The 54773-nt window shown below is 46.6% G+C and carries 71 protein-coding genes and 1 tRNA gene (2 of these 72 only partly in view); 3 read left to right on the top strand and 69 right to left on the bottom strand.

What is annotated here, in order from left to right:
* From EFA47_RS00910 to EFA47_RS00870, 9 genes are all read right to left on the bottom strand, one after another.
* Window positions 1-603, bottom strand: partial view of an ROK family protein gene (locus EFA47_RS00910; protein ID WP_122641597.1) — the 5' portion only. 294 nt of this gene lie to the left of the window's left edge; the window shows 603 of its 897 coding nt (coding positions 1-603); the start codon lies at window positions 601-603; the stop codon falls past the left edge of the window.
* 37 nt (window positions 604-640) lie between these two features.
* Window positions 641-1567 (bottom strand): dihydrodipicolinate synthase family protein, encoded by a 927-nt coding sequence (locus EFA47_RS00905; protein WP_122641596.1) that lies wholly within the window; start codon window positions 1565-1567, stop codon window positions 641-643.
* Between the two features lie 15 nt (window positions 1568-1582).
* Window positions 1583-2287: an N-acetylmannosamine-6-phosphate 2-epimerase gene (locus tag EFA47_RS00900; RefSeq protein ID WP_122641595.1), complete on the bottom strand. Its 705-nt coding sequence runs from the start codon at window positions 2285-2287 to the stop codon at window positions 1583-1585.
* A gap of 24 nt (window positions 2288-2311) precedes the next feature.
* On the bottom strand, window positions 2312-4486 hold the full coding sequence (locus EFA47_RS00895) for a sialidase domain-containing protein (RefSeq protein ID WP_122641594.1): 2175 nt from the start codon (window positions 4484-4486) through the stop codon (window positions 2312-2314).
* A 14-nt stretch (window positions 4487-4500) separates the two neighbouring features.
* Entirely contained in the window at window positions 4501-5607 is a 1107-nt protein-coding gene (locus EFA47_RS00890; protein WP_122641593.1) for a Gfo/Idh/MocA family protein, read from the bottom strand.
* 33 nt (window positions 5608-5640) lie between these two features.
* Entirely contained in the window at window positions 5641-6474 is an 834-nt protein-coding gene (locus tag EFA47_RS00885) for a carbohydrate ABC transporter permease (RefSeq protein WP_122641592.1), read from the bottom strand.
* On the bottom strand, window positions 6474-7361 hold the full coding sequence (locus EFA47_RS00880) for a carbohydrate ABC transporter permease (RefSeq protein WP_122641591.1): 888 nt from the start codon (window positions 7359-7361) through the stop codon (window positions 6474-6476). Before EFA47_RS00880 ends, EFA47_RS00885 begins: the two co-directional genes overlap by 1 nt.
* 113 nt (window positions 7362-7474) lie before the next feature.
* Window positions 7475-8818 carry an ABC transporter substrate-binding protein gene (locus tag EFA47_RS00875; protein ID WP_122641590.1) on the bottom strand — a complete coding sequence of 448 codons (1344 nt, stop codon included), beginning with the start codon at window positions 8816-8818 and terminating at the stop codon, window positions 7475-7477.
* Window positions 8819-9132: 314 nt separating this feature from the next.
* On the bottom strand, window positions 9133-10056 hold the full coding sequence (locus tag EFA47_RS00870; protein ID WP_235853187.1) for an AraC family transcriptional regulator: 924 nt from the start codon (window positions 10054-10056) through the stop codon (window positions 9133-9135).
* A 353-nt stretch (window positions 10057-10409) separates the two neighbouring features.
* Here EFA47_RS00870 and EFA47_RS00865 point away from each other — a divergent pair, with 353 nt between their 5' ends.
* Entirely contained in the window at window positions 10410-10850 is a 441-nt protein-coding gene (locus EFA47_RS00865; RefSeq protein WP_122641589.1) for an Hsp20/alpha crystallin family protein, read from the top strand.
* A 107-nt stretch (window positions 10851-10957) separates the two neighbouring features.
* Window positions 10958-11941: a DnaJ C-terminal domain-containing protein gene (locus EFA47_RS00860; protein ID WP_122641588.1), complete on the top strand. Its 984-nt coding sequence runs from the start codon at window positions 10958-10960 to the stop codon at window positions 11939-11941.
* A 78-nt stretch (window positions 11942-12019) separates the two neighbouring features.
* Here the strand turns inward: EFA47_RS00860 and EFA47_RS00855 are convergent, their stop codons facing one another.
* From EFA47_RS00855 to EFA47_RS00570, 57 genes are all read right to left on the bottom strand, one after another.
* The gene (locus EFA47_RS00855) at window positions 12020-12208 is read right to left on the bottom strand and encodes a YjfB family protein (RefSeq protein ID WP_164689897.1); all 189 of its coding nucleotides are present in this window, start codon (window positions 12206-12208) and stop codon (window positions 12020-12022) included.
* 179 nt (window positions 12209-12387) lie between these two features.
* Window positions 12388-13626 carry an HD-GYP domain-containing protein gene (locus EFA47_RS00850; protein ID WP_164689896.1) on the bottom strand — a complete coding sequence of 413 codons (1239 nt, stop codon included), beginning with the start codon at window positions 13624-13626 and terminating at the stop codon, window positions 12388-12390.
* A 329-nt stretch (window positions 13627-13955) separates the two neighbouring features.
* Window positions 13956-15011: an IS30 family transposase gene (locus EFA47_RS00840; RefSeq protein ID WP_122641584.1), complete on the bottom strand. Its 1056-nt coding sequence runs from the start codon at window positions 15009-15011 to the stop codon at window positions 13956-13958.
* Between the two features lie 273 nt (window positions 15012-15284).
* Complete coding sequence (locus tag EFA47_RS00835; RefSeq protein WP_122641583.1) at window positions 15285-15782, bottom strand: hypothetical protein; 498 nt, start codon at window positions 15780-15782, stop codon at window positions 15285-15287.
* A 21-nt stretch (window positions 15783-15803) separates the two neighbouring features.
* Window positions 15804-16043 (bottom strand): helix-turn-helix domain-containing protein, encoded by a 240-nt coding sequence (locus tag EFA47_RS00830; protein ID WP_235853186.1) that lies wholly within the window; start codon window positions 16041-16043, stop codon window positions 15804-15806.
* A gap of 396 nt (window positions 16044-16439) precedes the next feature.
* The gene (locus EFA47_RS00820) at window positions 16440-17993 is read right to left on the bottom strand and encodes a phage tail tip lysozyme (protein ID WP_122641581.1); all 1554 of its coding nucleotides are present in this window, start codon (window positions 17991-17993) and stop codon (window positions 16440-16442) included.
* Between the two features lies 1 nt (window position 17994).
* Window positions 17995-18153: a hypothetical protein gene (locus EFA47_RS19740; RefSeq protein ID WP_164689895.1), complete on the bottom strand. Its 159-nt coding sequence runs from the start codon at window positions 18151-18153 to the stop codon at window positions 17995-17997.
* A 68-nt stretch (window positions 18154-18221) separates the two neighbouring features.
* On the bottom strand, window positions 18222-18464 hold the full coding sequence (locus EFA47_RS00815) for a hypothetical protein (protein ID WP_122641580.1): 243 nt from the start codon (window positions 18462-18464) through the stop codon (window positions 18222-18224).
* A 17-nt stretch (window positions 18465-18481) separates the two neighbouring features.
* The gene (locus EFA47_RS00810) at window positions 18482-18775 is read right to left on the bottom strand and encodes a hypothetical protein (protein ID WP_122641579.1); all 294 of its coding nucleotides are present in this window, start codon (window positions 18773-18775) and stop codon (window positions 18482-18484) included.
* 26 nt (window positions 18776-18801) lie between these two features.
* Window positions 18802-18990, bottom strand: coding sequence for a hypothetical protein (locus EFA47_RS00805; RefSeq protein WP_122641578.1), 189 nt, complete (start codon window positions 18988-18990; stop codon window positions 18802-18804).
* A complete protein-coding gene (locus tag EFA47_RS00800; RefSeq protein ID WP_122641577.1) occupies window positions 18991-20061 on the bottom strand; it encodes a reverse transcriptase domain-containing protein in 1071 nt (356 codons plus the stop codon). It abuts the gene before it with no gap.
* 322 nt (window positions 20062-20383) lie between these two features.
* Window positions 20384-20740, bottom strand: a complete 357-nt coding sequence (gene avd, locus EFA47_RS00790; RefSeq protein ID WP_087155115.1) for a diversity-generating retroelement protein Avd — start codon at window positions 20738-20740, stop codon at window positions 20384-20386.
* 113 nt (window positions 20741-20853) lie between these two features.
* Window positions 20854-21924, bottom strand: coding sequence for a phage major tropism determinant (locus EFA47_RS00785; RefSeq protein WP_235853185.1), 1071 nt, complete (start codon window positions 21922-21924; stop codon window positions 20854-20856).
* Complete coding sequence (locus tag EFA47_RS00780; protein WP_122641575.1) at window positions 21917-22354, bottom strand: hypothetical protein; 438 nt, start codon at window positions 22352-22354, stop codon at window positions 21917-21919. The genes EFA47_RS00785 and EFA47_RS00780 overlap by 8 nt, the downstream gene beginning before the upstream one ends.
* Before the next feature lie 14 nt (window positions 22355-22368).
* On the bottom strand, window positions 22369-23493 hold the full coding sequence (locus EFA47_RS00775) for a hypothetical protein (protein ID WP_122641574.1): 1125 nt from the start codon (window positions 23491-23493) through the stop codon (window positions 22369-22371).
* A gap of 5 nt (window positions 23494-23498) precedes the next feature.
* Window positions 23499-24659 (bottom strand): siphovirus ReqiPepy6 Gp37-like family protein, encoded by a 1161-nt coding sequence (locus EFA47_RS00770; protein ID WP_235853184.1) that lies wholly within the window; start codon window positions 24657-24659, stop codon window positions 23499-23501.
* Window positions 24656-25543, bottom strand: coding sequence for a phage tail family protein (locus tag EFA47_RS00765; protein WP_122641573.1), 888 nt, complete (start codon window positions 25541-25543; stop codon window positions 24656-24658). Before EFA47_RS00765 ends, EFA47_RS00770 begins: the two co-directional genes overlap by 4 nt.
* Window positions 25544-25547: 4 nt before the next feature.
* Window positions 25548-28907 (bottom strand): phage tail tape measure protein, encoded by a 3360-nt coding sequence (locus EFA47_RS00760; RefSeq protein WP_122641572.1) that lies wholly within the window; start codon window positions 28905-28907, stop codon window positions 25548-25550.
* A 3-nt stretch (window positions 28908-28910) separates the two neighbouring features.
* Complete coding sequence (locus EFA47_RS00755) at window positions 28911-29096, bottom strand: hypothetical protein (RefSeq protein WP_235853183.1); 186 nt, start codon at window positions 29094-29096, stop codon at window positions 28911-28913.
* Between the two features lie 26 nt (window positions 29097-29122).
* Window positions 29123-29533, bottom strand: a complete 411-nt coding sequence (locus tag EFA47_RS00750) for a hypothetical protein (protein WP_087155443.1) — start codon at window positions 29531-29533, stop codon at window positions 29123-29125.
* 44 nt (window positions 29534-29577) lie between these two features.
* On the bottom strand, window positions 29578-30141 hold the full coding sequence (locus EFA47_RS00745) for a major tail protein (protein ID WP_122641571.1): 564 nt from the start codon (window positions 30139-30141) through the stop codon (window positions 29578-29580).
* A 6-nt stretch (window positions 30142-30147) separates the two neighbouring features.
* Window positions 30148-30474: a hypothetical protein gene (locus tag EFA47_RS00740; protein WP_122641570.1), complete on the bottom strand. Its 327-nt coding sequence runs from the start codon at window positions 30472-30474 to the stop codon at window positions 30148-30150.
* Entirely contained in the window at window positions 30467-30898 is a 432-nt protein-coding gene (locus EFA47_RS00735) for a hypothetical protein (protein ID WP_087155446.1), read from the bottom strand. The genes EFA47_RS00740 and EFA47_RS00735 overlap by 8 nt, the downstream gene beginning before the upstream one ends.
* 1 nt (window position 30899) lies before the next feature.
* Window positions 30900-31229, bottom strand: a complete 330-nt coding sequence (locus EFA47_RS00730) for a phage head closure protein (RefSeq protein WP_122641569.1) — start codon at window positions 31227-31229, stop codon at window positions 30900-30902.
* Complete coding sequence (locus tag EFA47_RS00725; protein ID WP_122641568.1) at window positions 31222-31563, bottom strand: phage head-tail connector protein; 342 nt, start codon at window positions 31561-31563, stop codon at window positions 31222-31224. Before EFA47_RS00725 ends, EFA47_RS00730 begins: the two co-directional genes overlap by 8 nt.
* Window positions 31564-31642: 79 nt before the next feature.
* The gene (locus tag EFA47_RS00720; RefSeq protein WP_122641567.1) at window positions 31643-32029 is read right to left on the bottom strand and encodes a hypothetical protein; all 387 of its coding nucleotides are present in this window, start codon (window positions 32027-32029) and stop codon (window positions 31643-31645) included.
* A 13-nt stretch (window positions 32030-32042) separates the two neighbouring features.
* Window positions 32043-33272, bottom strand: coding sequence for a phage major capsid protein (locus tag EFA47_RS00715; protein ID WP_122641566.1), 1230 nt, complete (start codon window positions 33270-33272; stop codon window positions 32043-32045).
* Window positions 33273-33296: 24 nt separating this feature from the next.
* A complete protein-coding gene (locus EFA47_RS00710) occupies window positions 33297-33893 on the bottom strand; it encodes an HK97 family phage prohead protease (RefSeq protein WP_087155451.1) in 597 nt (198 codons plus the stop codon).
* The gene (locus tag EFA47_RS00705) at window positions 33883-35163 is read right to left on the bottom strand and encodes a phage portal protein (RefSeq protein WP_122641565.1); all 1281 of its coding nucleotides are present in this window, start codon (window positions 35161-35163) and stop codon (window positions 33883-33885) included. Before EFA47_RS00705 ends, EFA47_RS00710 begins: the two co-directional genes overlap by 11 nt.
* Before the next feature lie 18 nt (window positions 35164-35181).
* On the bottom strand, window positions 35182-36816 hold the full coding sequence (locus EFA47_RS00700) for a terminase large subunit (RefSeq protein ID WP_122641564.1): 1635 nt from the start codon (window positions 36814-36816) through the stop codon (window positions 35182-35184).
* A gap of 25 nt (window positions 36817-36841) precedes the next feature.
* Window positions 36842-37195, bottom strand: a complete 354-nt coding sequence (locus EFA47_RS00695) for a hypothetical protein (RefSeq protein ID WP_122641563.1) — start codon at window positions 37193-37195, stop codon at window positions 36842-36844.
* Window positions 37196-37300: 105 nt separating this feature from the next.
* Window positions 37301-37600 (bottom strand): HNH endonuclease, encoded by a 300-nt coding sequence (locus EFA47_RS00690; protein WP_122641562.1) that lies wholly within the window; start codon window positions 37598-37600, stop codon window positions 37301-37303.
* Window positions 37601-37780: 180 nt separating this feature from the next.
* Entirely contained in the window at window positions 37781-38026 is a 246-nt protein-coding gene (locus EFA47_RS00685) for a hypothetical protein (RefSeq protein ID WP_122641561.1), read from the bottom strand.
* Window positions 38027-38644, bottom strand: coding sequence for a sigma-70 region 4 domain-containing protein (locus tag EFA47_RS00680; protein ID WP_235853182.1), 618 nt, complete (start codon window positions 38642-38644; stop codon window positions 38027-38029).
* An 84-nt stretch (window positions 38645-38728) separates the two neighbouring features.
* Complete coding sequence (locus EFA47_RS00675) at window positions 38729-39160, bottom strand: hypothetical protein (RefSeq protein WP_122641560.1); 432 nt, start codon at window positions 39158-39160, stop codon at window positions 38729-38731.
* Entirely contained in the window at window positions 39157-39687 is a 531-nt protein-coding gene (locus tag EFA47_RS00670; RefSeq protein ID WP_122641559.1) for a hypothetical protein, read from the bottom strand. The genes EFA47_RS00675 and EFA47_RS00670 overlap by 4 nt, the downstream gene beginning before the upstream one ends.
* A gap of 3 nt (window positions 39688-39690) precedes the next feature.
* Window positions 39691-40995, bottom strand: coding sequence for a ParB/RepB/Spo0J family partition protein (locus EFA47_RS00665; protein WP_122641558.1), 1305 nt, complete (start codon window positions 40993-40995; stop codon window positions 39691-39693).
* Window positions 40996-41207: 212 nt separating this feature from the next.
* Window positions 41208-41993, bottom strand: a complete 786-nt coding sequence (locus EFA47_RS00660) for a ParA family protein (protein WP_122641557.1) — start codon at window positions 41991-41993, stop codon at window positions 41208-41210.
* Between the two features lie 68 nt (window positions 41994-42061).
* Window positions 42062-42472, bottom strand: coding sequence for a VRR-NUC domain-containing protein (locus EFA47_RS00655; RefSeq protein ID WP_122641556.1), 411 nt, complete (start codon window positions 42470-42472; stop codon window positions 42062-42064).
* Entirely contained in the window at window positions 42459-42629 is a 171-nt protein-coding gene (locus EFA47_RS19735; RefSeq protein WP_164689894.1) for a hypothetical protein, read from the bottom strand. Before EFA47_RS19735 ends, EFA47_RS00655 begins: the two co-directional genes overlap by 14 nt.
* 6 nt (window positions 42630-42635) lie before the next feature.
* Window positions 42636-43403 (bottom strand): rolling circle replication-associated protein, encoded by a 768-nt coding sequence (locus EFA47_RS00650; RefSeq protein WP_122641555.1) that lies wholly within the window; start codon window positions 43401-43403, stop codon window positions 42636-42638.
* 184 nt (window positions 43404-43587) lie between these two features.
* Complete coding sequence (locus EFA47_RS00645; RefSeq protein ID WP_122641554.1) at window positions 43588-43794, bottom strand: hypothetical protein; 207 nt, start codon at window positions 43792-43794, stop codon at window positions 43588-43590.
* A 15-nt stretch (window positions 43795-43809) separates the two neighbouring features.
* Window positions 43810-44307 carry a DUF7768 domain-containing protein gene (locus EFA47_RS00640; protein ID WP_122641553.1) on the bottom strand — a complete coding sequence of 166 codons (498 nt, stop codon included), beginning with the start codon at window positions 44305-44307 and terminating at the stop codon, window positions 43810-43812.
* Window positions 44304-44636, bottom strand: coding sequence for a hypothetical protein (locus EFA47_RS00635; RefSeq protein WP_122641552.1), 333 nt, complete (start codon window positions 44634-44636; stop codon window positions 44304-44306). Before EFA47_RS00635 ends, EFA47_RS00640 begins: the two co-directional genes overlap by 4 nt.
* Window positions 44626-45363, bottom strand: a complete 738-nt coding sequence (locus tag EFA47_RS00630; protein ID WP_122644346.1) for a single-stranded DNA-binding protein — start codon at window positions 45361-45363, stop codon at window positions 44626-44628. Before EFA47_RS00630 ends, EFA47_RS00635 begins: the two co-directional genes overlap by 11 nt.
* Window positions 45360-45635 carry a hypothetical protein gene (locus EFA47_RS00625; RefSeq protein WP_164689893.1) on the bottom strand — a complete coding sequence of 92 codons (276 nt, stop codon included), beginning with the start codon at window positions 45633-45635 and terminating at the stop codon, window positions 45360-45362. The genes EFA47_RS00630 and EFA47_RS00625 overlap by 4 nt, the downstream gene beginning before the upstream one ends.
* 44 nt (window positions 45636-45679) lie before the next feature.
* Window positions 45680-45901 (bottom strand): defense against restriction DarA-related protein, encoded by a 222-nt coding sequence (locus tag EFA47_RS00620; RefSeq protein ID WP_235853181.1) that lies wholly within the window; start codon window positions 45899-45901, stop codon window positions 45680-45682.
* A 162-nt stretch (window positions 45902-46063) separates the two neighbouring features.
* Entirely contained in the window at window positions 46064-46393 is a 330-nt protein-coding gene (locus tag EFA47_RS00615) for a long-chain fatty acid--CoA ligase (RefSeq protein WP_122641549.1), read from the bottom strand.
* Window positions 46386-46793 carry a hypothetical protein gene (locus EFA47_RS00610; protein WP_122641548.1) on the bottom strand — a complete coding sequence of 136 codons (408 nt, stop codon included), beginning with the start codon at window positions 46791-46793 and terminating at the stop codon, window positions 46386-46388. The genes EFA47_RS00615 and EFA47_RS00610 overlap by 8 nt, the downstream gene beginning before the upstream one ends.
* Window positions 46790-47323, bottom strand: coding sequence for a DUF2786 domain-containing protein (locus tag EFA47_RS00605; RefSeq protein ID WP_122641547.1), 534 nt, complete (start codon window positions 47321-47323; stop codon window positions 46790-46792). Before EFA47_RS00605 ends, EFA47_RS00610 begins: the two co-directional genes overlap by 4 nt.
* Complete coding sequence (locus tag EFA47_RS00600; RefSeq protein ID WP_122641546.1) at window positions 47295-47786, bottom strand: XF1762 family protein; 492 nt, start codon at window positions 47784-47786, stop codon at window positions 47295-47297. The genes EFA47_RS00605 and EFA47_RS00600 overlap by 29 nt, the downstream gene beginning before the upstream one ends.
* Complete coding sequence (locus EFA47_RS00595) at window positions 47776-48126, bottom strand: hypothetical protein (protein WP_235853180.1); 351 nt, start codon at window positions 48124-48126, stop codon at window positions 47776-47778. Before EFA47_RS00595 ends, EFA47_RS00600 begins: the two co-directional genes overlap by 11 nt.
* A 190-nt stretch (window positions 48127-48316) precedes the next feature.
* Window positions 48317-48388: transfer RNA gene (locus EFA47_RS00590), tRNA-Val, on the bottom strand.
* Between the two features lie 22 nt (window positions 48389-48410).
* Window positions 48411-48602 carry a helix-turn-helix domain-containing protein gene (locus EFA47_RS00585; RefSeq protein ID WP_235853179.1) on the bottom strand — a complete coding sequence of 64 codons (192 nt, stop codon included), beginning with the start codon at window positions 48600-48602 and terminating at the stop codon, window positions 48411-48413.
* Between the two features lie 38 nt (window positions 48603-48640).
* Window positions 48641-48919: a hypothetical protein gene (locus EFA47_RS00580; RefSeq protein ID WP_122641545.1), complete on the bottom strand. Its 279-nt coding sequence runs from the start codon at window positions 48917-48919 to the stop codon at window positions 48641-48643.
* Window positions 48920-49090: 171 nt separating this feature from the next.
* The gene (locus EFA47_RS00575; RefSeq protein WP_122641544.1) at window positions 49091-49720 is read right to left on the bottom strand and encodes a DUF6070 family protein; all 630 of its coding nucleotides are present in this window, start codon (window positions 49718-49720) and stop codon (window positions 49091-49093) included.
* A gap of 23 nt (window positions 49721-49743) precedes the next feature.
* Window positions 49744-50775 carry a helix-turn-helix domain-containing protein gene (locus EFA47_RS00570; protein WP_122641543.1) on the bottom strand — a complete coding sequence of 344 codons (1032 nt, stop codon included), beginning with the start codon at window positions 50773-50775 and terminating at the stop codon, window positions 49744-49746.
* A gap of 332 nt (window positions 50776-51107) precedes the next feature.
* Here EFA47_RS00570 and EFA47_RS00565 point away from each other — a divergent pair, with 332 nt between their 5' ends.
* Window positions 51108-51974, top strand: a complete 867-nt coding sequence (locus EFA47_RS00565) for an AraC family transcriptional regulator (protein WP_164689892.1) — start codon at window positions 51108-51110, stop codon at window positions 51972-51974.
* 74 nt (window positions 51975-52048) lie between these two features.
* Here the strand turns inward: EFA47_RS00565 and EFA47_RS00560 are convergent, their stop codons facing one another.
* The 3 genes in view from EFA47_RS00560 to EFA47_RS00550 are tightly spaced (at most 18 nt apart) and all read right to left on the bottom strand, a layout consistent with a single transcriptional unit that may run on beyond the window.
* A complete protein-coding gene (locus EFA47_RS00560) occupies window positions 52049-53119 on the bottom strand; it encodes an Ldh family oxidoreductase (RefSeq protein WP_122641541.1) in 1071 nt (356 codons plus the stop codon).
* Window positions 53120-53137: 18 nt separating this feature from the next.
* On the bottom strand, window positions 53138-54478 hold the full coding sequence (locus tag EFA47_RS00555) for a hypothetical protein (protein ID WP_122641540.1): 1341 nt from the start codon (window positions 54476-54478) through the stop codon (window positions 53138-53140).
* Window positions 54479-54488: 10 nt separating this feature from the next.
* A protein-coding gene (locus tag EFA47_RS00550; RefSeq protein WP_122641539.1) for a cupin domain-containing protein crosses the window boundary here: on the bottom strand, window positions 54489-54773 show its 3' portion. Its footprint extends 51 nt past the window's final position; only the last 285 of its 336 coding nucleotides appear in the window; its start codon lies beyond the right edge, outside the window — the gene reads right to left on this strand; its stop codon occupies window positions 54489-54491.

Below are 54773 nucleotides of genomic sequence, written 5' to 3'. Positions count from 1 at the left end.
TTCAAATATTGTAATACCATTTATAGCTGAGGGACAAAGGCCTCTGCTTTTAGCTACTTTCCCAACCAGTATACTGCCGGCTCCCAGATCCTGGAACTGGCCGCCTGGCAGGTGCATATACCCTACCTCACAGGCGCTGCCTGAGAATCCCCGGAATATTTTTCCGTCTATGACTGCGGCGCCCCCTATTCCTGTCCCTATAGTGAGACATACGCTGGTCTTGCTCCCCCTGGCCGCGCCTGCATAATATTCAGCAAGTCCAGCACAATTTACATCATTTTCTACTTCACAGGGAAGGCAAAAGGTTTCTTCCAATGTTTTCTTTATCTCTGTTCCTGTATAATTGGGAATCAAAGGGGCGGAATATATAATTTTCCCCGCATCACAATCCACCATCCCTGCTGTGGAAATACAAATGCCCTGGGGACTGTACTCTCTGATATATTCTTTAATAATCTTCCCTGCCTTATCCAGGATACCAGAACCTCCATATTGTCTTGCTTCCGTGGGCATTTCGCCTGTATCCAGAAATTCACCCTGGCTCTGGATGGCCCCGTATTTTATAGATGTCCCGCCTATGTCAATACATATATATTTTTTCATATTATAGGCCTTTCCAAACCTTATTAAACAATTTTGTTCAAAGATATTTTTGCTCCGCTTCCTGAATCATCGCACAGGCTTCCCGCGCAATCCCCATATCCTGATCTTTAAGGTTCTCCAAAGGCAGCCTTACCCCGCCGATGTCCAGCTTTTCCTTTTGGCGCAAAATCTCTTTTGCCACTGCATACATATTGGCATGTGCGGAACACATCTTATAAATTACTTCATTTATATCATACTGCAGTCCTACAGCCTTTTCCCGTTCCCCTTTTTCAATTAATTCATTTAATTTCAGGAATAATCCGGGCATTACCCCATAGGTACCGCCAATCCCTGCGTCTGCTCCGATGGCGCGCCCGGCAGTAAACTGTTCATCTGGTCCGTTGAATACAATAAATTCATCCCTGGCAGCCATTCCGGCAGCCTTAAACATTTGTATATCCTGTGTGGAAACAGAAGAATTTTTTACCCCTACTACCCTGGGATTTTTAAGCATCTCCCCAAACAGACTCATTGTCAGCGCTGTACCGGCAAGCTGCGGGATATTATAAATAATAAAATCTGTATTCGGGGCCGCACTGCTGACCGCATTCCAGTATGATGCAATGGAATATTCCGGCAGCCTGAAGTAAATAGGCGGAATTGAAGCAATAGCATCCACGCCCAGGCTCTCAGAATGCTCTGCCAGTTCCATACTATCCTCTGTATTGTTACAGGCCACATGGTTGATGACCGTCAGCCTGCCTTTGGCGGCCTCCATCACATTTTCTATAACCATTTTCCGCTCTTCCACCCTCTGGTAAATACACTCTCCTGAAGAGCCGTTAACATAAACTCCTTTTACCCCTTTTTCAACAAAATACCGGGTAAGCTCCTGCACTCTTTGGGGACTGATCTTCCCCTGTCCATCATAGCAGGCGTAAAAAGCCGGAATAATCCCTCTATATTTTTCTGATTTTCCCATTGTCTGACAGCCTCCTTATGATAAATTTGTCAACTTTTCTATTTCTTCGGTAAAAGTTCTTGTAATAATCTGGGGACGTGTAATAATAGAACCCACTACCACGCTAAAACATCCTAACTCAAGTACACGTCTTGCTTTTGCAGGCGTATTTATATTCCCCTCTGCGATCACAGGATGCCTCACCTTTTCTAAAATCGTCCTGATAATCTCAAAATCATTTTTTGCTATTTCATCCCCCTTGCTTTGGCTGGTATACCCCACCAATGTTGTCCCGATGAAATCAAAGCCTAATTCATCTGCATAACATGCTTCCTCTATAGTAGAACAATCCGCCATTAACAGCTGGGCCGGATATTTATGCCTGATATCCCTGTAAAAAACATCAAGGGCCAGGCCTCCCGGCCTTAATGCCTCCGTTGCATCAACAGCAATAATCTCTGGCTTTACTTCCATCAGCTCGTCTATCTCTTTCATGGTCGGTGTTATATAAACTGGACTGTCATCATAATCTCTTTTCACGATACCGATAACCGGAAGTCCCACATTCTTTTTAATTTCTTCTATATCTTCTTTTGTATTGGCCCGTATGCCTTTTGCCCCGCCTTCTTCAGCCGCTCTGGCCATTCTTCCCATTATAAGGGAAGAATGGAGCGGTTCATCGGGGAGGGCCTGGCAGGAGACAATGAGGCGGCCCCTCAAATTCTCAATATTATGTTCCATCAAATTACCTCTCCGAAGTTCAATTTAATTTCCAGCCGTATTCTGAACTAATTCGTCAATTGTGAACCTTTCATATTTCAGAATATTCTTCAAATGCAATTCATCCCTTGACCATGAATCATATTTTTCATACAGCAGCCCAATCTCACCGTCTGGCAGCTCTGTAAGGCAGGAATAGGAATATCCAATTTGTGGGCCATCTACAGAATAGGAATACTTCCAATCTACGGTATACTTATCTGTCCCTGTATTCCCCGTATCCTGAATCAGTCCAACCCATATCTTTCCATTTTTACGCCCGTTTGTGGCATTGGGAGATGACAAAATAATTGCCGGCTGTCCGTCAACAGTCTGTGAATAATTGATTACAGACAGCTGCGTGCCATAAGAAGTTGTACTAATCTGTGACAAGGGCACTCTGTCGCTCCATGTTTCTCCGCCGTCAGCGCTTGACACCTCAGCAATATACCCAGATCCTGTACGCAAATATGTCTTCAGTGAACCGTCAGGCATTTCCACTATCTGAGCCTCCGCAGTTGCACCGCCTGTAAAGTTATCGGCCTCCACGTACGTCCAGTTGTCGCCGTGGTCGTCACTGTACATAAACCCAAGCTCTGCCGATGACTTTGAATAAAGAGGCACAATCAGCCTTCCCGCATATTCACCTGTAGAAATCTGTTTTCCTACGCCAGGCCCTACAACCAGGAACTTAGAGTTTTCCGGCTTAAAACTGCTGACAATTTGAAGTCCTGACCATGTGTCCCCCTCGTCATCTGAATACCGCATAGCCAGATAATTAGTGGGAAATGCTTTAAAGACTGAATCCTTATAGAATACATTCATATTGACATCCTGGTCTGTTTGGCTCTCAATCAGATTAGAGCCTTCAAAATTATAGTCATACTGTTTACAAGTCAGCGCAGTGTCATTTTGATAAAGGTTATACTCCTGGTCTACACGAAATTCTGTAGGCTCTCCTGTGACATCATTATAGATAATCCCATTCTCACGGACAGAATAGTTGTAGTCATTGGCTCCCTCTTCACTCCGCCTGAGTTTCAAATATTTCTTTCCATCTATTTCTTTAAACCCTGAACCCACTGATGCGTTTGAGCTTCCAATCCCAGCCGGCATAAGATCTGCAAACAAAAATATTCTCTTCGTGTCTCTGTCCTCCAGCAGGACAGGATCTATATAGGAAGCGCTTCCCTGAATCTGGACATTTTTCCCTACAGAATCCCTTGGCCAGTCAATATTTTTGCCAATATAGTCGTCAAATCGCAGCGGAAGTGTAGGCTCACCCCATGTATTCCCTCCATCTGTACTCTTAGAAAAGGCTATATTAATCTTACTTTTAGAATCATGGGTCCCCCCATACCGCGCATCTGCCGCCGTAATAACCGTGCCTGAGCTTAAGGTCAGCAGGGACGGGATTCTAAAGTAATTTGAATGGGTAGCGTCCCCGGCATAAAAAATATTTTCTCCATATTGCGTGGCACCTGTTTCCTGGATCAGCTCCTCATCTGTAAGAGGATTTCCATATACTTTGACACTTTGGATCGTTCCCCCAAATGGATATGCAGTTTGTCCGCTGCGCATTGTGCCGCCCAGAGTCACGTTATCTACCCCAGAAATATCACTGATAAATTTAAATGCCTCTTTGTCTAAGGTAGCCAGTAATTCACCGTTTGCAAATAATTTATACTGTCCGTTTTCTGCATCAGCTTTAAATGCAACCGTATTGACCACCTGCTCTCCTTTATACAAGGAACGCACAGAGGCGGGCATCGACATTGTATATTTAAAATCTTCATCCGTATTTCTCAGCTCCATGCCTACACCGCCGCCGGACGTAATATAAATATGGAAATGCCTGTTTTGGTTTCCTGCTGTACTATTACCTACACTGAACAAAGACTGTATTGCATTCTGGCTGGTTGACTTATAGGCTACGACAATTGTCCCCTGGGTCAGGGCCTTGACATAATCTGCCCCGGCTTCACCATCTAAACTTACTCCCTGGCCTTCTGTAACCTCCACATTATCTTTTTCCAGCACAATACCGTCTAAAGTACCTTCCTCCGCCTGGCTTACGGCCGGCACTTCAGGATTCTCTTCATTTGCAGACACGGTCATCGGCGATATTCCCATAGCCGAAACTAAAACCAATGCAGTTGCTTTCTTCCCCCATTTATTCATCGTAATTTCCTCCTTTATCCCAAGACTTCGTTTAACCTTACCTTCCGGTCCTCATATCTTGATTTTGTACATGCATCCGCTGTAGCAATGGCTGCCCTGGCCGCCTCGCCAGTCAGCAGCGGCCGAAATTCATCGTCTATTTCGCCTCCCTCCATTATTCCTTTAAAGTACTTCATTTCATTTTTCATAATGCTGTGGAGCCACATAGGTGGTTTTTTCCCAGGCTTTCCATACATTATGGCGCCATCCATCTCTGTTCCATGATAGATTCTGGTTCTGTCGTCATCTTCCTCCTGAGATTCATGTACAAGAAAATGTTCTTCCTTACCGTCAACCTTCAATGTACCCCCGCAATCACACATGTCAATACGGATGGCCCCTTTGGTCCCCTGGATCAAAACATAATGCTCTGGCCAGTGGAATGCAGACCCCCATTCCAGGACAGCATAACGGTTGTCGGGATACTCCATGTTTACAAACAACATGTCGTCTTCATCTCCGAATTCTTCACCCTGATGGGCAACATTCCCCCCTGTCATGGTGACTTTCTCAGGCATCCCGCCCATCAGGAACTGTACACAGTCCAGTTCATGGATATGGTGGTAGAGATGGCCCCCTGACTTTTCTCTTATCTTTTTCCAGGAAATGCTGGGTTGTGCCTCCTCCCATCCATTTCTCGCTGAATGGCAGTATAACACCTCCCCTATCACTCCATCATTGATCAACTTCTTGGCATGACGGACACCCCGGAAAAAATTCATTACATGTCCGGCCATAAATATCACGCCATGTTCCTGGCACGCCCTAACCATCTGATCACAATCCTGGTAACACAGCGCAATAGGTTTTTCACAGAAAACATTCACACCATGCTCTGCGGCTTTTATAACCGGCTCTTTGTGCAGATAATTAGGGGTGGCCACAATGACCGCATCCACATCCTCCCTGTCGTACAATGTGTTCAAATCTGTCTCCACATCACATCCTAACTCTCTTGCTACTTCTTCTCCATTTTCCGGGTCCAGAACCGCTGTAATCCGCCCTCCTTCCTCTTTTAATATCCGGCCAAGCTCTGCGCCAAAATAGCCTGTTCCCACAATTGCATATCCGATTGTTCCCATAAGTCAAATCCCTCCGAATCTATGTAATAAAATCTATTTTACTGCGCCTTCTGTCATTCCTCCTGCAATTTTCCCCTGTATAAGCATAAAGAAGATAACCGAAGGAACTACCACTAGAGTTGATGCTGCCATCATATCTCCCCAGTTTAATATTTCTGACCCCTGAAGCGATTTCAGGGCCACAGACACCGTCATTTTATCGGTGCTGTTTATGAGAATTAAAGAATATAAAAACTCATTCCATGCATTAATAAACGTATAGATAGCCGTTGCCACTACACCCGGCATAACAAGGGGCAATACAATTCTTGTAAAAGTCTGATACTTATTTGCCCCGTCTACCCTGGCCGCCTCTTCAATCCCTATGGGGACTGTTTTAAAGAAACCGACCAGCATCCAGACCGCATATGGCACGCTAAATGACAGATACACAATCACGAGTCCGCCCCGTGTATTGGTAAGTCCCAATTTTGCCATAACTAATGAATACGGAATTGCCAGCAAAATGGGGGGAAACATATAAGTGGCCACCAATGCCTTAGACATGATTGAACCCAGCTTTGGGAAAAAACGTACAATCCCATATGCCGCCATGGAAGAGATTACAATAGCAATACATGTGGTAGTAATTGCTATAACTATACTATTCCCTATATTTCCGGCAAACCCCAGGTCATTGATAACATGGGTAAAGTTCTCCAAAGTAAATTTCTCAGGCAGAAAACTTGTCGGATTTGCAATCAGGTCGCCCGATGATTTCACCGAGCAAAGCAGAATCCATACCAGGGGGAAGAATGCAATGAGCGATAAAATAATTAAATAGACGTGGCAAAGGCCATTTCCTAATTTACCCTTTTTACTTGCCATTACTTATCCTCCTTTTCCCATTTGCTGATAATTGTAAAGTATACAAAGCATACGATTAACAAAAATGCCAGCAGCAGCATCGTTACCGCTGATGATTTACCAAGCAGCTTCGTCCCCCACCCCATATTATAGGCATAAATCGGAACTGTTGTTGTGGCATTGGCCGGCCCGCCTCCAGTAAGCAGATATATTAAGTCAAAGTTATTGAATATCCAGATTGTACGCAGGACTACTAAAAGGCCGACTACTATCTTAATATGAGGAATGGTAATATGCCTAAACTGCTGGAGCCTGGACGCGCCGTCTATCTGTGCTGCCTCGTACTGATCCTGTGGTATAGTCTGCAGTGCTGACAGCACATTGACCATAATCATAGGTGCGCCGAACCAAACATTTATAAAAATTAAAGTTAAAAATACCAGGCTGTTGTCACTTAGAAATTGGGGGAGCTCACTGCAAATGCCAAGCTGTACTAGGAAATTGGGCAGAAATCCAGATACCCCATTTAAAATCCACTTCCATGACAACGCAATTACAATCGACGGAAATGCCCACGGAATAATCATCAATGTCCTGTAAATACCTTTGCCCAGTTTTACCCGGTTAATGGCCAGTGCAGATGTGAAGCCTATAAAAAGCTGACCGGCCAATGAAAATATAGTCCACCCTATTGAAGTCAAGAATGCTTTATAAAAATTAGGATCAGACAGGACTGCTTTGTAATTTGATAACCCAACAAATTCATAAGAAGCCTTAATTAAATGCTTTGTAGTTGTACTATAATACAGGCTTGAAAAAATGGGATATATCAGCAGCACCCCCACAATAACCAATGCAGGAAGTACAAAAACCCAGCGGGCATAGTCGAATTTCACTTTTCTTTTCACAATACTTTTCCGCCTTTCTTAATAAACAGGACTGCCCCCGGAATCCGTATTATACCCCGGCCCCGGCGGACAGTCCCTGGTAAAATCTCTCTATATATATCTTTTTATCCGGCCTACTGTACTGTGCTGAACAATTCATTCAGACTGTCTTCAGCCGCCTGGGCCGCTGTCTCTACATCTGTGCCATTTGTAATAATATCCTGGAACATACTTTCTATAATTCCCTGTGAAGTCAATAATCCTGCCTGTACGCTTGGCCCCTGCTCAAAGCCAATAGCAGCTCCCATGTCCATTGTCTTTGTAATTACATCCACTGCGTTAGAGAACTTCTGCACTGTCTCATTTTCCTGGTACTCTGGTGTGTCAGAAATGCCATCTATAGAAGGAAGCATGCCGACAGGAGTTGCCTCCAAAAATTTAATATATGTATCTTTCTCATATAATTTCTTAATAAATGCTTTACAGATCTCCGGATGTTCTGAATTTTGCCAGACAACCATCGGGATATTCGAAGTCTCTGCCCCATAATCAGGGTCATCTGCGTTAATTTTAGGAAGCGGCGCACAGTCAATCTGATCAACCAAATCAGGGGAATTTTCCTCCACCCCGCCAATCTGGAAGCCTGAATTAAAATCAAATGCCGTCTTTCCCTGATAGAACAGTGTAGCCTGATCCAATACAGCATAGTTCACAGAATCCTTTGGCGAACAATTCTTATAAATATCCAGCCAGTAATTAATCCCGTCAATTGCCAGGTCACTTGTCAAATCCGCCTTCAGATCCTCAGTAAGGAGGCTTCCCCCACCGCTTCTCACATAAAAATTCAGGAAACGCGTGCCCATCAAGTCATTGGAGCCACATGGGAAGGAACATCCATATATGCCATCTTTTGTCAATGTTTTGGCTGCCTCTGCAAATTCATCCCAGGTTTTAGGAACCTCCAATCCAGCTGCCTCAAGTAAATCCTTCCTGTACCACATTACCTGCGCGTGTGAATATAGAGGCAGTGAGTAGCAGACATCATCCTTCATCCCTTCTGCCAATGCCGTCTCTGAGAACTTTTCCCGTCCAATATCATCAATCAGGTCATCAACTGGGATAATGGCCTCTGCATCCATCATCTCAACCACATGCCCCGGAAGTGCAGTACTCATATCAGGTACATTCCCGGAGGCCAGTCCCGTAGTCCACTTAGTATAAAAATCTCCCCAGGAGAATGTCTCTATTGTAATATTTACGCCAGGATTCTCTTCCATAAACTGATCAGCCGTCTCCTGGATTACCTCCAGCCTAGGGCCCTGGGTAAAGGAATGCCAGAAAGTAATATCCCCTTCCATCTCCCCCGTATTTCCTGCTGTCTGAGTATCTGCCTGGCCCTTATCCTGACCGCCGCATCCCGCCAGCAATCCAGACACCAACACTGTGCTCATCAACAAAGCAACCAATTTTTTCCTCATATTTTACCTCCCTTGGTTAATATTGCCTGTTTCTTTTTTTACTTTGTAATAACGCCGTTATTATTTTGTTGATTATATTTTCATATTACAGGTTTTTTTTGTGTATTTCTACCGACCAAACGCTCAATAATAGCACTACGCTCTCATTATTTGGTAATAATGTTCACTTTTTCCAATTGAGACATGAAATGAAAGGATTAAAGTCTGCCCGGACTGTCCCATATTATAAAAAAAGAATACCAACCCCAATCAGGATTGGTATCATCTTCTTAAAAAACCGCTGTATTAGTTTCATATTTACAAATAAAAAACAATCACCCTTCTTTGGCCACCTTCCTGTACTGGTTCGGGGTAAAACCAAAAGCCGCCTTAAATTCCCGGATAAAATAATTTGTATCCTCATAACCCACATCGTATGCTATATCATTTATATTCTTATCACTCAGAAGGAGAGTCCTGGCTGCAGTGGTCAGCCGTATCTCCCTGACATATTCCATAGGGGTTTTCCCCATATAATCTTTAAACAGGCTGCTAAACCTTTGTTTGCTGAGGGATACCATATTCGCCATCTTTTCGGGAGTGTATTTTTCTACTGGGTGTAAAATAATATAATCCGCCACAACCTGCACCCTTGAGTCCATCTGACGGCCAATTTTCCACTCACCACTCTTTTGCTTATTGGGATCACGCTCTTCATTCTCCAGTCCGGATTCGTCTATCTCAACCTGCTCCCCCTTCAGAGATAAAGTGCCTATAAGCATTTCCAGGCAACCCCTGACAAAACATTTTCTGGCAATATGGTCTGATTTTACCCATTTATGTATTTCCTTAAAATAAGCATCTTCGCCACTATTATCTGTGATCCTCTTAATCCCGTAATATTTCCTTAAAACATCCTCACTTTCATATAACACCGACGTGGCAAACCGCACACTGTAAAATTCAAAAGTCTCTGTCAATGCGTGACAGGACATTCTGCATCCGTTAGGTATATACACTATCTGATCCTCCTGCACTAATACCTTCTCGCCATTAATACAGAATTCTGCCTTCCCTTTTACAATATACCGCAGTATATTGTAAGGTATTCTGGACTCCGGATAAACCCAGGTGGCTCCCATGGAATACAACTCTGCATATAAAAATACAAACCGTATTTTATCAATTGCAGGCACAGTATTTTTACTTCCTTCCTGCCGCTGCGGCGTCTCTTTCCCCTGCTTGATCAATAGATTCACATTCCTTCTCTTCCACCGGCACCCGCTTTGGATATACCGGCTGCATAAATCTTCCAGTTATTACTTTTTCATTTTAGCAGGAAAGGATAAGAAAAACCACACTTTTTTACGCTTTATTTACAGTCCCTAAAAGGCAGATAGATACGGACACATCCAGCAATGTATAAAAAAACCCCCGTCACGGAATACTGTATAAAAAAATATTTTTAGGGGTTGACATCTCAAAAATTAAGTGTTATATTACATATAGAACAAGAGGAACAAAAGAGAAAGTGTTCTGAAAGTTCACAAACAGATACCTGAGATTTACGCAGGCAGTGTAATAAAAATAAAATTTAAAGGAGAGATGACATATGATGTTACCAAGTATTTTTGGAGAGAATTTGTTTAATGATTGGATGGATTTTTCATTCCCAGATATTGAAAAGAAACTATATGGAAAGCGCGCAGGCCACGTGATGAAAACTGATATCAGAGAAAAAGAGGATTCCTATGAAATAGCGGTTGACCTGCCCGGGTTTAACAAAGATCAGGTAAAAGCTGAATTAAAAGATGGATGTCTGATCATCAGCGCAACTAAGGAACTCAATAAAGATGAGAAAGAAAATGATGGCAAATATATCAGGCAGGAGAGGTATTCAGGCAATATGAGCCGCAGTTTCTATGTAGGTGAGAATATTACAGAAGATGATATTCACGGAAAATTTGAAAACGGTATTCTGTTGCTGGATATTCCCAAGAAGGACGAAGCAAAACAGGTTGAGAAAAACCGTTATGTGACAATCGAAGGCTAATCCTTTAGGTACCCCGGGATATTCAATCCCGGGGATTACTTTTTATTTAGACTTTATTTTAAAAATTAGGTTAATAATGGCTGGTTAAACTTAGGGAGGTGAGAACAATGGCCGCGAAAAGAGATTACTATGAAATCCTCGGCATAGGGAAGAATGCAGGTATCCAGGAAATCAAAAAGGCATACAGAAAATTAGCGAAAAAGTATCATCCTGACACAAATGAAGGGAATTCCCAGGCCGAACAGAAATTTAAAGAAGTTACTGAAGCCTATACCATTTTGAGTGATCCCGAAAAGAAAAAACTTTACGACCGTTTTGGCCATGCCGCATTTGATGGAAGCATGTCTGGTGAAGAACCCAAAGATAACGGATACCATGGTTACAAAAAGTATTATTATCAGACAGGAAATACAGATGATATCTTTAAGGACATTTTCGGAGACATTTTCCACACAGATAATGCAGAAAGCTTTAGGACAGGAGAAAGCTTTTATGAAAATAACTTCTATGGAGGAAATACAGGCAGCCGCAATATGCGGCGTAAGGGTTCAAATGTAGAAGCCGAAATATCCGTAAGTTTCGAGGAGGCCGTATTTGGATGTGATAAAGTATTTGTATTGGATTCCCATGAAAGCGGCGGCAGGGAACAAAGGCTGCAAATTCATATTCCCGCCGGAATCGAAGACGGTAAATATGTCCGCCTGCGCCAGAAAGGCTCACCTGGAATAAACGGCGGAGAACCCGGCGACCTGCTTCTCAAGGTCAGAGTTGCTGCAAAAGAAGGAATTAAGCGCAAAGGAATGGATGTCTATACAACAATCGATATACCGTTTACAACCGCTGTCTTTGGGGGAGAAGTGGTGGTAAATACACTTTACGGCAACGTCCTCTGTAAAATATGGAGAGGAACACAGTCGGGCACGAAAATCCGGCTGAAGGGAAAGGGGATTGTCTCAACAAGAAACCCCAAACAATATGGAGACCAATATGTGACTGTACAAATCCAAGTCCCCCGGACACTCAGCCAGGAAGCAAAGGAAAAGCTAAAAGCCTATGAAGAGGCTGCCAACCAGGAAAAAATACAGGTATAAAAAGGATGGCCTTACATTGAGGCCACCCTTTCATATACCGTCTATAATCTTCTGCAGGAAGTCTTTAGCTGACATAACTTACGCCCGTACGTCAATAATATTGGCGCTGGAAGCAACCTGCTCTATCTGCTCCACTGCTTCAAGCATCTTATTCAATCCTTCGGCATTCATTTCAACAGTATCCATAGCTTTTTTAGCAATGGATGTACTCACTGCCATTCCCAGCCTGCTGCTTGCAAGACTCATACTCATTTCTGCGATATCCATGTAAATTCCTCCTGTCTGGCCCTCATTAGCAGACGAACATCTCTTCTCTACCATGGTGATATTTCTGGTGCTTAAGTATCTGGTAATATTATCGGCCATGTTTTATAAAAATATAAGCAGATTAGATAAATTTAAGCAGGTTTTTATTTACTGCGCTGCAGCCGGCCACGCCTGGCATGTCAATTTCCAGACATTATCCGGCCTGAATTGTATTCTTTGTATATTTTATCGTACATATCGGAAGCGTCTAAAGCTGCCTTGCGGGCAATATCGTATATCTTCTGGCTGTTGCTGTGCAGCACATGCACAACTTGGGGGCAAAGTTTCCCTTGACTGCACATATCTTCTAGAATATCAATAATTCTCTCCAGAGAAAATGGAGTTTTATAGCTTCTCTCTTCAGACAGGGCGCTGACAATATCTGCCACAGCTACTATGCGCTGGGGCATGGAAAGTTCTTCCTCGCCCAGGCCCCAGGGATAACCTTTGCCGTCTAGTGTCTCATGATGCCGCACAGCTATCTGCAGTACTTCATCACAAACTTTATTTTTTAAGATCTCATTGGTAATAACAACATGAGATTTCATAGTCTCCCACTCATCTCCTATCAGCTTTCCAGGGGATTCCAAAATATGGACAGGGATAGCTATTTTACCCAGATCATGCAGGGTAGCGCCTATATGTATCTTTTCCCGGACCTCAGAACTGAGCTGGCACAGTTGGGCAAGGGTATCGCTGACTTGTACCATGATAGCACAGTGCAGCGCAGTATAGTGACTGCGGAAGTCGATGGAGCTTACTAGGGTCTGAAGCAGGGCTTCTTTCTGTGCTTCAGTTATATCCATCTTTTTCAGAATTCCAAGCAGATCATTATGCGCTTTTTCCTGCACAACATACCCCTGTTCAATATGTGTGAAAATCAAACCGCGGACGGCTCCAATAGCATCAGGATCAAAACGGTTTGTATCCAGGCTGTCTATAAAACGGACTATCTCTTTTCCGGCAGACTTGGGATGGCTGATCTGATATAAATCTATCATATCAATAACCTGCATACATTTTGCAGTCCAGCAAAACTTGTCATCCATATTAGAATTGTCAATTTCATGCCTGCTGCAATGGTGATAAAGTATTATCTGGCTATACTCAGGAAAAGGACTAAAATACTTAAGAAACAGATAACCGTAACGGGCATGAGAAAACGAGTGGTCGAATTCGGTTTCCATTAAACTGCTTATATCTATTTTCTGAAAGCTACCAATATCATGAAGAAGTATCAGCCAAGTTATTTTACAGATTTCATGAAAGGAAAATCTGGGATCCTGTTCAAGCAGAAGCATCATATAGTATGCCACCCTCTCTCCATGGCCGGTAAGGCGCTCATCCATGCGGTTTAGAGCCGACACTATAATATCCATTAAATTTTCATGGGAAAGAAAGTTCATGCTATATTTACCTCACTTAAATATACTTTTTGGATCCTTCCAAACATAAATACAGATTTATTATATCATTTTACTTCCTGGTCTGTAAAGAAATCTATACTAATCCCCCAGCAACTAAAAATTTCAACCTTTTTTTCGACAAAAAATCAGTTTCAGCATTTTGTATAATTTCATTCTTCTGTTTTTATATATAATGCACATCACACTAAGAAAGCGCTGTGTTTCCGCCCCTTTATTCCGGCGTGCCTTTAAAGCTGCCGTTTCCGCCAGCCTTTGCACCTTGTATCTGCCTCCTGCTACCATTATGCCAGTTTCTCTACCTCCTCTGTAAACCGTTCTGCCGCCGTATGGTATCCATGAATACGGCGCGGGTAGTTGTTTATCCAGTCCTCAATACTCTGTACCTCCTCCTCTGTCTTTCCGTCAAAATCAGTCCCCTTTGGCACTTTCCGGCGCACCATTTTATTTGTTACCTCGTTTGTCCCTCTCTCCCAGCTGCTATACGGGTGGCAATAATATAGCTTAGTTCTGTTTCCCTCTCCCAGTACGGACTTTTCCAATGCCTCACAATATGCAAACTCGCTGCCGTTGTCTACGGTAATGGTCTTGAATACCTGTTTAAAAAGTCCTCCCCATTTCCTTTCTAACCTATCCACTGCGGCTACTACCGCCTCTGCTGTATGGTCTGGCAGTTTAAATATTATCTCGTCCCTCGTCTTTCGCTCTGTCAGCACCAGCAGAGTATTTTTAGACTTTCCGCGCTTTCCTATGACGCTATCCATTTCCCAGTGTCCAAATTCTTCCCTTTTGTCTATCTCCTCCGGGCGCTTCTCTATACTCTCTCCGGCGTTGGCTCTGGCCTGCTGTTTCTTTACTTTATGATAGCCCCGCTTTTTATTCTTCTTTACTGGTAAATCCTTATTTGTCAGCTTAAGGAAAATCCCCTTATCAATGTAACTGTAAAGCGTAGTAACGCATATTGTAGTTGAAAACTCCCCCTCTTTCCCCTGCGCTTTCAATTCTCCCAGAACGGCAGCCGGGCTGTAATCCTCGTTTACTATCTTATCCTCTATATAATTTGCATAGGCTATATCGTTGCCTATTTTAAGCTGTGTGCCGCGCACCTTTAAATTTTCCTCACAGCGTTTCTGTGCTATGTCCGGGCTATACCGTTCTTCCTCCGTCCAGTCACTATTACGGTGTATGTATCTGCCCCTCTTAATTTCGTTGTAAATCGTGCTGCGGTGTACGTGCAGCTGCGCGGCAATTTCGCTTTTGCTGTGCCCCGCTTTTAATAATGCTTCTATTTTTATCCTGTCAGCTTTTGTAAGCTGCCTGCTCCCTTTCTTATTTGCCATTCTGGTATCCCTCTCTTTGGTATATTTTTGCACGACAAAAGCCGCAGGCTCTTTTACAAGTCTGCGGCTCCCGTGGTCTTACTTACTTGCAGCATTTCCTACAAGGCGCGTATTTCTTTTTTGCTTGGCTTAATGGTATTGCTTTCGGGTTCTTCATCCCGGAACAATCAGGCTTAATATGGTACTTTTTACTGCTGCGGTCTACGTATACGACTGTTTCCCCGGCTGGCTCCTGTGCGCTCCCTCTCTGTTCGTCTACGATAATATCAAGCTCTATATTGCACCCAAACGTATGTACCCCCCCCCAGAAATTTCTAACAATTTTGCTTCATATCTGGCGTTTGGGTATTTATTTGCTAAATCTTTAGACAATTCCGCAGACAGATAGCCTAAAACCTTATCGCCCCATTTTACATACGCGGCAGGCTCTCCATTGTATACGGTTTTTTCTATCTGTATTTCCTCGTCCCCTGTCATTCTGCTTAAAATATCCTGTCTGCTTTCTCCGTCGTCGTTGCAGTACGTAACTCCTACTACTTTTGTCCTTATTGTCTCCGCAATCCTGCTACCGGATACCGGGCGCGCAGCCTCTCTTACTGGCTTTCCCGTCTCCGTTTCTTTATCTGCGCTCTTTTTGCCTAAAAAAGCGCATACTGCCGCAATCACAATGCAGCCCACGCCTCCGGCTATATTCCCAGACGGCAGCGCTACAATACCGCTTACGGCAAACAGCGCCGCAACTCCATAAAATACAATCTTTTTCTTTGCCATAATAAGCCCTCTCTTTCGCCTTTATTTCAATTCTAAAATTTCATCAGCAGAAGCGTTAAGCTCCCTGCATATCTTTGTAAATATTTCCAGTGTGGGGACGTGCGCCCCATTCTCCCAGCGGCTTATATCCTTTTGGTGGACTTGCAGGCGTTCCGCAAGTTCTTTTTGAGAAACGCCCGCCACTTTTCTTGCCTTTCTGATATTCTCGCCTATCATGTTTTCCCTCTTTTCTCTCGCGCTCTGATTATAAGCGCTACGCATAGCTTTATGGCTCCCGCAGTCACCAAAAAGATACCCAACTTTAAAATCATGCTCTTTACTCGGCTTTCCGTTTGTGGTATATTTTTTATAGGCGGCGGGCTTTCGCCCGCCTTGGTGCTTATTCTAACAGTTTTCCTATTATGATAAGTACCGTTCCTACGATTAAGTCTATCAGTGCATTGACCGCTAAATCTTGCCACTTGATAGGCTTTTTCTTATGTTTCTTTTTCTTACCCAACGTGCCGTTTCTCCTTTCCAGTGCTTTGCACTTATTTGTTTTGTCCTCCTCTCTATGTTCTTTATTATATACCAACTTTGGTATATTGTCAACGTGTTTTTGCACTTTCAGGCAAAAAATAAGGGCGTGCCGCCCTCTTATGAACGACACGCCCGCGCTTATGCCAGCTTAGTACAGTAATCCAGAGATACCCAGCCTGCGCCGCTTTTCAGCCTGCCCCAGCCTGCGGTGCTTCCCTGTCCGGCTTTCTCCTCTACAATCGTAAATACGCCTTTCCCGGTATATTCCCCGGTCTTTGCATAGTTCGTGCCCGCTCCTGTTCTGATATTCAAATCTGAAATATCTATTTTCACAGTATAAGGCACCGCTGCCGCTGGTTTCTGCGGCTCTGGTTCTGCCTCCTCGTTTTTCTTTCCTGCATATATATTGTAAAAGTTCTGGCCGTACTCTGCCCGCTTTTTCTGGACTGCTTCGCTCTGGTCTGCTGGTTTTTCGTATCCTAAAAGCACAGCGTCAGAGGCCGCCCGCACAGACGTTGCCGCCGTCAGCTTTTCCATAACAGACTTGTACCCCTGCAATTCCTGCCATAGAAAATCAAGCTGCGTATCCAGATTTCCGATAGACGCGCCCGCCGCCTTTGCATAGTCATATAAAGCCTGTTTCCGGCTGTAGTACGTCCACTGCGCCAGCCCGTAGCCTGCGCTGTCATGCACAAAATTAGTATAGCTGCCATTATCTACCGCAGCTGTATACTCCTCGTCACTCATTCCCAGCTTTGTACTGTAGGAATTTTGCAGGTTATTTGCTGCAAGCCCGCTTTCCGCGTACAGGTTCCCCATAAGCCCGGCAGCGGCATAAGCATTTAGCCCTTTTCCAGTCAGAAACTCCCAGATTGTGCTTTCTGTGTCTCCTCCGTCTGCCGTTCCGGTTTCGGCCGTTCCCGTCTCGCTCCCTGCAATCTTTATGCAGTAATCCAGAGATACCCAGCCTGCGCCGCTTTTCAGCCTGCCCCAGCCTGCGGTACTGCCCTGCCCGGCTTTCTCCTCTACAATCGTGAATACGCCTTTCCCGGTATATCCCCCAGTCTTGGCATAATTAGTGCCTGCTCCTACTCTTATGTTAAGGTCGTCAATTTCAACCTTTACTTTATATGAGCCTGCGCCCTGCGGGTTCTGCTGCGGCTCGGTAACTTCCGCTCCGCTAATCAGCCCTCTAAACTCGTCCCATTTGTGCGCCGTGGCGTTATAGACATACGGATTAGGGCAAATCTTCCCGGTAACATCATAATGCCGGATAACATGGGACGCAGGAACGCCGTACTTATCCATTAAGTACCTCGTAAGCTCCGCTGCCGCCCTTACGGTCGCGTCCTCAAAATACCAGTCTTTATCTTCCGCCCCCAGATGTGCCGTATTTTTCTTTCTTACGCACAGCTCAATACCTATGCTGTTTGTATTCCGGCACTCCGCATGTTTGTAGCTCTTTGCTCCACAATGCCATGCTATATCTTCGTCCGGTACGCTCTGCCATATTTCCCCGGAAAATCCAACGTAGTAATGCGCAGAAGCTCCTATATACTGCCCCGCGTAATACTGGCAGTTTGCCTTTGCTCCTCCCAACGCTCCGACATAGTGGATAACAATATATTTTATCCTGCCTGTATCGTTTGCGTCTGTAAAATTGTATGGTGTAAGCAGTTTATTTATCTGCATATTATACGCTCTCCTCTCCCCAAAAGCCCATTTCGTCTGCATTATGAGAATTTCTAAACTCCCGCAGCTCCTCTGGTGTCATTTTCGCCACCTTTTCCCGCAGGCTCTTAATTTCTTCCTGCGTCATTTCCTTGGTGCTTTCGCTTTTGATTTCCGCCATGCTATTACCTCACTTTTCTTCATTCAAAAAAGCGCCTGCGGTTTCCCGCAAGCGCCCGGTTCTTTGTCTTACTCCTCTGTGTCGTCCATTTCTACCTCTGTTTCCACCTCAACGCCGATATTGGCGCTGTCTGTCAGCCCCTCTCCGATTATGTAGGCCACCACAGAAGCCCCGGCCATAATCAGCGCCGTTACCTGTGTCGCGGTGTTCTCCGCTCCTCCCGTGGCTACAATCATCATTGATACAAAGGACGCTACCGCCGTCCACAGCTTTCTACTTGTCAGCTTTCTTACCCAGTTAATACCTTTCATGTTCTTTCAGTCCTTTCTTAAATATTCTGGGCTATCATATAGATAAGCCCCGTTGCCAGCGCGCCTACCACGATACCCACAACGGTATCAAGCGCCTTTTTCTTTAATTCTCTCCATGCGTCGCCCGGCTCCTCCTCTAACCGCTGGATACGCTTACTTTGCTCTTTCTGCTCTGCTAACATATCCTGCATTTGAATTACCAGCTTTTCAATAGAGGTCGTCAGCCTGTGGATTGCCTTTGTATCCTCCTCGATTAAGGCAATACGCTTGTTCTGCCTGTCGTCCTCGTCTCTAATCCGCTCCAATTCCACTACGAAAGCCTCATTGCTACGCAAATTCAGTAAATCTCTGTTTCTATGCCACTTTCGCACAACGCTCTTGCCCTTTCTTTCAGTTCTTCTCCGTCATAGCCTGCCGTCTGTTCCCAGCTCTCGATTGTATCCACCAGCTCCACAATCAGCCTGCTTTGCTGCTGTATAATTTCCTGCTGTTCTTCCAGTACCTTAAGCAGCGCCTTTCCTGCCATTTACAAACCGCCGCCCCCTTTCTTTTCCGCCGCTGCCGCAAGCGTTACTATTTTCTTTCGTAAATTGTAGCTGTCGGCGTGGCCTGCGTGTCCCGTCCAGCTTGCAATACTCTTTTGTAACCGCTCTTTTGTAATGTCCCCTCTTTGGTAATTTCGGATTGTTTTCTTCATGCGCTTTATGCTGTCGCGCCTTACTTTCTTGTGTGTCGCCCTATGCTTATATCCCACAAAATCTATGCCGTTCTTCGCTGATAAAATCGCCGTTTTCGGGTTAAGCTCTAATTTCAGCCGTTCCCTTAAAAACTTCTCAATCTCCGCCAGCCATTCCCGCAGCTGGTGCTTGTCCGGGCTAAGTATTATAAAATCGTCCATATATCGGACGTAATACTTTGCTCCCAGCGCGTGCTTTATGTACTGGTCTAAGATATTCAGATAAGTATTTGCAAATAGTTGACTGGTAAGGTTCCCTACGGGTATCCCTATCCCGTCCGGCATGGTTCCGTTGTGGTCTATAATCCTCTCGATAAGGGTAAGCGCTGCCTTGTCTTTTATCAGGTTCCTTATCTCTGCCTTAAGCGTTTCGTGGTCGATACTTTGAAAATAATGGTGTATGTCTGCCTTAATTGCATAAAGCGGTTTATCCGGGTTATGCTTTTCCCAGCTGTAAAGCCAGCTTTTCAGCGTGGCAGAAGCCCTGTGCATACCCTTTTCTTTCCGGCAGGCGTAAGAGTGGTAAAGAAAGCGCCTACTGAAAATCGGCTCTATCACGTTGTTTATGGCGTGCTGTACCACCCTGTCATAAAACGGCAGCGCCATTATCTGCCTTTCCTTTGGCTCATATACCTTAAAATATCGGTACTCTCCCGGCTCATAGGACAGTTCCAGCAGTTCCCGCCTTACGCGCTCTAAATTCTCCTCTTTCTCTTTCGTAAATATCAAAACGTCCTTGCGGTATCGCTTGCACTTTCTGGCCTTATTGTAGGCAATCTGGATATTTCCGTAATCGGCCATAGCCTCTATAAGCGTTACCAGCTGGCCGTTTCGGTTCTTAACGTGTGAAATACGCTTCAATTAAAAAGCTCCTGCCTTTCGCCGTAGCTACTAACCAGCAGCCCTGCTTTTTCTCTTTGCCTTACGGCGGGACAGCCGCTCTGACTATAGGATATTAAGCATTTGCTTAATCAAAAGTCCTTGCCAGCATTTCGTAAAACACTGCGCCTGTAATGCTCTCACTAAGTCACACGCCCCGCGCGCCCCAATGTTCGTGTTGACGTTCCACGGGTAATTGTTGCAATTCACTGCACGCGCGCCGCACTGCGCGCCATTGTTCCAGTTGCCGCCCGCTATCAGCGCCGCCAGAGGGCTGTAAGTAAGCAGCTGCCCCATATTCCGGCTATCTCGTAGCCTTTACTTCGTCTATGATTTCTCCCAGCATAACGCCCAGCTCGGCAAGCCGTTTGCAGCACTGGCCGTAGTGCTGGGCGTTCATAGCGCTGTACTTCAAATCATTTGCCAGCCGCAGAAGCTCCTTACTCTGCTGTAATGCCGTATCCGCTGCGTATAAGTGGCTTTTCGTGGCTGTTTTCTGCCACTTTATTACCTCTTGCAGCATTTCCAGTATGGCGTTTCTGGTCGCTGTCTGTAGGCTGAATTTCTCGTATTTCGGATACTTGCTAAGCAGCGGATAGATATAAAGCAAAAAATCATATATTTTCTGGTGCAGCCTGTCGCTTTTGTCTCTCGTCGTCATGCTTTTTTATCCTCCCACTACTTGCGGCTGGGCTTTCGCCCGCCGTCTACAGACTGTCACACGCCCCGCGCGCCCCAATGCTCGCGTCGACGTACCACGGGTAAATGCCGCATTCATCGCGCGCGCTGCACTGCGCGCAATGCGCCAGTGGCCGCTGCCCGCAGCGCCGCCAGAGAATTATAATAATACTGATAGATGTTACCAACGTCGTAGTTCTTTTCTCCTGTTTTCAGCGGTGTATTGGTATCCCAGCCCCACGCCTCGTTAGGGTGGTTCTCTGTGTTCTTGGCGTGTTCGGCTCTTGTAATCAAATCATTCAGCCACTCCCATACACGGCCTGCGGCGTCCACGCAGCCAACGGCGGAAACAGCATTTACCACGCTTCCCGTAGTACCGCGCCCGGTATTGGTCGTTGCGCTCCACGCGTTGGTGTTCGCGTCGTCCAGTCCCGCAGGACTGCCAAAAGCATAAGCGCAAAACTCCGCATAATCCGGCAGGCGCTTACCGCTCTTTGCCAGCCGCTCCACAAAGTTATACCAGTTCATGCCCTCCGTTCCTGTCATGGGGGCACAGTTGTACTCCGATTTCAGCCCCATTTCTCCGTCGTCAGAATTAAGGTAAATGTCTACCCATGTGCCGCCTCCGATATATACCATGCCCTCCGGGTTACATTTCGGGCGGTGTCCCAGCGTCCATACGCTGCGCGGCACAATGCCGTTGCTTACGGCGCTCTCCCAGCCTGTGCCAAAAATCACGCCGCTGCTGTTTGTGGGCTGTAAATTCCCGTCCACCTTACGGCAGCGCCCGTAATGAAAGCCTCCAATCTTCCTGCTGTTGCTGGCGTTCCAGCCTGTAGGATATGTGGAATTAAGAGAAATGACATACTGCTCGTCCTGCGCGTCTACCCTGCTGTCACAGATATAAACGTAGTAATCACAGCCCACGGTAAAAGCACTGCCTACGTCCAAATTCGCGGCATTTAAAACGGTATTTCCTGTTTTGAATACTCCCGCTGCCCCTACGGAAATTACGCAGTTTTCCACTAAGGTAAGTTCATTGGCTCCGCTGGCGTATAAATACTGGTTCGTCGGTGTCACAATGTCGCTGATAGTCGCCATTTTGCTTACATTCAGAAGCGCCCGGCTGTCTGTTTTCGTTACGTCGTCAACCAATAATCTACTCATACTTCTTTAAAACTCCTTTCAGCGCTGCAATATCGTTTGTATCCATCCCCGCTACCTTTTCCGCGTGTTCCAGCGCAATAACGGTACTTCCTGCGGCAATTCCTTTAGACAGGGTTAAAACGGTTCTGTCGTTCATCTCCTCGCCTGCCGCCTCTGCCTCCTCGCTCTTTGTGTGGGTAACTGCCGTTACTGTGCCGCTTACGTCTCCGGACACAAAAGCCATGCCCTCTGCTGCCTCGTCGCAGTAATAAATAGTTACAGCTTTCTTTGCCTCCTCTGCCTTTACAACGGCGCACTGTATGTACCGCTGCTTTTCCAGCCCCTCAATCTTTGCCAGCAGGTCTGCTGCTTTCAGCTCTCCTGCCGCCACCATAGCAAGGCAGTTGTAATAATCATCTTTTGTCTTAAGCGTTTTTGGAAACCCTTTCATGGTATGCCCCTTTCTTAAAATGTATTTGCAAGGTAAGAATTGCCGATATAGCCAACTCCTAACACTGCCGTTTCTACTGTTCTTTCGTAATGCTGGGACAGCCACGCTGCGCCCATGTAGCACAGCCCTAATACTGCGTCATGGTTATAGTTGATACCCCAGCCGTTTTCTACTGCTGTAAGCCTCGCGTCCAGCCCGTCAAGCGCCTCCTGCATGGCTGTATTTCCCGTCTCTACCTGCTGCCGCAGTTCTTCTACGCTTTCTGTCAGCTCCTCAATTTCTAATGCCAGCTGCCCGGCTGCGTCCTCTCCCAACTTGTCCTTAATGCTTTCAAACCATGTATTAAACTGGTTCTCTGCTTCGGACTGGAAAAGCGTCATATTTGCCATGAATTGCGTGTATGCCGCTAAAAGCTCGTCGTCCCACTGGCTTAATGTGCTTTCAAATTCTGTATAGCGTTCCTCAAACTGGGACTTATACTGATTAAACAGGCTCTCTGTCTTGCTTACGTAACTGTCATAAATCCCGCCGATTTCCGTTAAATAAGCCTCCATGCTCTGCTTATATACGCTAAACTCGTCAAGTACCGCTTGGCTGTATGTACTGAAAAAATCGTCAAACTGCTTCGTCAGTACGCTTGCGTCGATTTCTTCCACTGTCCCTGTCACAATCCCGCACAGGGCAGAATTAAAGCGCCTGTCCGTGATATTCTGGGTTTTAATGCTGGTAACGCCTTTCCCTACGTAAATATCCGCAAGCGCCAGCTCCCATATTTCTGTATTTCTGGTTAAGTTAACTGCTGCTGGCTGTGCAGACGGTGTGCCCTTTAAAACAGCTAAGTACATATCCCTTTGCGTTAAATCCCAACGGACTATTACCCGGTCGATACGGTTTAAGGCTCCCTCTGCCGTATCAAGCGTAATGCTGGCGCTTGCCGGGTTTCGGAAAGCATAGCCATTGATAAAGGCGTATCCCGCGTTTACCTTTATCTCCATTCCGCTGTAAGCTATCACTTGCAGTCCGTCGCTGGGCTTTGGAAATACCCCGTTTGCTATGAACGTGGCAAAATACCACGCCCAATCCTCGGCTTTATATACCCTGTCATGCTCTATCGCATTGAATGGTAAGCAATTTGCCATTCCCCTTACCTCACTTTCCTTATTTGGTCTACCAGAGTGGGTAAGCTGTCCCCAAACGTCGCCTCGATTTCCTCCGCGCCTTTCTGGTATGTCTCTGTTACTTCTGTTATCCTTGCGTCAATCTGTATCCCCCATTTATTTTCTTTGCAGGTTATACGGTCGCCTAAATTAAAATCCTCCTTAAAACGCAGGTTTGAATTTGTGTTTATGGTACTCACAAAGTTTATGGTTTCCCCGTAGTTTTCCAGCTCCGCCGCTCCCCGCGTCTTAAGCATTTCTATGTAGGTATCAAGCGGTATCGTTACCTCTGTCTCCCCGCTCTGGTATTTCCTTGCAATATCTGTAGCCTCACAGAAAACCTCTACCAGTTCCAGCCCCTCTGCGCCCTCTCCGTCTACGGTCGTTACTGGCTGATTTCCGTTTTCATCAGCTGCCCCCTGCACATAGATAAAATTCCCGCAGTTTTCAATGCTGGCCGTATATTCCTGCTCATTGACGTTATCAAAATCGCGGGAAAAAATGCAGGGCGTGTTTCCGTCATTGTTCTTTGCCGTAAGGTCGTTTCCCTTATAGAGATAAAATCCGTATTTCTTTTCTCTTTCGTTAATCAGAATGTCATAGCCCAGTTTCCCGGCCTGCGCCCGCGCCTTTACCTCGTCTCCCAGCTTCGCGTATACCTCGTTTGCATACTCAACGCCGCTGCCTCCCATATCCGCCTGCTCCAATATGGTAAACTGCGGAAACTGGCGCTTTGCCGTGGCCGCGCTCCCGCAGTTCTTCTGTATCATGGAATTTATAAGGTTCTGGTTTGTATCTGTCTCCACAATCTGCGGGCTGATACAGCGCTTATTGAGCCACCAGCTAAGCATTTTCCCCTGTGCCTCTATCTGCTCTAAGCCGTTTTCGTCTTTTGTGATATGCACGTAGGTAATCTGTGCCGCCCGCCGCCAGATACCGCCCGCTGCGTCCGTCACTTCCTTTTTCCCGTCGTGCTTCACAATAATATTGCCCTCAATCAGCAATTTACTGTTATTGTCTGTAATGGGGGCAAGCAGGCTGAATGTTCCCACATCAAAGTATTTCATGCGCCATATCAGGCTTGCCAGCTCGTCGATTGCCCCCAGCGGCTCTATGGCCTTGTCAAATACTCTAAGCTCCATACTCATACCCCCAGATACTCCTTGTTGTAGAATATAGAGACTTCCATAGAGTTTACGCCGCTCTCCGCGTCATAACGGAAATTGTTGTCCCCTATTTCCAGCTGCATAAAGGTACTGTCAACGTCCACATATCGGAAATAATCGGTTTTCTCTCCGTCCCGCGTCAGCGTTGCGCCTTTGCTTCCGTACTGGGTGTTAATCTCTATAACGTCGCCTGTCTGCATGGTAACATTGAGCTTTAAAAACTCCCCTGTATCCACATTTAAAAGTATAGGGTTCGTCACTGTCCCCAGTGCGGTAAACCTTACCCTCATTCCTGTTGATACGTCGCCCTCGTTATAGCAGTCCACAATAACGCTTTCTGCCCGGTATCCAAAAATCATGCTTTCCGGGTTATCCTTTTCTATCTCACAGGGAAACTCCCACGCAGCTACCCAGCTCGCAATATCCTCTTTCTGTTCGTCCTCCTCCCGCCAAAACGGGTTAAGGCAATCAAGCGGTATTGTAAACTCAATCAAAACGCTCTTGCGCTCCAATTTCGGCTCTCCATGTAGGCGGCAGTTAATGACACGCTTAAAGCCTCCAAACTCGTAGGCCAGCGTGCCGGAAAGCTCCGGGTTAAGGATTTTTAAGAGGCTCCGGCGCAGTTCGTACGCCTGCGCCTTGTCCTTGGCGTTGATATGCCCCGTTATATCAATATCCCTTGCCTCTATCCTCTGCCCTACGTAAGTGTCGCCATGCTGTCCCATGCTGTTTGTGCTGTAAAGCACATTCGTAACGCCCGCTATACCGTCAACATCCTTGCTCACGTTACAATGGTATATACTGGCTGCGCTAAACTCTACGCTTTCGCCTCTCTCATTTGTGTAAATCAACTTTTCGTATTCCATAGGCTTACCCCACCGTCCTTGCTATCATTCGGAATTGCCGCGCCGCTTCTTTCTGCTGCTTCGCATAATCCGTAGTGTTGGCGTAAATATTCTGGATAACGGTAAATCCTCCTGCCAGCGCTCCGCTACCGTATGGCCTGCGGTTCCCTCCGGTATCGTATACAGCATTGCTGCCTACGTTTACCTTTGTTCCAATGTCAAACTCTGTCGGTATGGCTTTTTCTATCCTCTTGGCTATGGCGGGCATTTCTTTTTCAAATCCCACGCCGATACCCTGCGCCATATATACGCCTACCTCGTCCCGGAAACGCTTCGACGGGCTTTCAATCCCCAGCGCGTCTTTTGCCGCGTCAAGCAGGCTGTTTGCAAGGTTTGATACCTTATTTTTCAGCCAGTCCCAGCCGCTGCTTATTCCGTTCCAGATACCGCTTACAATGTTGCTGCCAATGTCTGCAAACGTGCTGCCGATATTGGAAAATACGCCCGTGATACCGTTAAGCACCATGTTCATACCCTCCACGGCCTTATTTTTAACCTCTGTGCCCCACTGTGCTACTTTGGAAATAGCCCCGGAAATACTGTTGTAAATCTTCTGCGGCACCTGCGTAACGATACTTACGATATTCGTAAGCATAGTGTTCATTACCTCGCGGGCTTTCGCCTGCATATTCGCGCCCCATGTGGCTACCTGTGTCACGGCTCCTACAATGCAGTTCCAGATTTTCTGCGGTGTCTGGGTTACAATATTCACAATGCCCGTAAGCATGGTGTTCATTACTTCGCTGGCCTTGGCCTGCATATTTGCGCCCCATGTGGCTACCTGCGTCACAGCTCCTACAATGCAGTTCCAGATTTTCTGCGGTGTCTGGGTTACAATATTCACAATGCCCGTAAGCATGGTGTTCATTACTTCGCTGGCCTTGGCCTGCATATTTGCGCCCCATGTGGCTACCTGCGTCACGGCTCCTACAATGCAGTTCCAGATTTTCTGCGGTGTCTGGGTTACAATATTCACAATGCCTGTAAGCATACCGTTCATTACTTCGCTGGCTTTCGCCTGCATATTTGCGCCCCATTCCGCAATCCTTGTTATGCCGTCAGCTATCGCGCCTGCAATCTGCCCCGGCAGCTCTGCCAGTTTCGTAATGATTGCAAGCACCAGCTGGCCTGCTGCCGCCACAATCTGCGGCAAGCCGTTTACCAGCCCCGTAACAATGGCTACGATAATCTGCGGGATTGCCTCAATTAACAGCGGTATTGCATTTATAATGCCGTCCACAAGCGCTATTACAATGTCTGCCGCGTTTTCCATAATCATAGGCAGCCCCTCTACCAGCGCGTTTATGATTGCTGTAATGATTTCCGGCAGGCGCTCTATCAGCACAGGCAGCGCCGCTACGATACCGTCAGCCAGCCCGGAAACAAGCTGTAAGGCCGCCTCCACCAGCATAGGAATATTGTTTACCAGCGTCTCCACGATAGTAAGCACAGCGTCAATTATGCTCGGTACAAGCTGCGGTAACGCCTGCCCTATCCCTGTTGCCAGCCCCGCAATAATCTGTACCGCTCCGTCTGCTAAGCTGGGTATCATTTCTATAATCCCGTCCAGCAGTGTAGTTACGATTTCCACGGCGCTTTCTGTCAGTGTAGGGATTGCCTCTATAATCCCGTCAGCTAAAGACTTGATAATATCAACGCCCGCCTGCACAATCGTAGGCGCGTTTTCTACTATCCCCTGCGCCAGCCCGGATACCATTTCAACGGCAAAATCTGCAATCTGCGGTATCAGTTCCGTAAGCCCGCTGGTAAGGTTCTTTATGGCTGTCCCAAAACTATCCGCAAATTTCCCAATATCGCCGCCCGCCTCCGCAGCTCCCCGGCTGATTTCGTTTGCAAAATCGCTGAATATCGGTAACGCCTGCTCCCCTATCGGCATAATAAAGCTGGTCTGCAATATCCGTCCGGCTCCCTTAATTGCCTCGCCAAACGTATCATACTTGACTGCATTTATCTGCCCCATAGCGTCCGTTGTCCTGCTTATCTGCCCCTCAACGTCCATAAGGGCTGTGCAAGCGTCTGCGCCCATATCCTCCCACATAGTACCCATAAGCCCTACGCCTGCGGTGTACTGTAGGCTCTCGTCGTCGCAGTTTTTTAGGGCGCTGCTTATCTCGCCCATGGCCTCCTTTGCGCTTTCCCCGCCTGTCTGGAATTTGCTAACCAGCTCGTCTGCATTAAGCCCCAGACTGGTAAGGTATTCATTAGCTGTGCCGTCGTTCATGCGTATGCTAAACTCTTTGAAAGCGTCGCCCATTTTGTCAATGCTCCATACGCCCGTTTCAGCTCCATTTTTGATAGAGTTAAACATATCCTCGGCACTAAGCCCGGCCTGTGAATACTGATTGCTGTACTCGTTGATAACGTCCAGCAAATCCCCATTCTGATTAAGCCCCTGCTGCGCCCCCTGCGCGATAAGGTTATATGCCTCCTCTCCAGAAAGCCCAAATTTCTGCATAAGCTGTGTGGCTGCCCGCGTACTCTCGGCTACGTCCATATCGAAAGTGTCCCGCAGGGCTAAAGCATTGGTCGTCATTTTTTCCAGCTCGTCTGCTCCCAAATCGCCCGCCTGCTGCTTTACCGTCGTCATGGCTGCCGCAATATCCTTAAAACCCTCCCCGTAATTGCCGTTATAGATATTCTCCATAACCTGCTTGTACTGGTCTGCCTCGTCTGTCGCGGTTCCCGTCGCGGCGCAAAAGTCATTTAAAGCGCCTTTTGCCTCGTCTGCTTGGCTTACGGCATATCCCAGCCCGGCTACAACGGCTGTGCCGATTGCTGCCGCTGCTGTGCCGATTGCCTTAACTCCCGTTGCCATAGCTCCGCCTAAACCGCCCAAAACTCCGCTTAATTTTGAAAATCTGCCGCCTGCGTCCTCTGCCTGCTGCCCGCTCTGCTCAATCTCCTCTCCCATGCTGTCTGCTGCTTTTTCGGCAGTTTCCAGCTGGTCTGCGGTCTTTTTTAGCTCCTGCTCGGTCTTTACAAGGGCTGTTTTCTGGTAATTAAGCTGTGCTTCCAGCTTTTTACTCGCTTCGCTGTTATCTCCTGTTGCTTTCCGGCATTTCTCTAATGCCGCCTCTGTCTCTTTTACCTTTTTGGCCTGTTCGTCGTATGTCTTTTGCAAAACGCTCTGTTTTGCCCGTAATGCGTCGGCGCTGTCGGCATTATCCTTGTATTCAGCCGTGACAAGTTTCATTTCAGAATTAAGCACTTTAAGGGTACTGTTAATTTCCTTGCAGGCCGCCTTATACTCTGCCTCGCCGTCAAAACTAAGCCGTGTTTTTATGTTTTCTGTCTTATCCGCCATGCTTTACAGTCCCCCTAATGCTATGTCGATAGCGTCCATGCCTCCTGCTGCCTGTTTCGGTACTGCTGCCTGTGTCTGCACTGGTACAAAAGCAGGCTGGCTATACTCTTTGTGATACTTAAACAGCGTCACAATCTGATACGGTGTTTTCCTCCACGCCTCACGCTCCCGGTATCCCAGCAGCACCATAGCGATATATAAAAGCCGCGCAGTGTCTAATCTTCCTGCGCGGCTGTCACTTCCCCCTTATCTTCGTTTTCCTCTCCCGGCTCCTCCCCGTTCTCGTTGTCCTTTTCTCCGTCTCCTGCTGTCCCGGCAACAAAGGACGCGTAAATAGCCCTCTGTACTTCCTGCAAATTTCCTGTGTGTATCATTCTGCCTACCTGCGTTTCTGTCAAAAGCTCTGCGTTCTCGTCCTCCTCTAAAAGTCCCTCGTTCAAAAGCAGCGTAAGCAGCCATTTTGTATCTTTTACCCAGTCCGGGTTATTCTGGTTAAAAACCTCGTTCAGCTTATCGTACCCGCCAAACTTCCCCTGTATCTCGTCCAGTGCGTTAAGGGTAAAGAGTAAACGGTACTCCTTTCCTTTCAACGTAACTGTATATCCTCCGTCTTTTAATGCGCTCATATCTTAAATAAGGCGCGGCCTGCGCCGCGCCTCTCCTCCTCTCTTTATACTGATTCCATTGCGGGCGCAGGCTCCGGTACTTCCGTAAACCACGTTGTCGCCGCCGTGTCTGTCTCTGCTCCTACAAAATCTGCTTTCCAACGCCCATCCGATTTACGCGCGGTAATACTGGCCTCAATCTCCGGCGTGTTAAAAGTAATGCTTTCGCCTTTCGTCTCGTAGTTTTCGGACGGCAGATTAAACTTGCATTTCAGCAGCCATACATAGCGGTATTTACCGCCTGTCTTTCTCGCCCTAAATCCAACGGCCACAAAGGGCGGCTCGTCGTCTTTTCCAGCCCATACAACTTTATTCCGGTCTACTTCCTGCCCCAGAAGCTCCGCCAGTACCTCCGGCGTTAAATCCTTAATCCCCAGTGTCAGCGTGCCGTTGGAAAACTCCTGTACGCTTTCGCTTAATGTATCATCTGCATAAAGCGTAGCGCTGGCCGTCTCTACGGAAAGAGAAGCGGTCATAGCTTCAGACATTTTCTTTGGTGTTTCGTAGCTCTCTACGCCGTCCTCCTCTGTGCATAACGCATAGTAAAGGTCTTTTAATCCTAATGTCATTTTATTTCACTCCTTTAATATCTCGATTGTGATAGGCACGTACCAGTACCCGGTTTCTGTTTCAAATTCTTCTGTATCCACGCTGTTTATGTAGTATCCTGCTGCCTCCAATGTTTCCAGCGTCTTTTCTAACTGCTCCTCAAAGTCCACTTTGGAAAAAAGCGTTACCCGGTACATTTCCCGGCTGCCCTGCCGCTTATCATCAGCATTTACAGCGGCATTTTTCATAATCCGCAGGAATGTATAATAGGCGGCTGGCTTTTTCTTTCCTGTGTAAACTCCTCTCTGTGCAGGCAGCCCGGCGCTCTCTAATACATTCTGCAAGCTATCCATTGTTTTCACGCTCCCATATTTTCAGCTGCTCGTTTACTACTTTGTCGTGCGCTTTCTCATTGGCTACCGTCATATAAGGGCGTGCTGCTTGGCTGCTCGTTCCATATTCCGCCACAAATCCGATAGTTGCATAGCGCACTTTACTTTTATCGCCCTTGCGGTCGTTCCCGTGTTTTGCCCTGCCCTGCGGGTATACGTCAATGTGCTGCTCCCGCTCGTCTCCCTTTACCGCTGTCGCCTTAATGGAATTGACAAAACCAGCCGTTTCTACGATACCCATAGCCCTTGCCTCTGCCCTCTGTGCCTCCACCAGCACGTCTGCGCCTGCTTTCAGCATTTTAGGGACGGCGGAAACGGTCGCCTGCTCCCGCTTGCTGAAAGACTCAATAACAGCCTCTAAGCCCACGGTATTAAATGCTCCCATTTTATGCCCCCTCTCCTTTGTGCCGCAGGTCTGTAAGCGTAAGCTCTATGGTGTCCTCGTCAATGTCGTAGGTTTTAAGGACAAAATAGCGCCGCCCGTCCATTTCTACGGTATCCTCGCCGCCATAATCTGCCTTATGTACCTCACATTTGCGCTCTACCACTTTTCCTGTCTGTTCACTCTTGAAATATTCGTTGTATCCTACGGATTTCATGTTGCAGAAAACAGTACGGCTGCTTTCCGCAGGCTCCACGGGAAAGCCATTGTCATTTACCCGTTCTGCCTGCTCTGTTTCGCTTATCAGTGTGATTTCGTCCGCCCATTCAGCCATTTTCTGCCCCGCTTTCCCTGCCTGTGGTGTCCGTTTCGGACATATCCGGCGCAATATTGTATTCCTGTGACATAGAAAGCCGCATTTTCAAAGTGTCGTAAGAGTTTCTGAATTTTTCGGCGTTATTCTGGTATCCAAATTCCGCTTTGCAGTACAGCGTAATTGCCCGGATAATCAGCGCGTCGTTTTCATCAACCCTCTTTACACCGTCGTTCTTAAGGTCTGCTTTGCAGGCTTTTATACAGTCCTCTATTTCCTCTGTGATTTTTGCGCTGGTACTGCTGATACGCAGCGCCGCCCGCATTTTCTCTGTCAGTGTGGTATCTGCTGCCATACCCGTACCCTCTTTCTAAGTGAATGTCAAAAAGAGGCGGTCGCGTATCAGTCCCCATAGCTCCCGCCTCTTATCTCTGTTACTCTACGATTTTTACAAGTTCCTTTCCGGCCAAAACTTCTGCCCGTTCTTTGTCCGTAACAAAAACCTCTCCCGGCTCTTTAATCTGGTTTAAGCGCTTATCTAAGTACCTTTTCAGTACTTTTACCCTCGCTTTTCCCTCTCCCGGCTTGTTCTCCTGCTGCCGCTTTTCCTGTTTTGCCTGCTCCGCTTCTTCTTCGCGCGCAAGCTCTTTATCTTCCTCCGTCAGTTCGCTTTCGTCGGGTACGTCCACCTCTACCGCCGCGCAGCGTGCGGCAATTTCCTTAATCGTCCCCTCGTCGCTTACTCCCAGCTCCCGCGCCAACGCCTGCAAGTCGGCTTTCTTCATGCTTTCCAGCTGTTTAGTATCTAAATTCCCTTTCATTTTTCCAACTCCTTTATGCAGTTGCCAGTTTCTTAATTGTTACAAGGCTGTTCTTATCAACTACCTTTCCGTCTGCCAGCATGATACCCTTTGTTACCTGGTCGTCAGTGTCGTTGTCCTCGTACTTTTTCACACCCATAGCATAGTTTGTGTTAAGTACATAGTCCTTGAAATTGAAAAGGAAAGCGAACACGTCCCCAGTCTCCAGCGTGCTTGCATAGCTCTTTACATAGTCGCAGCACACTACCGGACGGCCTAAAAGGGTGCGCTCCGGCTTTCCTGCAAGTCCATAGTTTACCCTGCCGATAGGCTGCCCATTGGTGTCTGTCAGCCCGTAATACTGCATGAAAGTTTTCTTGCTCATGCACCATACCGCTCCGTTTTCGTATGCCTGCGGCAGCGCGGCTTCTGCTGCGATTAAGTCGGCGTAAGCGGGCGCGGCGCTTTCGATTGCCTGCCCTGCCTCCGGCGTTTCCGCTAAAATGCCTTTCGGCTTTCCCGTACCGTCTCCGTCAATGATTGCCTGCTCCAGCGCCTTTGTCATGGCCTCTACAATATTGTTGATAAGCAGGGTTTCAAAGGCGCTGATTGCCATTGTATCCACTTCCAGAGATACCGCTACCGCGCAGCGCAGCTTATGGTATGCAAAAGTAATCATGCCGTCTTTTGTTGCGGTATGCTTCTGCTTATCGCTGCCTTTCCCCTCGCTTACCCACGTTGCCACAGGCTTAACCGTAGATACAGGGATTGCCACGCCGCCCTTATATGCCGTTCTGGTAACAAGGGTTAAAATCATTCCCGTACTTTCCAGCTTCTGCACAATCTGGTTAAGTACCGTAGTAGGAATGACTGCTCCCACGTCTGTAGTTGTGCTTACCGCGTCTGCCCGGTACTCTGCGGGGATTTTTGTACCACGGCACACATACTGCATAAATGCCTTTCTGTACTCCATGCTCGCGTATTTATCGCCGTCCGTTTCCCCGGCAGCGCCCTTAAAATTCCTCAAAACCGTAGGCGTTGTTTCGCCTCCGTCTCCGTCCTCTACAGGCTCTCCGTTTGCAATCTTTTCCAGCAGCTTCTTTCTCTTTTCCGCGCTGTCTAAAAGCGCCTGTCTCTGCTCCTGCAACTCCCCTACTTCTTTCTCAAAGGCAGTAATTTCTGCCTCTGTCAGCTCTGCTCCTCTGGTGTTCAGCTCGTTTTTAATCTGGGCTAATCTCGCCTCAATGTCCTTTAAAGTTTTCATGCTTTTAATTCTCCTTTTCTCGTCTTATAAACTGGCTCTAATCTTTAGCAGCTGCACCCGCTTATAAAGCCGCTCCTGCTTCTCTGCTTCGTAACTCCTACTCGCAAAACTGCGGGCGCTTATTTCAGTGTCGCCGTTTGCCGGTATGCTCACGGCGGACACGTCATAAACCTTTTTGATTTTTAAGATTGTCCTTGTGCGTGTCGCCCGGTCGTAACTTTCTTCCTGCACCCGGAACGCCCACGACATTTTTGTTATCATGCCTGCCTCTATGTCTTGATAAAGTCCACGGGCTAAATCTGTCTTTCCCAAATCGGCTGCAATCAAAAGTCCCCTATGGTCTGGTATCAGAAGCAGCGTTTTATTGGACTGCCGGGCAAATACCCGCCCCTCATGGTCGTACTGCATGATAACGTCACTCATATCCGCGCCGTCCAGCGCGTGTGCGTCTATTCTTTCGTAAAATTTTGTGCCGTCCTCAAACTCATAAAGCAGGTACGGCTTATCAAAAGTTGTCGCATAGCCCTCTACGTAATACTCCGTATCTATCCGCTTTGTTGCTGCCTGCACTGATAAAGGCGCGGCCAGTGCCCTATATTCCCTGTCTGTCTTAAACGGCATTTTCTCCACTTCCTTTCTGCCCTTTATCGTCCGGCTGCGGCGGTTCCGGCTCCTCCCCGCCTGCTGGCGGCTCCTCCGTCGCCTGCTGCCCCGGCTGTATCGGCTGCACTACTATTTTCGGCTCCTCTTTTTTATCGTCCAGCCTGCTAACTTCGGTATATTCCTTTCGGATATAGTATTTTTCTCCTCCCTCTACGTGCGCCATGTTCCATATATCCATTACGTCATTTCGGCACAAAAGCGCCCGGTCGAAAAGCTGCGTGCTTACCTGTAGCTTTGTGGCGTTGCTGGCATATTGCAGGCGGTTTGCGCTGAATACAATCGCGTTTCCCTGTGCAATTTCCCGCTTTGTAAATGTCATATTCGTCATTACAAGGGAAAGCTGGATTGCAAAAGGCTCTATTTTCCCCTCGTAATAGGCGTTCCATGTGTTTTCATCAAATTTATTTTGCAGAATATCCATACTTGTACCAAAATGGGTACATACGCTGTCCTGTATCTGCTGCATTTGCAGCGCGTTTGGCGTGTACGGCTTGCTTTCCACCTGTTTTAAGTCGCTGAATTTATTATCATAAATAATCATTCCGCTTTTGTTGTCTGCGCTTAAGTTGTCCTCGGTAAACCGTTCCCGCTCTTTCTTAATGTCCTCCGGCTTCAGCATATTTGCCACCTTTGCAAGAAAGCGGATATTTGCAGAATTTTTTACAGCGTTAATAATTCCCTCATTCTGGGTATGTATCAGCTGCATGGTCGGCTTAAGCGTGGTGTTGTCCTCTCCAAAAAGGTCGTCTGAATATTCAAAGTCTGTCATAATCCCCACTCGCTCAAACTCAATAGCGCCGTACTCCCCATTTGCAAACAGATACCGCAAGTATACCTGTCCTGCTGCCTCTACCACCTCGCAGCGCTGCGGGCGTATCGGATACCAGCCGCACAGGTTCCCCGCCTCGTCCTCGATAGGCACAATAAAAGCGGTGTTTTCCACCGCTAAGATTGTCGCCAGACGCTTTATAAACTTCACTGTATCCATAAAGTAGTTTGGCTTATACTGTAATACCCGCTCTAATCGCTTATGTGCGCTGCCCTCAACCTCCGGCTTTAGCTTACTGCAATGGGTAGCAAAACTGTTGATTGCTACCCTTGTCAAATCCATTTCATACACGCCGCCGTTAAAGCTGGTAAACGTCGGGCTGTACCCGTTCAGCATTTTAAAATAGCTGTCTATTACCTGCATTTTTCTGCCATGAAACAGGTAATCTATAAATTTCATGCGTTTACTCTCCCCTTTCTATGCAGCGTTTTTAAGCAGCTCGCCGCACTCCTCGTAATATTTCTGGCGCACTGTCATAGCGTCTATGACAGATACAAAACCGTCTATGTGCGCCCGCTGCTCTATCTTTATTGGTCTGAATTTCCGGGTTTCCATGTTCTGCTTAAGCGCCACATTAAGGAAATGTGATTTAAGCAGGTTATTATTGGCAATCTTAAAATTGCCGTCCTTTATGATACCCTCAAATTCCCGTATTACAGGCGTTAAATTCTCCCCTTGGAAAACGTCGTCCATGTGGAAACCATAGTTCTTCATATCGTTTATGAGATACTGGGCGCTGTATCGGTCGTATCCAATTTGCAGCGGCCTTATTCCGTAGGTTTCCAGCAGCATAACAAACCAGTTGAACACATCTTTATAGTCTACATAGTTCTCGCCGCTTAAAGTAATCAGCCCTTTTTTCACAAATATGTCATAGGGTACGCCGTCCGTGGCCTGCAAGCTCTCTACCCGGTTTCTCGGCATAAAGAATTGAGTAAAGGCGTAAAGCACGCCGCCCTTTTCAATTACCACGCTGGCCGCCGTAAGGTCTGTTGTCTGGCTTAAGTCAATGCCTCCCACTGCGTAGCAGTCCCTAAAATCTTCTAAGGTCTTTTCCACACCTGCCCCGTCTACGGTCGTATATTCCAACCACGCAATCGAGCTGTTTTGCTTGATATTGCAATACTTTGTCAGAAACTCTGCTTTCTTGCTTAAGCTACTCTCTGCTATCGCTATCTCATCCATAAAGAAACTTTCCTTTACGGATACTCCCATATTCGGGTTTGCTTTCTTTAGTTCCTCTATGTCATTCCATTTCTCCACATCGTCAATCATGTAAAGGAATGGTAATAACCTGCGCTCTTTGCTATTGCCTTTCAAAAAGCTGGTGCTGCGTTTCATTAGCTCGTCATAAATACTATCGTTTATGTATCCGGCTGTGCTGATACTTAAAATCATGGGCTGGGTACGCGCTCCTAAAGCAGACTTCATAACCTCATACTGCTTAAGCCCGGCGTCTCCGCTCCATGCTGCCATTTCATCACATACCACCAGCTGCGGGTTAAAGCCGTCTGATTTTTTTGCATTAAAGGCAATCGGTTTTATTACCGTGTTCGTCTCCGCGATATAAATATCGCTCCTGCGCTTCTTTGCCAGCTCTAAAAGCTCGTCCTCTGCCTGTACCATTTGATAAAATCCGTCATACACAAGCGCCGCTTGGTCTAACTTCGGCGCTAAACAATAGATTTCCTGCCCGTATTCCGGTTCTAAGTACGCCATGTATGCGATAATCGCAGAAGCAAATAAACTTTTGCCGTTTTTTCTGCCGATTACTATAAAAATTTCGCGGAAAACGCGCACTTTTTCCGCGTCCTGTATGCCAAAAATCACGGAAACTATGGCCTTTTGCCACAGTTCCAGCTTGATTAAATCGTTGCGCCCTTTGCTGTGGTGACAGAAATTTTCTATAAAGCGTATGGCTTTATTTGCGGTCTTTGCATTAAAGAAATACTCCTGCTTTTCCAGCCCGTCTACAATGATTTTATAAATAGCTTTTATCCACTTTCCCGCCGTAATCTCGCCGCTGTTTATTTTCGCGTGGTACTCATAGATATAGTTTCTGTACGGTGCAGCCGTGTTACTCGTCCCGCAGGGCTTGCAGCCTGCTTTCCTTTCGTTTCGCAGCTGGCACTAAATCAATCAGCTGCTTAATGACTGCTGCATAATTCTTGCTCAACGCTATGTAAGTATCAGCCTCCGGGCTTTTCTTAGTTCCCCATTGGTTTTCTCCGTTCTGATACTCACTCGTCCAGCCCTCCTGCCGTATGGTTTCCTGCAAATCGTCCAGCTCGATACTCATAAATGCAGCCTTTTCTATCAGCGGCGTTACCAACTTTTTCTTATTCTCGTCTAACTCTTTGAAAATCCCTTTAAGTCTGGTTTTCTCTGCCTTAATCCTCTGCTCTTTTGTCCTCTCTTTCTTTGCTGCCATTCCTTTACCCCGCTTTCCTTTCCTGCGCTACACCACACCCCCTACACCACGTATGCGCGCGCCCGCAGGGTAATTTTAGGGTATCCCCCTCGGTATCTGTCCCCTTTAATTTTTCTTTGAGATAGGGGGGAGTATCCCGCCGTCCTCGTCGAACCGATACCGCCGCTGTCTTTCCTGCCTGTGGTGTTCTTTGTTGTGGCAGTCTTGGCACAGCGCCTCTAAGTTATCCCAGCATAGCGTAACGCCTGCGTCTCCTATGTTCTCTTTGGTTATATACTGCTTATGGTGTACTACCTTTGCAGGTTCCCCGCAGCGCTCACAGATATAATCTTGTGACATAAGATAAGCGGCGCGGGTTTGTTCCCATGCCGCCGATAAATAAAATGCTTTCGCCCATGCTTTCATACCGCCCCGCTCCTTTCTTTAAAATCCCCAGCGCCCTAAGTTTCATGCGCTGGGTAGGAGGTTAAGAATGAGTAAGCAAAAGAAAAGAGTAGGCCGCTCACGCTGTATGCTTAAGCTCTCGCCTACTCTTTCCATGCTATCATTGTATCTCTTTCGTTCTACCATGTAAACACCACGATTTTACCACGCTTGCCCCATGCCTGCTATAATCTGTTTTATTTCTATTGGCACTATCTCATAGTATTTTAAATTGATACCCCTATGCTTTATCTCTGCTTGTATGCTCTCTGGCAGTTCCCCGTCGTAGTCTGAAATAATAAGCGGTGGCTTTGTGGGATATTTTAATATCTGGTGGTGTGGATAATAGCGGTAATCTGTGCCAGTCACAAGCGCTCCGTCTTTCTTCCTGCGTATCACGTATAGCATTTACTTTATCCTCTCTTCGTCAATTCCCCACAGCAGTATTGAAAGCTCATTGATTATGCCAGTAACCCAGCGGCGCGGCGTGTTCTTCCCTGTGTTCAGTTCCTCGGCAATCTGTGCATAATCCCAGCCCTGCATAAAGTACAGCTCAAAGGCTCTGTATTCTACTTCCCTGTCTGCCTCTTTCCGCCTGCGCTCTATCTCCTCTATGGCCTTGTCTATATGTGCTGTCATAATCAGCGTTTTAAACCTGCTCCGGCGCACGCTCTCTAAATACGTCCTCTGCTGCTCCTCTGTCATTCCGGCAAGTCCCAGCTGCTCCCCGTCACTTACTGCGTGTTCGATATGGAAAACCGCGTCACGGTAACATTTCATAAGGGCAAAAGTGTTGTGATACTTATCCCTCTTTTTATCCTTTTCCTCCTGCCGCTTAAATTCTGATACCGCCGCTTTCGCTGCCTTTTGTATCAGCCCCTCTAATTCCGCCTCTGGAATTGCTACCCAGCTTTCGCCCTTTGGGCTTTCTCCCTCCTCTGTCAGCTCTCCGTTTCCTGCTTTGATTTCCCGCCCCGTCATTTCTTCCACTTTTACGCTCTTATTTTCTGTCTCTTTTACCTGCATTGTCTTTTTCTCCTTTTCCCACATTTTCCAGCCGCCCAAATATCGCAAGCAGTAAAATTATTATGATTATCAATAAAAAATCCGTCATATCCTGCGCCCTCCTTTCTCACAAGGTGGAAACGGGCAGTTTTTACAATCCGGGCTTTCACACCTTCCCGGTGCGCCTTGCTCCCTGTAATACCTTGCTCTATCGCTCTCATTCCAAAAAATTGGCCGTGTCTTAATTCCTGCTGCGTCCAACTTTTCCTTGATTTTCCGTAGTTCTTCTCTTTCTATCCTTTCTCTTTTGCTGTTTGGCGGATACCTGTAAAAATCCAGCGGCTCCATTCCCTTAAAAAGCAAATCGCGCAAACATTCCGCCGTTGTCGCTCCCATTCGTCTAAAGCGTCCTGTCAGTAAAAAACTTTTTTGCCAGACAAATAGCCTAAATCCTAACGCCTCCTCAATCTTTCCAAAAATTTCTTTGTCCTCTCCTGTCAATTCTCCGTAAATCCATTCTTCCACGTTTCTTTTCACGTTTTCGCCTCCCCTGTATTCGCAGCTATGCCCGCATAAATCAAAGCGTCTATACCGTCGTCTCTTTTTACTACCCGCTCCGGGCAGGTCGCTTTAAAATGCTCTATCTGGTCGTTTTCCAAAAGTTCAGCTATTTTCTCCGCAGCGCTCTTACTGTGCGTAAGCGCTCTAAGCTCGTCTGCCCCTCCCAGTGCATTTATTTCATAGACAGCGTATAAATCAGTCCCGTAGCTTCGCACTTCCCAGCTAAAAATACGGCCTTTTATATCCAACGGTTTTATTGCGTCTGCCGCATTTCTGAAAACTGTCCCCGTAGTATCGCAAGCGCTACCCAACGCACGCATAAACTCCGCAACCACATTTTTAATTGTTTCCGCCGTCTCTGCTGTCGCCTTTATAAAATCAGCATAAGCAAGGGCATTAAACGCCCTTGCTACCTGTTTTCTACGCTTTCGTTTGTCAATCTCTGGTGGCGGATTTACTCCGTACCGCTTTTTATAATTCTTTTTCCACTGTCTGTATTTCATTCTCTATCGTTCCTCCTCTATGTCTACCTCTGGCGGGTTCATGCCAAAACTTAACTGTCCCGGTATCTTGGTGTCCGTTTCGGACATATCCCCTGTATGTCCCGTTACCTCAATCCCCAAAATGCAATAGCCCTCTGCCAGCCCGGTGTAATCTTTCAGCATATAGGTAATATCCGCGTTTATTGTGCGCCCCGTAAATTTCCCGTCTTTAAATTCCAGCATATTAAGGCTTTCTCCCACCTTATAGCCTCTGTCATTTTTTCGCAGTTCAAAACGCTTTTTCCCGCTTACTACGTCGTCGTAATAAGTTGCCGCAATCTTTATATCATGTACTTTTTGTTCCGTTCCCCTATCGCTCGGTAAATGCTCCATTTTCTCCCGGTCTGCCTGCTCCCGCAGCTTCTTTTTTGTCTCCCGGTCTATTTTGTCCTGCTCCTCACTATAGCGCTGCTCCTCTGTCTTTTCTGCCTCCGCCTTATCTATGTACTGGTCGCATTTCTCGCAGGTTCCCGTTTTTACGTTGCAGTCCTTGTAATGCAGGCAGGAATAGCACAGGGACGTTATACTTTCCGGGTGTGGCGTTTTGTAATCGTCCCCGGCCTTTTTCTCTGCTACCTTTGCCGCTATTTCTTTTGCTCTTACGTCTGCGCCTGCTGCCGCCTGCTCTGCAATCTCTTTTTGCTCCTCTGGTGTCAGCTTCGCGGCCTCATACGCAGCAGATATGCCTATATTGCCCTGCGCAAACTGCTCTTTAATCTCCGACGTAGCATTTTTGTTAATACTATCCATTCTGGCTACGTTTGTACTGCTCTCGTTCATCAAGTCTGCGATAACGTCCCGCAGTTTCCCGGTAATTTCTAATCCGTCCTCTTTCTTTGCCCGTAAAAGCGCCTCTTTGAGTTTCTGCGCCTGCTGTGTTTTCTCCCACGGCGTAAGCTCCCTGTTATATGCGTTTCCGATAATCAGCGACAAGTCCAGCATGGCCGCCGTCATATCCTTGTAGAGATAACGGACGCGCTTATATTCTTCGTGTCCCCGTTCAAGGTTCATAATATTGGCAAGGTTTCTGCGGTGTCCGCTTACTATGCGAAACTCTCCGTTTATCCGCCCCAGTACCGTAGGCTGTTGCTGGCCTACCGCTAAAAAGCTATCTGCCAGCTCCTCTATATTCTCCTGTGAGTAAAAATTATTTTCGGACGGTTTTACATCATGCGGATTTAACCAGATTTCCGTATAATCCGTAACCGCTCCCGCTCCTGCCGCCTTACTCTTTGCGTTCAGAATGTCGTTAAATCCAAACTTTGCCATACCCTCTACCTCGCTTTCTGCCTCTCTATCTCAATTTTTTTCTTACACTGTCCCATTATGCCGTTGCACATTTCGCAGGTTCTCCAATGTTCGCAAGCGTCGCTTTGCGGGCAGGCTCTCCCGGCAAATTTACCGCCCCAGTTCCAGCAGGTAGTACCGCCATTTCTGCTGCAATCCCAGTACGCGCAGCAGCTCTCTTTATGTGCCATGTTCTACCTCGCTTTCCCGGTGTACCGTGTCACGAATTTTTTATAGTCCTGCGCCGCCCCGCAGCAGGGGCTATACTCATAAATCGGCTTAAAATTAAATGTGCTTTCCGCTACTTTTCTGGAATATCTGATAACTCCTAAAATGCTATATTCCCGTTGCCCTCTAAATTGGCTACTTTCCAGCCACTCCTTGCCTGCTGCCTCTCCGTCCGTATTCTGGTATGCTGTAATCAATATCCCCCGCAGGCAGAGGCGCGGGTTAATCTGCTTCGCGTCCTCTATCTGCTCTGCCAGAACGTCCAGCCCGTCAAGCGCCCATTCGTCAATCTTCACAGGTACTATAACCTCGTCCGTTACTGCCAGCGCATTTACCACGTTAAGCCCTATATCTGGCGGATTGTCGATAATGCAGTAATCGTAATACCCGCTTATCCAGTCTGCGTGTTCCATAAACCGCTTAAATCGGTCTATCTGGTTTCCTGCCTCCTCCGCTGTCAGCTGCCATGTAGCGCCCATAAGTGACATATTGGCCGTAAGAATATCTAAGCCCTCGTAATCCGTGTGCTGTATCAGCTCTACCGCCGTCTGCCAGTCCCCGCATAATATCCTGCTCACTGGCGCTACGCTGTCTGCGTCATATCTTCCATACGCCCGGCTTAAATTCCCCTGCTTGTCATTGTCAACCAGCAGTACCTTAAATCCTCTGCGGTACAGCTCATAAGCCATATTTACCGCCGTAAAGGTCTTGGCTACTCCTCCCTTTAAATTCAAAATGCTTACTGTCCTCATTCTCTACCTCGCTTTCTTGCGCCGCCTCCGGGCGCAGCTGTTTGTATGTCCCCTACTCTTTCGTGCTATCACGTTTTCCCAAACGTCTGCCCCGGCTCTCCCAGCTGCCCGGTATGCAGTAAATACCGCTCCACCAGTTCTGCCGCTGTCTGCCAGCCGTAGCATACCGCCGTAAAATATCCCTGCTGCCGCAGGTAGTCTAACCAGCTCCTCTGTTTTGCCGTTGTCGTGTTCTTCCTGGCCTTAAGCTCTATGTAAAGCCCGTGGTATATTCCCCTCGGTGCTGGTAAGCAAATATCCGGCACTCCTGCCTTTACTCCCTGCCGTTTCAGTGCTATTGCCGTCGCCGCGTCCCGCTTTCCTCCGTTTGGGACGTGGTGCATATATTCCAGCTCCGGCATACGCCCAGTATTGTAGGCCGCCCAGCTGAAAAGCGCCTCCTGCTGCCCGCTCTCGTCGTCCAGTCTAAAGTTTCTCATGTTCCCGCGTCTCCTCGCTTTCCTTTTTGTCCGGGTTTTCTTCCCATTCGTGTAATTGATTGATAGCCGACGTAATCCCCCGCAGAATAAACCAGATGATTTCTATAACGGCCAGCGCTATAAATACAATCCCTGCTATCAAAAGCACTTTTCCCATATTGTTCTACCCTCCGTCCTTTTCGATTTCTACAAGTGTGTATCTGAAATATCCATACCCGTAATAATCTGGGCTGTGTATTCCCTTGCTTATGCTGTCCTTATCCACGTAATACCCTTTTATCGCCCTCGGCTCTGCCTTAAACCATGCGCGCTCTGTTATTATCCTTATCTCCGGCTCCGGCCTCACAAGGTTCTTGCTGCAATTCCAGCGCTTACCCTGTAGCGCCCCGTCCTCTTTCGTTCTATGCTTGTCCGTATACTTGATAAAATAGCTTGCCAGCTTCGCATAATTCCCGGTATCGTCCAGCGGAAAAACCTTTACCCTGTTGTGCCCCTCATAAGCCTTATACCAGCACTGCTGCAATACCTTTGTGTCTATCTGGTTTATGACAAGGTGGTGATGTCTCGCCCCTTTGTCTCCTATCTCCATAACGTGTATATACTTAAGCTCTTTCCCCTGTCTCCGGTACTCTTTCCGTAGTTCCCGCAGGAATATATCTATATCCTCCCGCATTTGCTCCCGGCTCCTTGGCTCTTTGCCTTTCTCCCGTATGTAATCCAGTACAACGTGATAATCTCCATAACCAAAATTAGCGTTCATCAGGATACGCAGCTTTCTTTCTGCCTGTCTGGTATTTACCTTTACCTGCTGCTCCTTTGTGGGCTTAACCTTATCCCCTCTCTTTATCCCCGGCTTTTTATATCTGCTGGTAAAGTAACGTTCTACCTCTATGGTCTTTCCAGCCCTTGTTATCCTCTCTACGTATGGCATATATTTTTATCCTCCCTGTCGGATAGTTAATACTTTTATCAAGTGGTAAAACGGGCATTTCAGCCCGTGTAATTCCTTGACTTTTCGCCATACAATGCTTATACTGGTCTTGGGTTGAAAAGCTGTATAGCTTAGCCCCTATGGTATTCCCGTACCGTAGGGGCTTTTTACTGTTGTCATGGATTTACAGGCGCTTTGCCGCTTTCTTCTTACGGATTTCCTTAATCTGCGCCATCAATCCTTTTTCTGTGGCTTCTGCCTCCTTATGGCGTTTCAGCTCCTTGTAATCCGCCCACAGGCTGCGGAAAATTGCAATACTCTTTCCGTTCTGCCCGTAATAGCTCAGTCTGTTTGCCTCATTTCTCAATACTGCCCGTCTTAATTTCCTCATTCTCCCAAATCTCCTTTACAAAAGTTCTATGTGTGTAATCGCAAACTCATAGGCCGCCCGGTACGGTAATCTGCAATCATAACCAGTGCAGGTATGTAACCTGCTCCCTTTGCAGAAATTGCAGCAGTTCATTTTCGCGTATCTTTCTGCTTTTATTTCCTCCTGCCGCCTATCGTCCAGCAGCTTAAATGCCAGCCTGTCTGCGTTTACTACCTCGATACCCAGCCTGTCTGCCGTCTGTATCTCCCGGCTCATACCCTCGCTTACTCCATATTTCACGCCAACTATGACAAAATCACAGGTCTTAAGCAGCGCCATACCCGCAGCTATTCCCCGCTCCCGTTCCTGCGGCTTTTTATCATCTAAGCACTGTGTCATATATAAATGCGGCGTTATTGGCGCTAATCCAGCATTGAGCGCCTGCCTTGTAAGCGCCTGTGCATACTCTATATTTCTATCCAGCTCCGCGCCGTCCTTTGCCCGGTACGGGCTGCAAATATATACCCGCTTCATGCTCTGCCCTTTCCGGCTCTTTCCGCCCTCTGCTGTGCCTCCGCTCTGGCCTGCTCATTCCCTGCCAGATATGCAGCTAAGCACATCAAATCATCAGCGCTTTTCTCGTCGATAAACTCACAGTCAAGACAGCATTTGCAATACCCTGTAATCTGTATGTACCTGTCATATACTTCCTGCGGCGTTTTACAGGCTTTTAAGCTGTTTACCATGTTCGCCAGTTGTGTAACAGCTTTAATTCCTATAGCTCCACCCTTTCCGTGGGCTTCTATTCTGATTTCCTGCATTTTTGCCGTTCCGTCTGGATTTACAAAAAGTTTACTTCTCATTCCCTGCCTCCATTTTCTCTATTAGCTGTACGGAAAGCTCGTAAGCAGTCCGGCGCTCCGTCTCCCGGAAAGCCTCTTTTCCGTCAGCGTAATATGTTGCTACTTCCTTGTCATATTCCCGGCTCTGGTATCTACCCAAAAGCCTTACTTTTGTCCCCTGCTCCCAGCCTGCCACCTCGTCTGCGGTTTCCTGCCAGCAGATACAGGGGATAAAGCAGCTGCCCGGCGCAAGCTCCTTTTGTACCTTTATGAAAATGTCTGATATACGCTTGCCTCTGGGCGTTTCCCTGTGCGTCGGCTTAAACACAATCTCGCCCGTTATGGCTACGTCGTCCTGAAATTCTGCCTTTGGGCTTGCAGCTACATAATCAGCCAGAATAAATACAAGGCACTTTCCTGTTTCAAAGTCCTTAAGCGTTTGTATCTTCCCTGTGATTAAAAGCCTGCTGCCCGGCGCAAATTCCTGCAATACGTCAAGCTCTCCCTGGGCCGCCTTATGCGGCGTGTCCTGCTCAAAGGCTACCACTACCTCGTCCTTTATCCCGCTCGGCCTCGGTATCTCGATTTTCCCCAGATACCCAGCGAACGGCAGGCCGCATATCTGCGTAACCTCCGCCAGTTCCTTAACCTCTCCCACCAGCCCCGCCACGTTCCGCGCTCTCCCGCGCTTTGTCAGTTCCTCTAAAATCTCTTTATTGATTTCTCCCAGAAAATCCGGCTTTTTCATCTTCTCCACTGTTGCCGCTCTCCTTTCTTCCGTTTCCTCTCGTACCCAAATAGGTACATATCCATACTTACAATGTCCCCGGACGGCAATAACGCGCGGTTTTCAAACCACCATGCGCCCGCTGTATCCCGGTAATAATCAAAGACAAGCTGCCCGTTTCTTTCGTCCCCGTCCAATGCTCCGCTTATCTTGCTGCCTATGTATGTCACGCCTCGCCCGCCTGCGCCGTGTGCCTCCATGCTCTCAATGCTCCACGCCTCTTTATATGCCACACGTTCCAGTTCCGGGCTTATCTCTCTAAACTCCTGCGCCATGATTAAGAGAAAAATGCGGCGGGTATCAGTTCGTACCCGTCTATATCCTCGTTTTCAAGCGGCCTGTCATACTCCACATATCCCCACGCCTGCCGCCCAATCTCCGGCACATATTCCCGGCTGCTGAAATTATGGATAAGCATAGCCGGGTTATTCTTTGGCTTTGGATATGCCCCCGGCGTGACCGGGCGCTGCGTGCTGTAATACCTGTATTTCACGCTCATACCTCCCTTTTTCGCTTATATTTGCAGTAATGCCAAACGCATATCACCTTATAACTGTTCTGTGCGTAATCCTTGCTCATGCAAGCCCCGTTTTTATCGTCATGGAAAATACATTCTTTGCAATAATCCGGGTGCTGCGGGTGTAATATAATTTCTGCCATGCTATTTCTCCGGCATTTCATAGACGCGCGGTATTGCTACCGCTCCCGGCTGTACGTCCATTCCGCCGCGTATTAACGCTGGCCCTCCGCTCCACGTCAAATACTGGGCGCATACGCGCTGTATCTCGTCCAGCACTTCTAAGCAGCGCTCCTTACTCTCATACTCTGCTATCTCCTCTAAGCAGCCGTCAGAAATGCAGATTGTATGGTGTACTCCTGCCTCTTTCCCTCTCTTAAAGTCCTGTTTTTCGCTGTATTCCAGCGCATTAAATGAAATTCCAAAACGGTACAGCTTTTCTCTGTTCTGGCTCCGTATGTAAACCTCACTCATTCCCTGCTCCCTCGCTTTCCTCTGTATATTCCGGCTCTCCGTGTTCTAAAAATCCCTCCAAATATCCGGCACACACTATATCAATGTCCTGCCCTGTGCTGCCGTCGCTGTTTATCGTGATTTCTCCGTAATATCCATATACCGCTCCGTCCGGCGTGTATATGGTTATGGTTCCTTTTGTGGCTGGCTCTGGTATCTCAATAACCAGCGGCTCCGCCTGCTCCTGCTGCATAACCTCTGCTACCTGCTCGTCCGTCTGCGGCTCTGCCTGCTGCCCTCTCCACCAGATAAGCATAAGTAGCAATACCAGCGCCGCTATAAATGCCCCTGCGCCTGCTGCCGCACGTATCAGCGCCTTAAGTATCCTGTTTTCTCCGGTGTGCCTGTGCTTCTTTCTCAACCTTCCCCCTCCTCCTTTTTCTCTATCATGGCTGCCCGCTGCTTTCTATCTATTCCCTGTGCCATGAGTGCCATTTTTATGTCCCGTTCATTTGTAATATCAATCCCTCCTTTTGGCGCGTCCGGCGGGAAAATTTTCTGTGCCTGTATAAAAGCGCTCATAAACGTACTAAGTTCCTCATAAAAAATATTTCTGTAAAACTCAAACTCAAGCTCTATTTCTATCTTTTGGGCTTTCGTGCAGTAAATCCCTATTTTCTGCCGCCTGCCGTATGACCTGTATTCGGTTCTGTCGCTTTTCGCTCCCATAACCTTATAAATGCACTGCCGCAGCAGCCTAATTTCGTGCTTTCCGTTATAAGAAAAAAGCGTATACTCATACTGTTCTGCTTCCAGTTCCTCCAATGAGTTTATGCCGTTCTTTTCCAGAAGCCTTGCAAGCATTTTAGAGGCTGTGTCTTTCTCTCCCCCTACTCCCCTTTCTGCCAGTGCTTGCAGTTTCTTAATTCGCTGTAGCGTTTTCTCCTCCATGCTCCGCCTCCTCTTTTGTATTTGTTTCAATCTCAAACCTCAATTTCATTTGTGCCGGGTACAAGTCTACCTCTGGTCGGCTCCTGCCCGTCCACCGCAGGCCGCCGCACTCTCCTACGCATTTCCACCCTGCCGCTTTTAAACTGCTCCCCGGTTCCGATTTCAAAATATAGGTAATCAGTTTCTTATAGCCTAAATTTCTCGCCGCTCTCCATGCGGCAGAATACAAAAAACTGCAAGCGTTTCTTGTGCCGTCTGTGCATAGCCTGTTTACTTCCAAAGTAAGCCCGTTGTCTAAATGCCTGCTCACTGGCCTGCCTACGATTGCTACGCCTACGATTTTCTCCCCGTCGCTGGCTGCAATACTGAATTTATGCCCCGTTACTGGCCTATGGTGTCTGTGGTGCTGCTCCACAAAAGCATTTGCTTCTTTTAGAGTGATAGGTACTAATTCAAGCCCCATACTTTCCGCGCCTCTCTTTCGTCTGCCAGTAAAAATTATTCGTTATCAGCATTTCCCGGCTGAATACCAGATACAGCCCCAGCGGTACAGTCAATACCGCTATTGTCGCGTCTCCGTCCAGCAGCCATACTGCAAACGCTGTAAAGGCCAGCACTGCTATGCCCGTTAATTTCTGCTTGATAAAATACCAGCGCCTCTTCCTGCGCAGCTTCTCCCGCCTGCGCCTGTGCCTCTCCGCTCTCTTATGTTCCGCTATTGCCTCTGTGCTGTCGGTAAGTATAATGACCGCGTACCTCATTCTCTGCCTCTCCTCCTGCGGCGGCGCTCTTATCTGCTTCACGGCCTCCGCTCTCCTACTCTGGCGTATATTTACTGTGTTGGCGCTTTTTCGCATTAAAAAAGCTGCTTAAAAACCTGTTGACCTGCCACATACTCTATAGCTGGTATGACCGCTGCTATTTTTTCACAGTATACAGATACGGCTATTTGCCTGCCGTCCTCTGCCGCAGGTCTGCCAAACCTGCTACAAATACGCCTTGCTGGAATTGAACCAGCGCCCCGCCTCGTCCGGCTACGGTATTCTGCCACTAAATTAAAGGCGCTTACTGGCGGCAGCCGCCGCCGTTAAAGTGTTTTCTGTGCCTTGTCTGCGCTGTAAGTCTCCTGCGTGGCTCCGCAGCGGGTAAGCTCTTTATAAATCGTGTCTCTATGCACTCCCAGCGCTGCTGCTATCTCAATTACCCTGCTGCCTGCCTTGCTCATGCTCTCTATGGTCTGTCTGTCCTTATAGCACAGTCTTTTGTATTTTCTCGCCACCGTTACCGCTCCTTTCCATGTGGGCGGCTTATGCCGCCCTATACTTCAAAATTATTTGTTGCTATCGCTAAATCCCTTAATGCCTCGTTCTGTCCTTCTATCTTGTAGTATTCAGATACCAAATCCATGGCTTTGTATATATTCCCAGTCTTTGCCAGTTCTTCTACCAGTTTTTCAATACTACACCAGCGTTTCCCGTCTCCTTTTTCCGCACACAGTTCTTGCAGTTCACGGAAAATCTCTGTTTGTCTTTCCCCGGCTTTCGTTATTCCTTTATTCCATTCTGTATACTTCTCTTTCAGCTGTTTCTTTGTCATATTGCTTTTTCCTCTCTTTCGTGATAAAAAAATAAGCGCGTCCAGAGATTTTTAGTCTCTAAACGCGCTTTTCATTTTCCTGCATATAAAAATGAAATTCGGCTTGAGATTTAATATCTCTTGTCGAATTTCATTCTAAAACTTATCTAATCCCCCAGCAACATCTATCAGTTATTGGCAGGATTCAGAAAATTTTTCTTCCCACTCTTGGTCTGTCAGCCTGGGCGTATACCATTTCGCAACGTCCATAGTATCTGAACTGATAACCAGGTTTGAGATATATTGATACCGCCCATCCTCCATAGGGCGTACTGTCAATTCGCTGGAAAACGCACAGTCTGACTCTTCTATTTCCCATACTGCGTGAATGATTAGTTTTAATGTGCCATCCTCCTGCCTGTCATATGCCACCACTTCCGGATAAGGCCCATAGGGAGGCTCTGCAGCATACATGCACCTGGGCCGGTACCGGTAAGTCCGGGATTCCCCATGGCAGACAGTATTTTTTTGTATCTCTTCGCTGCCGGCCTGAAAAAATGTCTGTATCACCTCTTCAAACTCAGTCCCTGACACCTCATACTCGGTCCCCTCAGAGCCTGCCTCATAGGGGGGACAAATTCTCCATATTTTCTGCACCAGTTCGTAATTGACCATGTTGATCTGATTATCTGTATCTACTGCCGCGTACCCCTGGCTTCCCAAATACCGTACGCTATCCCTTTTTAACCCCAGTGTATCTAATGCGTTTTGTAGTATATGCAAGTCAAGTATATTTTTTAAATATACTCCCGGCCCTCTCATAAAGAAAGCGCTCTTAGGCAGGTCTATTCTAACAGTCCCTGCCATTCTGGCTGGCCTGTCATATAGCCGAATGATTCTTCATCACGAAAGCAGTTCATCAGGTTCTTCCTTAACTCTTCTTTAAAATCATTAGAAATTTCCCTGAATGCCATATGCCCGTACAAAGGGGAATTGCAGTAAGAGTTTATTTTATCCACACCCGAAAGCATACGTCCAACGCAGTCCAAGGTCTGCTGCACATCCTCTTGCGCCCGTATAAACTCTAACTCAGCCGAGCACTCATAATATTCGCCCATATCAAATAATCTGGCAAGCTGTTTTAGTTTTTTAGCCAACATTTCAGCTTTTTCTATATTGTGCTCCCTCATACTCATAGCAAAAATACTGCTAAAAATCATATTCAGGCTTTGATATCCAGAAAACAGCAGCTCCTCATATGCCTTATAAGCTTCCTCCGTGCGCCCTGCCTTATCACAGAGAAACGCCTTTTTTCTCTTTCGCTCTGGATTTTGCGTTGATAAATACTCTAGATATTCCTCTGCCTTTTCGTACTGCTCTTTTCTCATATAAAAACCATATAAGGAATCCGCTGCTGTAGTCTTTACGTATTCCTCATCACTATCCAAAAGTCTCTCATAAATACTTTTTACGTACTCACCATACTTATCAGCATCCGTAACCTCTCTTGCAATATAGTTTCCCTCCAATGTAACTGACATCCAGAGAAGAAGATGTTCGCTATTTGGATATTTTTCCATCTTCCCTTTTGCCCATTGGAACACTTCTCCATACTCCTCTGTTTTCAATCGGTCACTTACTTCCTGAACCAGGCCGTTTATCTCTTTATCTGTAAGTTCCCCCCGGAAGGAAAGCAGGGTATCAACAGATATATCCAGTAAACGGGCAATGGGAGCCAAAAGCATAATATCCGGCATAGAATTCCCGTTTTCCCACTTATTGACTGCTGGCGCCGTCACTCCCAGCCTATTTGCCATGTCCTCCTGCGTCATGTTTTTTTCTTTTCTATATTTTCGTATAACTCCTCCAATTTCCATGTGAATCGCCTCCTAAAATATGTTGGGCCGGCCTTTATTGATTTCATCATATCAAATCATGGCTGCTGCCACAACTGAACCCCCGTTAATATTTAGTAAATAAATTTAACTAATGTTCATACTGCAAAGGAGACAATATTCAACAGTATAGGTACCAAGGTAACTGTTGCTCCTCATGCCAATATAATTCTTTCTTTTTGTTCTTCTAAATTCATTATTACTTTTCTTTTCTTGTCGAATGTGTTTCTTATCTTGCTATTTTATTGACAGAATGCTTTCGTACCGATAAACTTAATTAAAACGCTTTATACAACCAAAGGAGGCGTATGCTTATGGAGGCTAAATTTCTTTCTCACTCTCTCCTATACAAAGGAGATTATGAATGTTTATTGCGTACCCCGCAAAACGAACTCCCATACCAACTTCATTACCATGATTTTTATGAAATTGTATTATACTTAGGCAATGCCGGTATTTTTAAAATCAATGGCAAAGAATATATTATCCGCCGCGGAGATATAGCCCTAATTAATATGTTCGACCCACACACTCTTGTTTACAACAAAAATACTTATTATGAACGCTTCAGCATGAGTATTGATCCCAGTTTACTGCTCTCCTTTAACACACCCTACTCCAACCTTCTGGACATTTTTACCAAAGAAAACAGCCACTATCCTATTTTCCACGTGGATGGCAAATGTTTTGATAAGTATCTCACACTACTCCATCAATTCGACCAACAAAAACCTGCCCATGGACAGGATATTTACGAAAAGGCCCTCCTCCACCAGCTTGCCTCTTACCTTTACAGCGACTGCTACGACGGAATCCATTTCGATAATACAGATTCCCGGCATGTTGCAATGATTGCAGAGCTAGTCGATTTTATCAATACACATTTAGACGAAAACCTATCTTTAGACCGTCTTGCCCAGGAAGTCAACTATAGTGAATATTATATTTGCCGCATCTTTAAAAAGGTAACAAAATATACTTTAACAAATTATATTGTTGAAAAAAGAATCGAGAAAGCAACACATTACTTAAAAGGCACTCTTTCCATCCATAAAGTTGCTGAAAACGTAGGCTTTAACAACTATAGTTATTTCTATAAAACCTTTTTTAAATATATGGGTTTCAGTCCCCAGGAATATAGGAAACGCTATCAAAATTCTAATGAAACCAATTCCGTATAATTTAATTCCATTATGGTTTCCAACAAAATAAGGACACAAGTCCCTCTGACTTCTGCCCTTATTTTTTATTCCTTTTACGCCTCCTGCGCTTTCAAAAATTCCCTATCTTTTTCCACTACCCCTAACTCTTTTCCAATTTCCCTTAACTGCATTATCAATGTCTCAGGCAGAATAATTCCTTCTTTTAAATTTTTCCTCTTATTCGTATATTCAATCTCCCCCGGGTATTTCGCACTGTCTATATCTGCCCTCACCGGCAGTCCTTTAATCATATCAATATATTTTTGGGCATCTTCGTGAAACTGCTGTAAATCACGAAAAGCGCTGATGTTGATACATCCAAAACTCTGACTGGAAAGTTCCGGTGTTCCAGGCAAGTCCTGATCATTGACATCCTGGGACAATACGCCGCCGGAAAGCAAAGTTGAAAATAACTCAACAATGAATGCAATCCCAAAACCTTTATGCTCCGCCATAGGCACAAGCATTCCATATGAGGCAAGGTCTGTTGTAGATCTTCCTTCTCTATCCAAAAGCCACCCTTCGGGAATCTGTTTTCCAGCCATGGCATATGCTTTTGCCTTTCCAAATGCGGCAGCACTTGTAGCCATATCCACACAAACCTCTGGATATTTATTTCCTGCTGCAAATGCGAAAGAAAATGGATTATTTCCGATAAACGGAATTGTCACTCCCGGAGGCGCCATGGATGGGTCAGTATTCGAGCACGCAAAGCCAATGTACTCATTGCCGGCAAGTTTCATGGCCCAATGGCCTGCCATACCAAAATGGTTACTGTTTTTGACGGACACAATGGAAATCAAATTTGACTTCGCTTTTTCACGGGCAATTTCCACAGCTTTTTCGCCTGCAACGGCTCCGAGGCCTCCCTGGGCATCCATAACTGCTGTATTTAATGTCTCTGATATAATCGGATATGTACTTTTGGACGATGCCCCGCCGCCCCTAATTTTATCAATATATGGCTTGGTGCGAAGCACCCCATGGCTGCTTACCCCCCTGACATCCGCATGTACAAGAAGTTCTGCAACGGATTGGGCCTGCCCTTTGGCAAGTCCGGCTTTACAAAAAACTTTCTGTGTAAATGCTTCTAACTGCTCTGCTGTTACCCTATAGCTTTTCATTTTTGTACCTCCGCGTTATTATGAAAATAAATTTACAGCTTCTATCCCCAAAAACTTGCAAACCATTGTCATAGACTGCACATGATTCCCTTCTTTTACGACCAGATGATGATCCATTCCTTTTTCCATTAATCTGTCTACCACCAGACTTGCTTTATCCCTTACGTGTAATTTTACCAGCAGTTTTTCTCCGCCCTGTACCCATTCTTCATGGGTTGCCTGCACAACATCCGCTTGTTCCACCAAAAGCTTATATTTCCCTCCTGCACCTGCAATACTGGAAATAGTCACCTGCTCCATTGGCTTCACAGGTACGCCTACAAATGTACCCTTTTCGCCGCTTTGTGATATCTGTACCTTATTAATATTTTCTGCAAGGGAATGCGCTGTACTTCCTTCATGGGCCAATGCCAGGATCTGATTTTCATCATCCATGCTCCCAACCTCCCCCAGTGCACATGCGCCGCCTTTTGCCGCCCTGTTCAGCATGTACATAACCATGGTATGGCCGATATCTCCTTCTGTATCAACAATGAACCCTTCATCTGCGAGCCAGGAAGAAGTAAGGTTCATAAGTCCGCTGAACATAGGATAGCACTCTGCAGCAATAGCATCCAGGGCATAGTTCTTTGAAATTTCCTTTGTTGCCATATAAATTTTTGCCATATACCTCATGGCTACATCATCTGCCTTGATAATCCCTGTTCGTTTTGACAGGCATTTCAATGCTGCCTCTGCCTCTTTATCGCTAAAACTTTCAGCAAGTGATATAATCTCCGCCATTTCTATATGGATCAAGGTCACTCCAAACTTTCTGGAAAACTCCCACTCCTCATTGCTCATATCCTGTGGTCCGGCAACCCTCCAGGTTTGGCGTGGTCCCACTAGCGCCAGCCTCATTCCTTTTATAGCCTTTATAATCTGCCCTGCTTCAGCAACTGCCTTTACTTTCTCCACAGCCTCCTTGTTATCCCAAAGGCCATACACATATTCGTATTCAATCCCCTGGGCTTTTAAGATTGCGCCGAAGTGCTGCACACATCCAATAGAAAATGTCTCGGTATAAGGCACTGCCCAGAAAACTGTGGGCAGGTTCAACTCATTTATAAATATATATTGCATTGAATCCATAATCCATGTAACTTCTACAATTACCAGCGCATCCAGGTCCTCTTTTTTGAACTGAGCGCAGACTTCCACCGCATCCGCCGCATTCCACGCAACTTTACTCCCATATACAACTTCTACATTTTTATTAGAAAGAGCTTTGCCAATTCCCCCTAGTAATTCTTCTGCCCTTTGTCCTCCACTTTCATATTCACATGTTACACCTACAAGTCCGATTCTTGGCTGGTTCATATTTTTCCTCCTATTTTTCTATATGGCTTGGAGCACAGCTCCATGTGATTACTGCTGCTTCCATCCCAATATTAGTCAGTTCATGTGGTTCCCCTTCTTCCACCAGGATGATATCCCCCTCTGATAACTCGAAAAACTCTGCCTTTTCTGTATTATGCATCATAATATTTCCCCTGCTCACATAAAAGATTTCATGTGACTGCGGGTGGCCGGGATCAATCCCCCCTGTCTGTCCGGGGAGAAGCGTAGAAGAACCAAATGTAATTTTACCCGTAGCCAAATACTCCCTGCATAC

This window comes from Luxibacter massiliensis (assembly GCF_900604355.1).
In the GTDB taxonomy this organism is placed as follows: domain Bacteria; phylum Bacillota; class Clostridia; order Lachnospirales; family Lachnospiraceae; genus Luxibacter; species Luxibacter massiliensis.
This window is presented reverse-complemented; position numbering and strand designations above follow the sequence as displayed.

Coding starts and splice junctions, on each gene's coding strand:
- EFA47_RS00905 (WP_122641596.1), bottom strand. CDS start 1,567: ATGGGAAAATCAGAAAAATATAGAGGGATTATTCCGGCTTTTTACGCC.
- EFA47_RS00900 (WP_122641595.1), bottom strand. CDS start 2,287: ATGGAACATAATATTGAGAATTTGAGGGGCCGCCTCATTGTCTCCTGC.
- EFA47_RS00895 (WP_122641594.1), bottom strand. CDS start 4,486: ATGAATAAATGGGGGAAGAAAGCAACTGCATTGGTTTTAGTTTCGGCT.
- EFA47_RS00890 (WP_122641593.1), bottom strand. CDS start 5,607: ATGGGAACAATCGGATATGCAATTGTGGGAACAGGCTATTTTGGCGCA.
- EFA47_RS00885 (WP_122641592.1), bottom strand. CDS start 6,474: ATGGCAAGTAAAAAGGGTAAATTAGGAAATGGCCTTTGCCACGTCTAT.
- EFA47_RS00875 (WP_122641590.1), bottom strand. CDS start 8,818: ATGAGGAAAAAATTGGTTGCTTTGTTGATGAGCACAGTGTTGGTGTCT.
- EFA47_RS00865 (WP_122641589.1), top strand. CDS start 10,410: ATGATGTTACCAAGTATTTTTGGAGAGAATTTGTTTAATGATTGGATG.
- EFA47_RS00860 (WP_122641588.1), top strand. CDS start 10,958: ATGGCCGCGAAAAGAGATTACTATGAAATCCTCGGCATAGGGAAGAAT.
- EFA47_RS00855 (WP_164689897.1), bottom strand. CDS start 12,208: ATGGATATCGCAGAAATGAGTATGAGTCTTGCAAGCAGCAGGCTGGGA.
- EFA47_RS00850 (WP_164689896.1), bottom strand. CDS start 13,626: ATGGATATTATAGTGTCGGCTCTAAACCGCATGGATGAGCGCCTTACC.
- EFA47_RS00840 (WP_122641584.1), bottom strand. CDS start 15,011: ATGGCAAATAAGAAAGGGAGCAGGCAGCTTACAAAAGCTGACAGGATA.
- EFA47_RS00835 (WP_122641583.1), bottom strand. CDS start 15,782: ATGGCAAAGAAAAAGATTGTATTTTATGGAGTTGCGGCGCTGTTTGCC.
- EFA47_RS00830 (WP_235853186.1), bottom strand. CDS start 16,043: ATGCGTAGCGCTTATAATCAGAGCGCGAGAGAAAAGAGGGAAAACATG.
- EFA47_RS00820 (WP_122641581.1), bottom strand. CDS start 17,993: ATGCAGATAAATAAACTGCTTACACCATACAATTTTACAGACGCAAAC.
- EFA47_RS19740 (WP_164689895.1), bottom strand. CDS start 18,153: ATGGCGGAAATCAAAAGCGAAAGCACCAAGGAAATGACGCAGGAAGAA.
- EFA47_RS00815 (WP_122641580.1), bottom strand. CDS start 18,464: ATGAAAGGTATTAACTGGGTAAGAAAGCTGACAAGTAGAAAGCTGTGG.
- EFA47_RS00805 (WP_122641578.1), bottom strand. CDS start 18,990: ATGGCAGGAAAGGCGCTGCTTAAGGTACTGGAAGAACAGCAGGAAATT.
- avd (WP_087155115.1), bottom strand. CDS start 20,740: ATGACGACGAGAGACAAAAGCGACAGGCTGCACCAGAAAATATATGAT.
- EFA47_RS00785 (WP_235853185.1), bottom strand. CDS start 21,924: ATGAGTAGATTATTGGTTGACGACGTAACGAAAACAGACAGCCGGGCG.
- EFA47_RS00780 (WP_122641575.1), bottom strand. CDS start 22,354: ATGAAAGGGTTTCCAAAAACGCTTAAGACAAAAGATGATTATTACAAC.
- EFA47_RS00775 (WP_122641574.1), bottom strand. CDS start 23,493: ATGGCAAATTGCTTACCATTCAATGCGATAGAGCATGACAGGGTATAT.
- EFA47_RS00770 (WP_235853184.1), bottom strand. CDS start 24,659: ATGAGTATGGAGCTTAGAGTATTTGACAAGGCCATAGAGCCGCTGGGG.
- EFA47_RS00765 (WP_122641573.1), bottom strand. CDS start 25,543: ATGGAATACGAAAAGTTGATTTACACAAATGAGAGAGGCGAAAGCGTA.
- EFA47_RS00760 (WP_122641572.1), bottom strand. CDS start 28,907: ATGGCGGATAAGACAGAAAACATAAAAACACGGCTTAGTTTTGACGGC.
- EFA47_RS00755 (WP_235853183.1), bottom strand. CDS start 29,096: ATGGTGCTGCTGGGATACCGGGAGCGTGAGGCGTGGAGGAAAACACCG.
- EFA47_RS00750 (WP_087155443.1), bottom strand. CDS start 29,533: ATGAGCGCATTAAAAGACGGAGGATATACAGTTACGTTGAAAGGAAAG.
- EFA47_RS00745 (WP_122641571.1), bottom strand. CDS start 30,141: ATGACATTAGGATTAAAAGACCTTTACTATGCGTTATGCACAGAGGAG.
- EFA47_RS00740 (WP_122641570.1), bottom strand. CDS start 30,474: ATGGATAGCTTGCAGAATGTATTAGAGAGCGCCGGGCTGCCTGCACAG.
- EFA47_RS00735 (WP_087155446.1), bottom strand. CDS start 30,898: ATGGGAGCATTTAATACCGTGGGCTTAGAGGCTGTTATTGAGTCTTTC.
- EFA47_RS00730 (WP_122641569.1), bottom strand. CDS start 31,229: ATGGCTGAATGGGCGGACGAAATCACACTGATAAGCGAAACAGAGCAG.
- EFA47_RS00725 (WP_122641568.1), bottom strand. CDS start 31,563: ATGGCAGCAGATACCACACTGACAGAGAAAATGCGGGCGGCGCTGCGT.
- EFA47_RS00720 (WP_122641567.1), bottom strand. CDS start 32,029: ATGAAAGGGAATTTAGATACTAAACAGCTGGAAAGCATGAAGAAAGCC.
- EFA47_RS00715 (WP_122641566.1), bottom strand. CDS start 33,272: ATGAAAACTTTAAAGGACATTGAGGCGAGATTAGCCCAGATTAAAAAC.
- EFA47_RS00710 (WP_087155451.1), bottom strand. CDS start 33,893: ATGCCGTTTAAGACAGACAGGGAATATAGGGCACTGGCCGCGCCTTTA.
- EFA47_RS00705 (WP_122641565.1), bottom strand. CDS start 35,163: ATGAAATTTATAGATTACCTGTTTCATGGCAGAAAAATGCAGGTAATA.
- EFA47_RS00695 (WP_122641563.1), bottom strand. CDS start 37,195: ATGGCAGCAAAGAAAGAGAGGACAAAAGAGCAGAGGATTAAGGCAGAG.
- EFA47_RS00690 (WP_122641562.1), bottom strand. CDS start 37,600: ATGAAAGCATGGGCGAAAGCATTTTATTTATCGGCGGCATGGGAACAA.
- EFA47_RS00685 (WP_122641561.1), bottom strand. CDS start 38,026: ATGCTATACGTGATACGCAGGAAGAAAGACGGAGCGCTTGTGACTGGC.
- EFA47_RS00680 (WP_235853182.1), bottom strand. CDS start 38,644: ATGCAGGTAAAAGAGACAGAAAATAAGAGCGTAAAAGTGGAAGAAATG.
- EFA47_RS00670 (WP_122641559.1), bottom strand. CDS start 39,687: ATGAAATACAGACAGTGGAAAAAGAATTATAAAAAGCGGTACGGAGTA.
- EFA47_RS00665 (WP_122641558.1), bottom strand. CDS start 40,995: ATGGCAAAGTTTGGATTTAACGACATTCTGAACGCAAAGAGTAAGGCG.
- EFA47_RS00660 (WP_122641557.1), bottom strand. CDS start 41,993: ATGAGGACAGTAAGCATTTTGAATTTAAAGGGAGGAGTAGCCAAGACC.
- EFA47_RS00655 (WP_122641556.1), bottom strand. CDS start 42,472: ATGAGAAACTTTAGACTGGACGACGAGAGCGGGCAGCAGGAGGCGCTT.
- EFA47_RS19735 (WP_164689894.1), bottom strand. CDS start 42,629: ATGGGAAAAGTGCTTTTGATAGCAGGGATTGTATTTATAGCGCTGGCC.
- EFA47_RS00650 (WP_122641555.1), bottom strand. CDS start 43,403: ATGCCATACGTAGAGAGGATAACAAGGGCTGGAAAGACCATAGAGGTA.
- EFA47_RS00645 (WP_122641554.1), bottom strand. CDS start 43,794: ATGAGGAAATTAAGACGGGCAGTATTGAGAAATGAGGCAAACAGACTG.
- EFA47_RS00640 (WP_122641553.1), bottom strand. CDS start 44,307: ATGAAGCGGGTATATATTTGCAGCCCGTACCGGGCAAAGGACGGCGCG.
- EFA47_RS00635 (WP_122641552.1), bottom strand. CDS start 44,636: ATGAGAAGTAAACTTTTTGTAAATCCAGACGGAACGGCAAAAATGCAG.
- EFA47_RS00630 (WP_122644346.1), bottom strand. CDS start 45,363: ATGAAAAAGCCGGATTTTCTGGGAGAAATCAATAAAGAGATTTTAGAG.
- EFA47_RS00620 (WP_235853181.1), bottom strand. CDS start 45,901: ATGAGCGTGAAATACAGGTATTACAGCACGCAGCGCCCGGTCACGCCG.
- EFA47_RS00615 (WP_122641549.1), bottom strand. CDS start 46,393: ATGAGTGAGGTTTACATACGGAGCCAGAACAGAGAAAAGCTGTACCGT.
- EFA47_RS00605 (WP_122641547.1), bottom strand. CDS start 47,323: ATGGAGGAGAAAACGCTACAGCGAATTAAGAAACTGCAAGCACTGGCA.
- EFA47_RS00600 (WP_122641546.1), bottom strand. CDS start 47,786: ATGGGGCTTGAATTAGTACCTATCACTCTAAAAGAAGCAAATGCTTTT.
- EFA47_RS00580 (WP_122641545.1), bottom strand. CDS start 48,919: ATGACAAAGAAACAGCTGAAAGAGAAGTATACAGAATGGAATAAAGGA.
- EFA47_RS00575 (WP_122641544.1), bottom strand. CDS start 49,720: ATGAGAGGGCCGGGAGTATATTTAAAAAATATACTTGACTTGCATATA.
- EFA47_RS00570 (WP_122641543.1), bottom strand. CDS start 50,775: ATGGAAATTGGAGGAGTTATACGAAAATATAGAAAAGAAAAAAACATG.
- EFA47_RS00565 (WP_164689892.1), top strand. CDS start 51,108: ATGGAGGCTAAATTTCTTTCTCACTCTCTCCTATACAAAGGAGATTAT.
- EFA47_RS00560 (WP_122641541.1), bottom strand. CDS start 53,119: ATGAAAAGCTATAGGGTAACAGCAGAGCAGTTAGAAGCATTTACACAG.
- EFA47_RS00555 (WP_122641540.1), bottom strand. CDS start 54,478: ATGAACCAGCCAAGAATCGGACTTGTAGGTGTAACATGTGAATATGAA.